The sequence below is a fragment of the Demequina litoralis genome (assembly GCF_030418455.1).
GTDB lineage: Bacteria > Actinomycetota > Actinomycetes > Actinomycetales > Demequinaceae > Demequina > Demequina litoralis.
In genome coordinates, this window is sequence record NZ_JAUHPW010000008.1 from 113484 (window position 1) to 156312 (window position 42829).

Here is a 42829-nt window from a genome sequence, read left to right on the forward strand (position 1 = left end):
GGGCGAGCCCGCCGCGATCGCGCGCGTGCTGTCCGAGGAGGGCATCACCGGGCTCGCGGGCCTGCAGTACAACGCGGGCTTCACGGCGCTGTACGACGACCCGGCGGTCCAGGCGCACTGCACCGACCAGGTCGACGCCGACGGCAACCTCCTCAACCGCAGCTGCGACGTCCCCGAGGACGTGCTCGCGGACGCGCTCGAGCGCGAGGTGCCGGTCGAGTACATCGCCGACGTGCCGCCCGCCGTCGCGTTCTCGCTCGCGGCCGAGTTCACCGTCGAGTAGGCCCGAGCGCCCCCCCACGCAGGTGGGGCGCTGATCCACACACGTGCCCGCATGTGGACGTCAACATGCCCACGCCTCGCACGTTTGCGCTGCTCGTGCGTGGAGAGGCGTTCGCGGGCGGGGCTCAGCCCGACTTGCGGCGGAACTCCGCGTGCGGGTGGGCCGTGCCGTTGCCGTGCAGGTGCGTCGCGGGGCCCTGCGCGGACCCGCGCACTCCCCCGCCCTGGCCGTCGTTGCCGACCGCGGCGGCCATGACCTCCTGCGCGTCGCCGTCCTTCACGGACGCGAGGAAGTCCTGGGCCGAGTCGTCCTTGAGCATCCGCGCGAGCCTCCCGTGATGGAAGATGTGGACCTCGCCGTTGGTGCGGGTCCGGTAGTCGAAACCCTCTGATCCAGTCATCACCCCAGGCTCGCACGGGCGGGCCGGATGCGCGCGCGGAACCGGCGCATCGTCCCACCCGACACGGCCAACCGGTCGAATACCAGGCCGTCTAACAAAGCCTTCACAGGTCCGGGACCTTGGTCCTACTGTGACATCCATGGTCAACGTCGCCCATACACTCGAGAACCTGCACACCGAGACGCGGTCGTTCCGTCCGCACGCCGCGTTCGCCGCGCATGCCAACGCGACCGCGTACGAGTACAAGAAGGCCGGGGTGGACCGGCTGCAGTACTGGCGCGAGGCCGCGCTGCGCCTCGCCTGGAGGACCCCGTTCACGGAGATCCTCGACTGGTCGGACGCGCCCGTCGCCCGCTGGTTCCACGACGGCACGCTCAACGCGTGCGACAACGCGGTCGACCGGCACGTGCGCGAGGGCCGCGGCGACCGCGTCGCGTTCCACTTCGTCGGCGAGCCCGGCGACACCGAGACCCTCACGTACGCGGACATCCACGAGCGCGTGCAGCGGGCCGCGAACGGGCTGGCCGCGCTCGGCGTCGGCAAGGGCGACCGCGTCGCGATCTACCTGCCGCAGATCCCTGAGGCCGTGGTCGCGATGCTCGCGTGCGCACGCGTCGGCGCGATCCACTCCGTCGTGTTCGGCGGATTCTCCGCGGACAGCCTGCGCCAGCGCATCGACGACGCCGAGGCCAAGCTGGTCATCACCGCCGACGGCGGCAACCGCCGCGGCGCCCACCTCGCGCTCAAGCCCCTGGTCGACGAGGCGATCGCCGGACACCCCGAGCAGGGCCCCGCGCCGTCGGTCGAGCACGTCCTCGTGGTCAAGCGCACCGGGCAGGAGACCGCCTGGGTCGAGGGACGCGACGTCTGGTGGCACGATGCGGTGGACCCGCAGCCGGCCTCGCACGAGCCCGTGTGGGTCGAGGCCGAGCACCCGCTGTTCATCCTCTACACGTCGGGCACCACGGGCACCCCCAAGGGCCTGTTCCATACGACGGGCGGCTACCTCACGGGCGCCGCGCACACCCACCGCATCGTCTTCGACCTCAAGGACGACGACGTCTACTGGTGCACCGCGGACGTCGGCTGGATCACCGGGCACTCGTACATCGTGTACGGGCCCATGATCAACGGCGCGACGCAGGTGCTCTACGAGGGCACCCCCAACACCCCGCACGAGGGCCGGTGGTGGGAGATCGTCGAGCAGTTCAAGGTCACCATCCTCTACACCGCGCCCACCGCGATCCGCACCTTCATGAAGTGGGGCGAGGCGATCCCGCAGCAGTACGACCTCAGCTCGCTGCGGCTGCTCGGATCGGTGGGCGAACCCATCAACCCGGAGGCGTGGATGTGGTACCGCCGGGTGATCGGCGGGGACCGCTGCCCCATCGTCGACACGTGGTGGCAGACCGAGACCGGCGCGATCATGATCTCCCCGCTCCCGGGCGTGACGGCGACCAAGCCGGGCTCCGCGATGACGCCCATGCCCGGGGTGTCGATCGACGTGGTGGACGATGCGGGACGCCCCGTCGCGAACGGCGAGGGCGGGTATCTGGTCGTCACCGAGCCGTGGCCGTCGATGCTGCGCGGGATCTGGGGCAACCGTCACCGCTACGTCTCCACGTACTGGAACCACTTCGACGGGATGTACTTCGCGGGCGACGGCGCCAAGAAGGACGTCGACGGCGACCTGTGGCTGCTCGGGCGCGTCGACGACGTCATGAACGTGTCGGGGCACCGGCTCACCACCACCGAGATCGAGCACTCGCTGGTCGCGCACCCGTGGGTGGCCGAGGCCGCCGTGGTGGGTGCGTCGGACGAGGTCACCGGCCAGGCGGTGGTGGCCTTCGTCATCGTGCGCGGGGATGCGCACGGGGTGCCGGAGGACGGCGAGGACGTGGCGGCGGCACTGCGCGAGCACGTGCGTCGGCAGATCGGCTCGCTCGCGAAGCCGCGCACCATCCTCGTGGTGTCCGAGGTGCCCAAGACGCGCTCCGGGAAGATCATGCGCCGCCTGCTGAGGGACGTCGCGGAGAACCGGCCCACCGGGGACGTCACCACCCTCGCGGACCCGAGCGTCATGGAGGCGATCCGGGACGGGCTCGAGGCCGGCCGCTCCGACTGAGGCGGGGTGCGGGTGCGGGCGCGGCGCCGCCGAGGGGTGCCGCTCCCGGCCCCGCGGGCGTACCGTGGCGCGTGGGGAGGTCCCTCATGCGCGGTGCCACTGCTCGGATGCGCGCGGCCGCGGTCGCTGCCGCGGCGATGCTCGCCCTCGCGGGATGCGGGGGCACCTCCGAGGACGCCGGGACCGACGCATCGGCCCCGCCCGCGGACGCAACCGTGGTCGAGGTGAGCGCGGTCGAGTACGGCTACACCGCGACGCCCGCGTCGGTGGATGCGGGCACCATCACGTTCGAGCTCACCAACGACGGCGGCATGTCGCACGACCTCGTGCTCGAGGAGGATCCGGGCGGCTCGACCGCGGTGATCGGCCCCGGCGAGACCGACGCGTTCACGGTCGATCTCGAGCCCGGCACCTACACGCTGTACTGCTCGGTCGGGAACCATCGGGCGCTCGGGATGGAGATGGTGCTCGTCGTCGAGTGAGGGGCGGTGGGCGTGCGGCCGGCGGGGTCGTGGCTCGCGGAGCCGTGGCCGGTCGGTTCGTGGCCGGCGCGGTCGTGGCCGGCGCGGTCGTGGCTCGAGGTGTCGTGGCTCGCGGGGCCGTGGCCGCGGCGACGCGTGACGCCTTCTCGATCCGCTGTTTCAGGAATCCCTTGAACAGCCGGAAGCGAACGGGAGCCGCCACGCGACACGCCAGCCGCCGCCAGCGCCGCCACCGCCGCCGCCGCCGCCGCCGCCGCGGAATCCTAGGACGCCTCCGCCTCCCAACGCGCGCGGCGCTCGGCCTGCTCGACCGGGTCCGGCACGGGCAACGACGCGAGCAGCCTGCGGGTGTACGGGTCCTGGGGGTTCCCGAGCACCTCGGCGCCGGTCCCCTCCTCCACCAGGCGCCCCCGGTGCAGCACCGCGATGCGGTCCGCGAGCATGTCCACCACCGCGAGGTCGTGGCTGATGAACAGCGCCGCGAAGCCGAGCTCGCGGTGGAGCTCGTCGAACAGGTCGAGCACACGCGCCTGGACGGACACGTCGAGCGCGGAGGTGGGCTCGTCGGCGATGAGCAGCTCGGGGTCGAGCGCGAGCGCCCGCGCGAGCGAGGCGCGCTGGCGCTGGCCGCCCGAGAGCTCGTGCGGGAAGCGGTCGCCGTAGGACCGCGGCAGCTGGACCGCCTCGAGCAGCTCGTCGACCCGGCCGCGCGCGTCCTCGGCGGACTCGGCGCGGCCGTGCACCACGAGCGGCTCGGCCACGCACTGGGCGATGGTGAGCAGCGGGTTGAAGCTGGTCGCCGGGTCCTGGAACACGAAGCCCACGCGGCTGCGGATGGGGCGGATGCGACGCTCGCGCGCCCCGTTCATCTCCACCCCGAGCACGGACAGCGAGCCGCCGCTCACGCGGGTGAGGCCCGCCATCGCGCGGCCGATCGTGGTCTTGCCCGAGCCGGACTCGCCCACCAGGCCCAGCACCTCGCCGGGCTTGATGGAGAAGGACACCTCGTCGACCGCGACGAAGTCGGGCTGGCGGAAGCGGCCCGGGTAGACGATGCGCAGGTCCGTCGCGGACACGACGGGCTCCTGCTCGTCCCACCCCTCGGGCCGGCGGGCGGCACGCACCTCGGCGCGGGCCAGGCCCTCGCCGATGCGCGGCACCGCGGCCAGGAGCTGCTGCGTGTAGGCCTCGCGCGGCGACTCGAAGAGCTCCCGCACCGGCGCCTGCTCGACGAGCTCGCCCTGGTACATCACGGCGACGCGGTCCGCGAGGTCCGCCACCACGCCCATGTTGTGGGTGATGAGCACCACCGCGGCGCCGAACTCGTCGCGGCAGCGGCGCAGCAGGTCGAGGATCTCGGCCTGGACGGTGACGTCGAGCGCGGTGGTCGGCTCGTCCGCGACGATGACGCCGGGGTCGAGCGCGAGCGCCTGCGCGATCACGATGCGCTGCTTCTGCCCGCCCGAGAACTGGTGCGGGTAGTGGTCGACGCGGGTCTCTGGGTCGGGGATCCCGACGCGGCGCATGATGTCGATCGCCTGCGCGCGGGCCTCCTTCTTCGACATCCGGCCGTGCGCACGCAGGCCCTCGGCGATCTGCCAGCCCACGGTGAAGACCGGGTTGAGCGCGGTCGACGGCTCCTGGAACACCATCGCGGCATCGCGGCCGCGCACCTGGCGCAGGCGGGAGCCTGACAGCTGCGCGACGTCCGCCTCGCCGCCGTCCTTGTTGCGCAGCACCACGGCGCCGCGCACGGTCGCGGTCTCGGGCAGCAGCCCGAGGATGGACTTGGCGGTCACGGTCTTGCCCGAGCCGGACTCGCCCACGATGGCGAGCACCTCGCCCGGGTGCACCGCGAGGCTCACGCCGTCGACGGCGCGCACCGGGCCCGCATCGGTGGCGAAGGTGACCGCGAGGTCGCGGATCTCGACGAGGTCGCTCACAGCGCCGCCTCCTTGGTCGTCTCGGGGGTGGCTGCCGTCGCCGGGTCCTCGTCGGGGCCCACGTCGACGCCGAGGTCCTCGACGGGCTCGGCTCCCGCGGCCCGCTTGCGCAGGCGCGGGTCGGCGAGGTCGTTGAGGCTCTCGCCCACGAGCGTGAGGCCGAGCACCACGAGCACAATGGCCGTGCCGGGGAACACCGAGGTCCACCAGATCCCGGAGGTGACGTCGGACACGGCCTTGTTGAGGTCGTAGCCCCACTCGGCGGCCGCGGTCGGCTCGATGCCGAAGCCCAGGAAGCCCAGGCCGGCGAGCGTGAGGATCGCCTCCGACGCGTTGAGCGTGAGGATGAGCGGCAGCGTGCGCGTGGAGTTGCGCAGCACGTGGCGGACCATGATGCGCGCGTGGCCCGCGCCGATCACCCGCGCCGACTCGACGAAGGCCTCCGACTTGATGCGGATCACCTCGGCGCGCGTGACGCGCAGGTACTGCGGGATGAAGATCACCGTGATCGACAGCGCGGCGGCGAGGATGCCGCCCCACATGCTCGACTGGCCTCCCGAGATCACGATCGCGAGGACGATCGCGAGCAGCAGCGACGGGAACGCGTAGATCGCGTCCGCGATGACGACGAGCGTGCGGTCCAGCCAGCCGCCGAAGTAGCCGGAGATCAGGCCCAGCGTCACACCGACGAGGATCGACGCGACGACGGCGACGATGATGACGAGCAACGCGGTGCGCGAGCCCCAGATGAGGCGCGACAGCACGTCGTAGCCGCCCTGCGTGGTGCCGAGCCAGTGCTCGGCGGACGGCGGCTGCTGCGCGCCGAACGCCCCGTCGTGCCCGCGTAGCTGCGAGAAGCCGTAGGGGGCGAGCGCGGGCGCGAGGATCGCGGTGAGCACGAAGATCGCCGTGAGCACGAGGCCGGTGACGAGCATGCCGCGCTGGAGGCCCACGCTCTGGCGCAGCTGCGCGAGGACAGGAAGGCGCGTCCAGCGGGACGCGCGGGGGGACGATGCGGTGGCGGCCACGTCAGTACCTCACCCTCGGGTCGATGAGCGCGGCGATGATGTCCACGATGAAGTTCGTGAGGGCGACGATGACCGCGAGCACCGCGACGATGCCCTGGACGGCGACGAAGTCGCGGGCCTGGAGGTACTGCGCGAGCTGGAAGCCCAGCCCCTTCCACTCGAACGTGCTCTCCGTGAGCACCGCGCCCGCGAGCAGCAGGGCGATCTGGAGGCCCACGACGGTGACGATGGGGATGAGCGCCGGCCGGTACGCGTGCTTGCGCAGGAGGCGGCGCTCGGCGACGCCGCGGGAGCGGGCCGCATCGACGTAGCCGGCGCCGAACGTCGAGATGACGTTGGTGCGCACCACGCGGAGGAAGACGCCGGCGGTCAGCATGCCGAGCGCGAGGGCCGGCAGCACCGCGTGTGCGAGCACGTCGCCGATGACGGCCGGATCGCCGGTCTTGAACGCGTCGATGAGGTAGATGCCGGTGGCGCCGTCCTGGCGCGACAGCGTGAGCTCCGTCCGTGTGGACGCGCGCCCGGCGACGGGCAGCACGTCGAGCCACACCGAGAAGACGAGCTTGAGCAGCAGGCCCGCGAAGAAGACGGGGGTCGCGTAGGCGAGGATCGCGCCGACGCGGAAGAGGGCGTCGGGCCAGCGGTCGCGGTGGAAGGCGGCGAGGCGGCCCAGCGGGATGCCGACGAGGAACGCGACGATGAGCGCGTAGAACGCGAGCTCGAGGGTGGCGGCGCCGAAGGTGACGATGACCTCGGTCACGGGGCGGCGGTCGGACAGCGTCGTGCCGAAGTCGCCGGTGAGGATGCCGCCGAGGTAGTCGAGGTACTGCACGAGGATCGGGCGGTCGTAACCGGCCTCGTGGATCCGCTCGGCGAGCTGGTCCGCCGGGAGGCGGCCGCCCTGCGCGGCGGTGATGGGGTCGCCCGTCGCCCTCATGAGCACGAACACCGTGGTCACGAGGATGAACACGGTGGGGATGATGAGGAGGGCGCGCACCGCGATGTAGCGGCCGAGGGAGCCCCCGGGCTTCTTGGCCCAGGCGCGCGGTGCGCCCGCCCGGGTCGTCGGGGCTTCCGACGTGGTGGTCATGCGTGGTCCTGACTGGCCGCTCGCGGCCGTGGTGAAGCAAGACGCAGACGGGCGTGGGGGGCCCGCAGGCCCCCCACGCCGTCTGGATCAGCCCTTCGAGAGGGCGGCGTAGCGGAACTTGAACGAGGCGTCGAGGGTGTCCTCGGCGCCCGACACGTCCGTGCCGGTCACCGCGACCTGGGCGCCCTGCAGCAGCGGCAGGGTCGACAGGTCGGCGGCCACGGTGTCCTGGATGTCCTCGATGAGGCCGGCGCGGGCGTCCGCGTCGGTCTCGGTGGCCTGCGCGAGGATCAGCTCGTCGACGGCCGGGTTCGAGTAGTGGTTGCCCAGGAAGTTCTCCGTGAGGAAGAACGGCGTGAGGTAGTTGTCGGCGTCCGAGTAGTCCGGGAACCAGCCGAGCTGGTAGGCCGGGTACACGTCCGAGGTGCGGTCCTTCGCGTACTGGACCCACTCGGTCGACTGGAGGTCGACGGTGAACAGGCCGCTGGCCTCGAGCTGGTCCTTGACGAGCGCGTACTCGTCGGCCGAGCCCGAGCCGTAGTGGTCGGGGTTGTACTGCAGGCTCAGCTCGACCGGGGTCGAGACGCCGGCCTCCTCGAGCGTCGCGGCCGCCTTGTCGACGTCCGGGGCACCCGCGCCGTCGCCGTAGAGCTCCTTGAGGGACTCGGTCGCGCCGGTCAGGCCCGCCGGGACGTAGGAGTACAGCGGGGTGAAGGTGCCGCGGTAGACCTGCTCCGAGATCTCGGCACGGTCGACGATGTCCGCGACGGCCTGGCGCACGGCCAGGGACTTCGCGGCGTCGGCCTCGGCGGTGGTGGCGCCGTAGGGCATCGTGTCGAAGTTGAACACGATGTAGCGGATCTCGCCGCCGGGGCCGTCGATGACGTTGACGTTCTCGTCCTCGCGGAGGTCCGCGATGTCGGTGGCCGACAGCGAGCGGAACGCGACGTCGATGTTGCCCTGCTGGACGTCGAGCTTGAGGTTCGACTCCTCGGCGTAGTACTTCACGTCGACGTACTGCGTCTTGGCCGCGCCGAGCAGACCCATGTAGTCCGCGTTCGCCTCGTAGCTGACGAGGTTGTTCTGGTCGTAGTCGGTGATGACGTACTGACCGGCGAAGGCGTTGCCCGCGACGATGTCGGCGTCGGGCGTGAGCGCGTCGGCGGCGAAGACGTCCTCGTCGACGATCGGGCCCGCGGGGCTCGACAGGATCTGCGGGAAGACCTGGTCGTTCTCCGACTTGAGGTGGAAGACCACGGTGACGTCGTCCACGGCCTCGACGCTGTCGAGGTTGTAGAGCAGCGAGCCGGGGCCGTTGCCGTCGTCGGCGCCGGACTCGAAGATCGCCATCATGCGATCGAACGTGAACTTCACGTCCGAGGAGGTCAGGTCGTTGCCGTTGGCGAAGGTGAGGCCCGGCTTGAGGACCACGGTGTACTCGGTCGGCGCGGTGAACTCCGCGGACTCCGCGATGTCGGGCTCGACGTCCGGGCTGCCGTACGGCGTGTTGACGAGGAACGGGAAGACCTGGTTCATCACCGCGAACGAGCCGTTGTCGTACGAGCCGGCCGGGTCGATCGTGGTGATCTTGTCCGTGGTGCCGACGATGATCGACTCGCTCATCGACGAGCCGCCGTCGGCGCTCGCGCTGGAGTCCGACTCGGAGTCGCCGCCCGAGCACGCGGCGAGCGTGAGCGCGGAGGCCGCGATGCCGGCCGCGAGGGCCGTGCGACGGAGGTTGGACGGGTACGGCATAGGTACTTCCTTCCTAGGGTCCATCGGCGCCGCGAGAGGACGCGGCGACCGTGGGATGAATTCCTAGCACGCAGTGCCACACGCGGAGCCGGATGCCGGGCTTTGTTTACACCCCTGCAACATTTGGCCATCGGCATCCCGCATGGCGTGACCGAATCGTTACGGTCGGCCGGCACCCCTTCCCACATCGTGAGACGGCCGCGCGCGCATCGTGGCAGGAAGCCTCGCGACCCCGGACAAGTCGCCCAGTGCAGGCCCTCGGGGCGTCCGAGAGGCGAGACGCGCCGGCCACCGCCCCGCTCCCGGGAGCGCCCCCGGGAGCGCCCGCCGACCCACCCGTCTGTGACCGCTCCCAAACGACGTACGCCCAGCGAAACGATGGAGCCGCTCCCAATTAGAGAAAAAGTCGTGAAGACGGCCAAAATCCGCGCGAATCTCGTTGCCGGAGCCCCGTCGTGCCCCTACACTGAAGTCCGGCGACGGGCCGGATCACCGCCCCTCTCGCCGAAGACGTCCCCGGGAGCGGACGGCCGCGGTGCCCCCCAGCGCAGCCGTCCCCCCGGGGCACCTTCGTCTTCAGGCCCGCGAGGGCCCCGAACCGCCGCCGCCGCCCTGGTCTCCGGCGCCATCCGCCGCCCCGTCGGACCCGGGTCCGTCCAGGTCGACGCCCGCCGTCGCATCGTCCACCGCGGCGCGCGCCCAGGCGAGGTCCTCGTCCGCCGCCTCGCCCAGCGGCGCCGGGCGCTCGGGCGGGTCGCGGCGCTCGAGCGACAGGTCGTGCCAGCGTTCCAGGCCGGCCACCACGCCGAGGACAGCGACGGCGACGCACGCCCCCGCGAGCACGTCGGTGAGGAAGTGGTAGCCCAGGTAGAGGCGGCTCGCCCCGACGAGCACGATCACCGCGAGCGAGGCGATGGTCCACCCCGCGAGCGCCCACGACGCCTCGGCGTCCTCGTGCCACAGCAGGTAGCCGACCACCAGCACGAGCGTGGTGGCGCCGATGGTGTGACCCGACGGGAACGAGCCCGACGTCTCGGCACCGGGGATGCTCATGAGGTCCGCCGCGGGGCGCGTCCGGCCCACCGCGAGCTTGAGCGTGACGGACAGCACGGTCGACAGCACCATCGCGCCGACCAGCAGCGCAGGCTCCCACCACGACCGCGTGACCCGCCACCACAGCAGCGCGATCACGGCGACCACGATCGGCAGGAACACGGGCCCGAACAGGTTCGTCACGCCCGTGAGGAACGTGGTGAGGCCCTCGGTGCGGCCGCCCGCGAGCCACTCCAGCAGCGGCTCGTCCAGGCGCCACAGGTCCTCGCGCTCGGTCACCCAGTCGAGCACCACGGAGAAGCCGACGGCCCCGAGCGCGACCAGGATCACCGCCGGCCACAGGGCCAGGGCGACGTCGCTCGCGCGCATCCGGTGGGTCATGCGGACCACCCTAGGCACGGAGCCGCGCCGGGACGATGCGGCGCGCGCCGCCCGCGCGGAAGCGTCCGCGACCCTCGGACGATGCGCCCGGCCCGGCGCGTCCGCCGGCTCAGCCCGCGGAACGCTCGCGCGCCACCATCGCCTCCTCGAGCGTCGGCGTGACCGGCTCGAGGGCCGCCGCGAGGCCGCCGAGCGCGGCCCGCACGTGGTCCTCGTCGGCATCGACCGCGCGCACGTGGGTGCCGGCGAGCATCACCAGGACCCCCGCATCGTCGAGCGCGGCGAAGGCATCCTGCCACCGGTCGGTGCGGACCGCGAGCGCGGTGGTGCCGCCCACGATGTCCGCGAGCTGACCGGACGCCACCGCGACGCCCTGCGACATCAGCACGAGCCGGTCGCACTGCTCGGCCTCCTGCATGTAGTGCGTCGTGACCAGCACGCCTACCCCCGCGTCCGCGCTCTCGTGGACCGTGTCCCACAGGCGCGCGCGGGACAGCGGGTCCACGCCCGACGTGGGCTCGTCGAGCACGAGCAGCTCGGGGCCGTGGCCGAGCGCCGCGGCGAAGGCGAGCTGGCGCTGGCGGCCGAGGCCGATGCCCCCGACGAGGCGGGCGCGGGATCCGGCCAGGGCCTCGGGCACCGCGGTGGCGCGGGACGCGAACGCCTCGTCCACGAAGGCGAGGTTCTCCGCGACCGTGAGGTCGTCCCATAGGCCCAGGCCCTGCGGCACGTAGCCGAGCCGCGCGCGGCCCTCGCGCGACGGCGCGCTCCCGAACAGCGCGAGGTCGCCGTCGGTGGGCGGCAGCAGGCCGAGGATCATGCGGATCAGCGTGGTCTTGCCGGCGCCGTTGGCGCCGAGCAGGCCCACGATCTCCCCCGGGCCGACGGTGAGCGACACGTCGTCGACCGCCGTGAAGTCGCCGAAGCGGCGGGTGACACCGCTCGCGCTGATGAGAGGCTCGGCCACGTCAGGCCCCCTTCGCGATGGCCGCGGCGACCACGGCGTCCTCGATGTCGGAGACGCGCGCAGCGCCGGTCGGCGGGTCCTCGGGCGACCACACCCGGTAGCGGCGGCCGCGGCGCCATGTGCGTGCGGGGTCGCCCGGCGCATCGGCCTCGACGACGTGTCCCGGGACGCCGTCGAGCACCTCGGCGGGGGTGCCGTCGAGCAGCACGGAGCCGCCGTTGAGGACGAGCACGCGGTGAGCCCGCTCGGCCTCGTCGAGGTACGTGGTCGCCATGACGACGGCCGCGCCCTGCGACGCGGCGAGCGAGACCATGCGCCACAGGTCGACGCGGCTCACGGGGTCGACGCCCGTGGAGGGCTCGTCGAGGATGAGCAGGTCCGGGCGGTGCAGCATCGCGAGGGAGAAGGCGAGCTTCTGTCGCATGCCGCCCGAGAGGTTGCGCGCGAGCCGGGTGGTCGCACCCTCGAGGCCCGCACCCCGGAGCAGCGCGGCGCGACGCTCCTCGAGCTCGGCGCCCGCGAGGCCGTGGGCGGCCGCGACGAAGGCGATGTTCTCGTCGACGGAGAGGTCGCGCCACACCCCTGCGGCCGTGGGCATGAAGCCGATGCGCTCGAGCGGCGGCGCGCTGACCTCGCCCGCGGCGGGGCGGATCGCGCCGGCGAGCGTGCGCAGCAGCGTGGTCTTGCCGGCGCCGTCGCCGCCCACGACCGCGACGATCTCGCCCGGCTCGACGGTCACCGACACGTCGGCGAGCGACGTGTGCCCGCCGCGCTCGACCGTGAGGCCCGTGGCGCCCCAGCCGCTCATCACGCCGCCTTCGCCTTCGCCCGGTGGTGGGCGGCCGGCGCGAGGTCGCGGCGGAAGCGCAGCACCGCGGCGGAGAAGACCAGCAGCGCCATGCCGGTGAGCACGAGGTAGGGCAGCCACAGCGCCTCGAGGCCCGCGCCGCGCAGGAAGATGCCCTGCGCGATCTCCACGAAGTAGGTGAGCGGGAGGCAACGGCCGATCGCGGCGATCGCGGTGGGCATCGCGTCGAGCGGGAAGATGAAGCCCGACAGCAGGATCTGCGGCAGCAGCATCATGATCGCGAGCTGGATCGCCTGCGCCTGCGTCTGGGACGCGGTCGAGATGAGCACGCCGAGCCCGAGCACGACGAAGAGGAAGATGCCCGCGCCCAGCGCGAAGAGCCACGGGCTGCCGTTGAACGGGACGTCGAATATCCACACGCCCAACAGCGTGACCACGAGCATGTCGAAGGACGCCAGCAGGAAGTACGGCGCGATCTTGCCGACGATGACGTCGGCGGGCTTGAGAGGCATGACCGCGAGCTGCTCGAGCGTGCCGGTCTGGCGCTCCTTCACCAGCCCGATCGACGTGATGATCGTGCCGATGAACGTGAGGATGAGGCCGATGAGCGCGGGCACCATCACCCACGAGGTGTCGAGGTCCGGGTTGTAGAGGATGTCGACCTGCACCTGGTCGCCCATGCGGCCGAAGGCCGCGGAGGCGCTCTGCGCGGTGAAGAGGCTCGCGCCGTCGATGTAGGCGGTCGGCGGCTGCGTCGTGGTGTCGATCACGACCTCGGTGTCGTTGTCCTGCATCCAGGTGAGCGCATCGTCCGTCGTCGCGTCCGTGTCCACCTCGCCGATGTCGAGGAGGTCGGGCGCGTTGGCCGCGACCTGCTCGGCGCCGGGCCCGATCACGCGCGTGGGGATCGAGTCGACCGTGAAGTTGGCCGCGTAGCCGAAGATCGTGAGCAGCACGATCGGCAGGACGATCAGCATCGCCATCGTGCGCCGGTCGCGGCGGAGCTCGCGGAACTCCTTGAGGATCATCGCCTTCATCGGGGTCACCCTTCTCGATGGATGCTTATTCTCCACCTAGGGAAAAAGTAGCGCATCCTCCGCACCGCCGCGCCACCCCAGGTCCCTCACCTGTCAGCATGGCGCGGGCGGCCGCCCGTGTCGACGCCAGCGCGCAGGGTGGCACGATGCGTGCATGCAGATCTCCGTGGCCGACCCGGCCGTCCCCGACGTGGTCGCCCTCCTGACCGAGCACCTCGCCGACATGCACGCGACCTCGCCCGCCGAGTCCGTGCACGCGCTCGACGTCGAGCGGCTGCGCGCGACGCACGTCACGTTCCTCACCGCACGCGCGGACGAGGGAGGGCTCATGGGCGTGGGCGCGCTCGCCGAGCTGGGCGACGGCCACGCGGAGGTGAAGTCGATGCGCACCGCGCACGCGCATCGAGGTGCGGGGGTCGCCGCCGCCGTGCTGGGGGCGCTCATCGAGGCGGCACGCTCGCGCGGCTGCACCCGGGTGAGCCTCGAGACGGGCACCGAGGCGTACTTCGCGGCCGCGCATCGTCTCTACGAGCGCGCCGGCTTCACGCCGTGCGGGCCCTTCGGCAGCTACACCGAGGACCCCCACTCGCGCTTCTATACGCTCGCCATCGACTCCCCATGACACGTGTGACGCATGGGACGGGGCGGGCAAGCCCGCCCGTCACACGCAGTCACACGCGTCACACACTTCATTGGGAATCGAGGCGGTCAGCCCTTGAGGTCGCGGGCCCGGTAGCCCGAGACGCCGAGCGCGAGGAGCACCGCGGTCGCCCCGAACAGCACCACCGGCTGGTACCAGTAGAGGCCGTTGTCGAGCGGGAACTCCCACGTGACGTAGTAGAACGGCGAGACGTGCGCGAGCGGCTCGAGCGCATCGTTCACCGCGGCGAAGGCCGTGAGCGCCCAGCCGATGATCGTGACGCCCGTGCCGGCACCGATCGCGATGCGCGGCACGCCCGTGAACGCGCCGGCGGCGAAGGACGCCGCGCCGAGCACCGTGCCAAGCCCGCTCAGCAGGATCCCGGTGGCGAAGATGTGCGCGTAGTCCATGCCGAGGGAGCCGATCCAGTTGCCGAGCGCGATGCCGGCCACGGTCAGCGCGGACACCGCGACGGACACGACGACCATCGCGAACGCCCGACGCCACGCGACGGTCGTGCGCGCCACGGGCGACGTGAGCAGCACCGAGATGGTGCGGCGCTGCTCCTCGCGCGCGAGCGCCGCGCCGGCCGCGATGGCGGGCACGGCGATGGCGACGGGCGCCAGGATCGACAGTCCTTCGCCGTGGTACCAGCCCTCGGGACGCGAGTAGTCGGCGAAGCCCACCATCGCCATGATCGAGTCCGGGAACGCGGACGCGAACTCGCCCACGAAGTCCGAGACCGCGTTGAACAGCGGCCCCATCACGGTCATCATGAAGAACATCCCGCCGCCGGCGATGGTGACCAGCGCGCGCGAGTCGCTCAGCGCCATCCCCACCATGCCGCGCGTGCTCGACGAGCCCTGGAGCAGGCCGAGCACCTTGGCGACGCGCTCGTCCTCCTGCAGGCGCGCGACGAGCGGCAGGCGTCCCTCGCCCGAGCGCAGGTCGCGGCGGACCAGCGCGGCCCAGCCGAACAGCACCAGCGCCGCGGTGATCGCGAGCAGCACCCCCATCTGGCCCCAGTCGACGCCGTTGGTGAGCGGCGCGGACGCGTTGATGTAGTGCCAGGGGAAGATCTTGGCCCAGTCCTCCCAGCCCTGGAACATCGGCAGCAGGCCGGACGCGAGGAACGACACCACGAGGTACGCGGTCGCGATGCCGGAGGCGAGCTGCTGCTGCCCCGTGGCGGCGCCGATCGCGAGCGCGATCGCGCCGTAGAGCATCGACACGACGAGGACGTGGAGCGTCGCGGCGCCCACGTTCACGCCCGCCGTCGGCTCGTCGAACATCAGCGTGATGCCGAGGTAGCCGGCCCAGGCGAGCGCGTTGACGGCAAGCGCGATGGTGAAGATCGCGAGCGACTTCGACGCGAACAGGCGCGAGCGCGAGCGCGGCGCGGTGGTGAGCACGTTCATCGTGCCGTCGCGCTCCTCGCCCGCGATGGCCGCGGCCCCCATCGAGATCGCGATGCCCGCGACCACGAACGGGCCCAGGAAGTTGAACATCATCGACATCATGAGGCCGGTGACGCCCGCGTCCCCGCTGATCCCGATGAGGGACGAGTAGAACTCGGGCATCTCGTCGAAGAAGGCCACCGCATCGTCCCCGATGCCGGCGTACGCCCACATGCCGAAGACCGCGACGAGCCACAGCGACGCGACGCCGATGAGCGCCCCCAGCCAGCGGTCCCTGACCGTCTTGAGGTAGAGGGTCTGCAGCATCACGCACGCTCCGCGGAGGACGATGCGGCGGCGGGCTCGGGCGCCTCGCCGGCCTCGGCCTCGGTCACCTCGTCGCGGTAGAACTCGAGGAAGATCTCGTCGAGGTCGACGGAGGAGGACTCGAGCGAGACGACGTCGTGCGCGGTCGCGGCGCGCAGCAGCGGGCCCATCGATCCCTCGTACTGGGCGGTCACGGTCGCACCGTCGGCCTCGACGCTGTGGACGCCCTCGACGCCCTCGAAGGCCGAGGCGGGGATCGGCTGCGCGAACTCGAGGGTGACGCGGCGCAGCGCCTTGTCGAGGAGCTCGCTCATGCGCTCGACCGCGATGAGGTGGCCGCGGCGGATGAAGCCCACGCGGTCCGCGACGCGCTCGACCTCGGACAGCGTGTGGCTCGACAGGAACACCGTGTTGCCCTCGGAGACGTGCTCGCGCATGAGGGTGTGGAACTCGAGCTGGACCAGCGGGTCGAGACCCGTGATGGGCTCGTCGAGCACGACCACCTCGGGGCGGTTCATGAAGGCCTGGATGAGGCCCACCTTCTGCCGGTTGCCCGAGGACAGCTCGCCGACCTTCTTGACGAGGTCCGCGTCGAAGCGGTCCGCGAGCGCGTCCACCCACGCCCAGTCGACCCCGCCGCGCAGGTTCGCGAGGAACTCGAGCGTCTCGCGGCCGGTGAGGTTCGGGTAGAGGGCGAGGTCCGAGGGCAGGAAGCCGAGGTGGCGGCGGATCTCGACCGCGTCCTTGCGCGAGTCGAGCCCCGCGATGCGGCACTCGCCCTCCGAGGGGCGGATGAGGTCGAGGAGGCAGCGGATCGTGGTCGACTTGCCTGCGCCGTTGGGGCCCAGGAAGCCGAAGATCTCCCCCGGGCCGATCTGCAGCGACACGTCCTGCACCGCGGTGAAGTCGCCGAAGCGCTTGGTGAGACCCACGGTCTCGATGGCGGGGGTGGTGGTCATGCTGATCCCTTCTCAAGCTCTGCCGTCATGCGCTCCATGAGCGGAGGCCATTCACGCGCGAAGAAGTCGGCGAGGTCGCCAAGCTCCGTGACCCGTTCGGGTCGGTCCCGGGGAAGCACGCCGTCGCCGGCGCGGGCGAGGTCGCCGAGCGCGCGGATGCGCTCCAGCTCGGAGGCCATGACCGCGTACCAGGCGCCGGGACGCAGGCGGTAGCGCTGCGTACGGTCGCCCCGCACGCGCACCTGCTCGACCATCCCGAGCTGCACATGCGCGCGCAGCTGCGTCGACACGGTGCCCGCGCTGAGGCCCAGGTCCTCGGCGATCTCGGCCTGGGTCCGCTCGGCAGGCTCGCAGATCATCAGCCAGCCGAGGATCTCCGCCCACGCGCGTGCGGAGCCGAACAGCGTGAAGAAGGTCGCGACCTTGTCCACGTACTGGTGCTGCGCATCGTCCATCGGCACGTTTTCAGTATTGCCTGAAGTCAATGAAACATGCAAGGCGCCGATGCGGCGGCCGGGCGATCGTGGGGGTGGCGGGGGTCAGCGGTGCGTGGAAGCATGGCCCCATGCCTGAGAGCCTCGACATCAACGACGCGACCCCCGCGGCGCCGCCCGCCGAGGGTGCGGCCCCGACCGTGGAGTCGGAGGAGACCTACCCGGTGCCGACCGTCGAGTTCGAGGAGGACGAGACGCCCTCGCCGCTGCCCGACGACCGCTACCTCGACCGCGAGCTGTCGTGGCTCGCGTTCAACGAGCGCGTCCTCGAGATGGCCGAGGACCCGCAGACGCCGCTGCTGGAGCGCGCGCGCTTCCTCGCGATCTTCGCGTCGAACCTGGACGAGTTCTTCATGGTCCGCGTCGCGGGCCTCAAGCGCCGCATCGCCGCGGGCTTCGCGGTGCCGTCCGCGACCGGCATGAGCGCGACCCGCCAGATCGAGGCGATCACCGAGCGCGCGCACGAGCTCATGGACCGCCACGCCGAGACGTTCGAGGACCAGGTGCGTCCCGCGCTCGCCAACGAGGGCATCCAGCTGGTGCGCTACTCCGACCTCGAGGACCCCGAGCAGGAGCGGCTGCGCAAGCTGTTCCGCTCGGACATCTTCCCCGTGCTGACGCCGCTCGCGGTCGACCCCGCGCACCCGTTCCCGTACATCTCGGGCCTGTCGCTCAACCTCGCCGTCGAGGTCCGCGACCCCGACACCGGCAAGGACTACTTCGCGAGGGTCAAGGTGCCGGAGACGCTGCCGCGCTTCCTCTCCGTCGACGCGGCCGGCCACGTGGGCCAGGTGACCGACGCATCGTCCCTCTCGGACGAGCCGCGCAGCTTCGTGCCTCTCGAGGACGTCATCGGCGCCCACCTCGACTACCTCTTCCCCGGCATGGAGGTGGTCGCGCACTTCACGTTCCGCGTCACCCGCAACGAGGACGTCGAGGTCGAGGAGGACGACGCCGAGAACCTCCTCAAGGCGATGGAGAAGGAGCTGCTGCGCCGCCGCTTCGGCCCGGCCGTGCGCCTCGAGGTCGCGGACGACCTGCCGCTCAAGATCCGCGAGCTCCTGGTCCGCGAGCTCGGCATCACCGACAACGACGTGTTCCACCTGCCCGCGCCGCTGGACCTCACCGGCCTCAACGTCATCGCGGACCTCGACCGGCCCGCGATCCAGTTCGCGCCGTTCCGGCCCACCACGCACCACAAGCTCGCCCCCGTCGAGACCGCGGACGAGCAGAACGTCTTCGACGCCATCACGCGCGGCGACGTGCTGCTCCACCACCCGTACGACTCGTTCTCCACCTCGGTCCAGGCCTTCCTCGCGCAGGCCGCCGCGGACCCCAAGGTGCTCGCGATCAAGCAGACGCTGTACCGCACCTCGGGCGACTCGCCCATCGTCGACGCCCTCATCGAGGCCGCCCACGCGGGCAAGCAGGTCCTCGCCCTCGTCGAGATCAAGGCGCGCTTCGACGAGAAGCGCAACATCTCGTGGGCCCGCAAGCTCGAGCAGGCGGGCGTCCACGTGGTCTACGGCCTCGTGGGCCTCAAGACGCACTGCAAGCTGTCGCTCGTGGTGCGCCAGGAGGAGGACGGCCTCCAGCGCTACAGCCACATCGGCACGGGCAACTACCACCCCAAGACCGCGCGCCTGTACGAGGACTACGGCCTCCTCACCAAGGACTCGGACGTGGGCGCGGACCTCACCAAGCTGTTCAACCAGCTGTCGGGCTACGCACCCAAGGCCAAGTTCCGCCGCCTGCTCGTCGCGCCGAACAGCGTGCGCTCGGGGCTCATCGAGCGGATCCAGAACGAGGCACGCCACGCCGCCGCGGGCAAGGAGGCGTGGGTCAAGATCAAGGTCAACTCGATCGTCGACGAGAAGGTGATCGACGCGCTCTACGAGGCCTCGCGCGCGGGCGTGAAGGTCGACGTCAACGTGCGCGGCATCTGCGCGCTGCGGCCCGGCGTGCCCGGCTTCTCGGAGAACATCCGGGTGCGGTCCATCCTGGGCCGCTTCCTCGAGCACTCGCGCATCTACGGCTTCGCCAACGACGGCACGCCCGAGGTGTACATCGGCTCGGCGGACCTCATGCACCGCAACCTCGACCGCCGCATCGAGGCGCTCATCACGGTGACGGACCCGCAGCAGGCCGCGAACCTCATCGAGAACATCGACATGGCGATGAGCGACCGCGTGGCCGGCTGGGAGCTGCACGAGGACGGCAGCTGGAGCCACGGCGTGACCGATGGCGAGGGCGCGCGCCTCAAGGACCTCCAGGAGACATACATCCGCCGGCAGCCCAAGCGGAGGGCCAAGGGCAAGTGAGCCACCACCCCGCGGGCACCGTCGTGGCCGCCGGTGCCCTGGTGTGGCGCGTCCGCGAGGGCGAGCTCCAGGTGCTGGCGGTCCATCGCCCGCGCTACAACGACTGGTCGTGGCCCAAGGGCAAGCTCGATCCCGGCGAGTCCCTCGCCGAGTGCGCGGTGCGCGAGGTCGCCGAGGAGACGGGCAAGCAGGTGGTGCTCGGCCAGCCGCTGCCGACCATCCGCTACCCCATCGGGGAGAAGCAGAAGGTGGTGAAGTACTGGGCGGCCGAGGTGATGTCGCCCACGTCGCAGGCCGTGCGCGGCCGGCCCACCTTCAAGAGCGCGTCGAAGCACGAGATCGACCGGCTCCGCTGGCTGTCCGTCGCCGAGGCGCACAAGCTCATCACCTTCCCCGACGACCTGCGGCCGCTGGACGCGCTCGTCGACGCGTACGCCGCCGATCGGCTCGACACACGGCCGTTCGTCATCGTGCGCCACGCGCGCGCGAAGCGCCGCGCCGCGTGGCACCGCTCGGACCTGCTGCGCCCGCTCACCAAGAGCGGGCAGCGGCGCGCGGCCGAGCTGGTGCCGCTGCTCGCGGCCTTCGGGGTGCGCAAGGTCGAGTCCTCCCCCGCGCGACGCTGCGCCGACACGGTCGCGCCGTACGCGGCGACGCTCGGGATCGACGTGCGCACGCACGATGCGCTCACCGAGCCGGGCCACGCGGAGCGCCCCCTCGACACGGCGAAGACGTTCAGCCGGCTGCTGCGGAAGAAGTCGCCCCGCGCGGTATGCGTGCACCGGCCCACGCTGCCGACCATCGTCGAGATGCTGCGCGCCACGGTGCGCCCCTACACCCGGGGCGCGCTGCCGCGGAAGAACCCGTACCTGCCCGCGGGCGGCGTGCTGGTCGCCCACGTCGCGGACTGGGAGTCCGGGCCCGTGGTGATCGCGGTCGAGACGCACCTGCTCCGCGTCCACGTGTGACGCGGAGGGTGTACGCGGCTCGCGCGGGCGCGGGCGGGTCTGCGCGGCGGCGAGGCGCGCGGGCGCGGCGGCGAGGCGCGCGGGCGCGGCGGCGAGGCGCGCGGGCGCGGCGGCCGGGAACACCCAACCCACGCGCCGCGACGTACCCCGAGTGTGCGTACTTCAGGAATCCCTTGAACAGGTCGCCCCGCGCCCGTCACCTCGTGTGTGCGCACCGCATCCCGGGAGGGCTGTTCTAGCGATCCTTGAAACACGCGCACGCGACGTGCATCGCCTGGCGCGCGACTCCCGGCGATCGCGTCGAGGGGTGAAGACGTCGGACCGGGAGCGCCAGTCGGCGCGAAGGCCGCTCGAGGCGGCTGATGTTGGAGCCCGGGGCTACCGCGGTCCGACGTCATGACCACCATACGCCCGATGAAGGAGGCCGCAACGTACCTCTCGACCCTTCTCGCGGAGCGCGAACAGCCCCATCCGGTGGGCACTCCTCCACACCGGACGACGCGATTCCGGCGCGATCCAGCCATGTGCCCGTTCACATGCGTCATCCCCGGTGGAGGGGTGCCTCACGTGCGTGGAAGGCTGCCCGGAGGCGGCTAGTCCAGCCGGCCCTCGCGCCACATCGCGGCGCAGCGCTCGAGGTCCTCGCCGGTGCGCAGGAGCTGCGACGCGCGCATCGTGGTGCGGTGCGCGCGGCGGTCGGCGTGGCCCTCGTCGGTCTGCGCCTCGAACGCGGCGCCCGTGGCGACCACGCGGCAGAACGCCCCGGCGCGCTCGAGCGCGACCGCGAGGTCGCCGGAGAACACGCCTGACAGCACCGCATCGGCGAGCGTGCGCACCTCGTCGGGGCCGGGCGGGTCCTCGACGCCGGCGATCGCGTGCCGCACGTGGGCCGCGTGGACGCCATGGTGGTAGGAGCGTGCGACCGAGGCGGCGTCGTGCTTGACCCATTCCCGGATCATGTAGATGCGCCACAGCGCGCCGGGCAGCGTGTGCTCGCCTGCCTTCGACCACATCATCGCGACGGTGTCGATGCCCTCCTCGTCGACCAGGCGGATGAGCCGCTCGACCAGCTCCGGGTCCTGCGACTCGCGCGCCTGCGACACGATAGCGAGCGCCGTCTCGTGCGCGATGAGGCCGCGGTCGGCGGGGTCGATGTCCCCCTCGATCTGGTCGGCCATCTCCATGTCGAGCATGGCGGGACGGCGGAAGCGCGGCTCGACCACTACGCCTGCTCGCCGTCCTCGACGAACACGAGCGACACGGAGTTGATGCAGTACCGGTCGCCGGTGGGCGTCTGCGGGGCGTCGGGGAACACGTGGCCCAGGTGCGACTCGCACGAGGCGCAGCGCACCTCGGTGCGGACCATGCCATGCGTCAGGTCCTCGTGGAGGGTCACGGCCTCGGGGTCGGCGTCGTAGAAGCTCGGCCAACCGCAGTGCGAGTCGAACTTGGTGCCGGACACGAAGATCTGCGCGTAGCAGGCGCGGCACCGGAACACACCGTCGCGCTTCTCGTCGATGTGCTCGCCGGTCCACGGGCGCTCGGTGGCGGCGTTGCGCAGCACCTCGAACTCGAACTCGGTGAGCTGGGCGCGCCACTCGGCGTCGGTCTTGACGATCTTGTTGGGGCTCATGGGGGTCGGCTCCTTCCCAGGCAAGCGTACGCGCGCGGCGCGCTCCCGAATCGCGCACCGTGCTCGTCGCCGCCGGCCATGCCCGAAGGAAGACGCGAGGCGCCCGACCTCCGAGGGGGGGAGGAGGTCGGACGCCACGCGATCTCACCTGGGCGTCCCTTGCGGCGACTCCGCCGTGATGGGTACATGGATAGAGACGTCGGGACGAGCGGTTTTGTTCCCGCACGCCCGAACTTTCTTGACGGGTGTCTGGACGATGCGCGGCACGCCCGGGAGCCTCCACGGCGGCCGACGCACCGGCCGCTGCGCCCGCTACCGCGCTCGTGGCGCCCCGCGAGCCGGCGCGCATCGCTCGGCAATTACGCGCGTCGGCGCGCACGGAATTCGATTATCGAAACGCCCTCGGAATGTAATCGGTGGCCAATTCGATAATGCCTCCAGCGCATAATTCGATTCGGCTTGAAATCGCCGAAAGCGCGCGTATATTGGCGATTGTCACGTCCCTGAGCCGCCGCCGCGGCCACGCTTCCAGGAGGCCACCATGCCCGTCTCGATCGGACTCCCCATCGTCTCGTCCTGCTCCGTCGCCTCGTGCGGCTACAACCACGACGGCTGCCACGCCGGAGCCATCTCGGTCGGCGCCCACGCCGCCTGCAACACGTTCGTCGACACCGAGCACAAGGGCGGCGCCGATGCGACCGCCGCCGTGGGCGCCTGCTCGCTCGAGGACTGCAAGCACAACGAGGACCTCATGTGCACCGCGGACTCGATCGCCGTGGGCGGGAGCACCGACGTCGCCGACTGCCTCACGTACGCCGCGCGCGTCTGACCCGTCACCCCGGCCCCGGCCGCCCTGGAACCCAGGTGCCGCCGGGGCCGTGGCGCGTCCGCGCATCGTCCCGTCACACCGGCGTCACACGCGGGTGAGAGACTCGCCAGCGTGACCCTCCCCCGCCCGCCCCTCGGCATCGCCCCGCTCCAGCGGGCGGACGCCTGGGCCGGCCTCAAGGCGATCGCGCCGCTCATGCCCGGCTCGGCGCTGTTCGGGCTCGCGTTCGGCGCGCTCGTCAACATCGCCGGCATCAACCCGTGGGTGGGCAACTTCGCCTCGTTCTCGGTGGTGGCCGGCGCGAGCCAGATCGCGATCGTCGAGGCGATCCGCACCGGCGCGCCCGCCGCGATCGCGGTCATCACCGCGCTCGTCATCAACGCGCGCTTCGCGCTCTACTCCGCGGCCCTCGCGCCGGTGTTCGCGGCCTTCCCACGACGGTGGAAGCTCGGCCTCGCGCACCTCATGACGGACCAGGCCGCCGTCGTCGCGCTCCAGCATCGCGACGATTGGCCGGACCCGGTCCGCCGTCGCTGGTTCATCGTCGGCGGGGCGCTGCCGTTCGTCGCGATCTGGTGCGTCGGCGGCGCGGCGGGCATCGCGCTCGGGCCGGTCATCCCGGAGGCGTGGCAGATCGGCTTCATCGTGCCGCTGATGTTCCTCGCGGTCATGGTGCCCGGGCTGCACGGGGCGCCGGCGCTCACGGCGGTGGGCGTCGCGACCGTGGTGGTCCTCGCGGCGCACGGCCTCCCCTACGGCCTCAACGTCCTCGCGGGCGCGCTCGCCGGCATCACCGTCGGCTCGTTCGTGCCGGATCGCGGACGCCATCCCGACACCGACGACGGCCTCGCGCACGATGCGGGGGCGGGCGAATGAGGACCTTCCTGATCTTCCTCGCGGCCGCGATCGGCACCTACGCGATCCGCGTGTCCGGGATCGTGATGTTCGGCGGCGAGCGGCGCCTGCCCGAGCGCGTCGAGCGGTCCCTGCGGCTCGTCGGTCCCGCCGCGCTGGCGGCGATCGTGGCGAACTCGCTGCTGCTCGACGAGGGCGAATGGCGGCCCTTCGGCGCGTGGCACCTCGCGGCGATCGTCGCGGTGGGCGTCGCGCTGTGGAAGCGCTCGTCCGGCTGGACCATGGCCGCCGGCGCCGCCGCGTTCGCCGCGCTGCTGCTCGCCGGTCTGTGACGGTGCCGTCAGGCCGCCGCGCCGGAGCTCCGTGGTCGCGCCATCGCGGCACCCTCCGCGGCCGCGTGCGCCACAGGGTCGATCAGGTCCGCGATGCCGCGGCCGATGAGCCGCGCCACCACGTCCTGCGCGACGGCCTCGGCGACCGCCGCATCGTCCACCACGTCCAGCGCCGCGCGGTGGGCCGCGGCGCGCATCCTCTCGAGCAGCTCGACGTCGATCATGCGACAGAAGATAGCGCCGCCCTCCGACAACGGCCGTCGCCGGCCTCCCCCGCCTGCGCGCCCGCGCATCGTCCCCCGCAACGGCGGCCGCGCGCTGGTAGCGTCGCGCGCATGACCTGCATCGACGCGGGCCTGGCGCCGTGATCCGCGACTCCGGTCCGCCGCCCGCGCACCCCGCGATCTCGCGGGCGCTGGCACGCGCGCTGGTGGACCGGCAGCTGCCGGGTCTCGCGCACCTCGAGATCGGCGAGCGCTTCGACGGCTGGGACATGGTCGTGTACCGGCTCGGCGACGAGCTGGGGCTGAGGCTGCCGCGCGTCGAGGAGGCGGTGGGGCCGCTCGCGCGGGAGTCGCGCCTGCTCGGGTCGCTCGGCGCGGACTGGACGTTCCCCCACCCGCGCGTGGTCGCGAGCGGCGTCGCCCAGGACGGGTACCCGTGGCCGTGGGCCGTCGTCTCGTGGCTGCCCGGCGAGACCGCCGACGCCTCTCCGCTCGCCGCGAGCGCGGGCGCCGCGCTGGGGCGGGCGTTCGCGCAGGTGCACAGCCCCGCGCATGAGGACGCGTGGTTCAACCCGGAGCAGTCGATCACGCTCGTCGAGCGCGAGGACAACCTCGACTGGGCGCTCGGGCTGCTGGTCGACGCGGAGGGGCCCGCCGGCGAGCGGCTCGACCGGGGCGCGCTGCGCGAGCTGTGGGTCGAGGCGCTCGAGGCACCCGCCCCCACCGAGGTGGTGTGGTCGCACGCCGACCCGCACGGCTCCAACCTGCTCGGCGTCGCCGGGGACTTCGCGGGCATCATCGACTGGGGCAAGATGGCCGGCTGCGAGCGGGCCGTCGACCTGTCCTTCCTCTACACGGCCATGCCGGCCGCCGGGGTGGACGATGCGGTGGCCGCCTACCGCGCGGCGTCCGGCTGCGAGGATCCCGGCCTGGAGGCCCGAATGCGCGGCATCGCGGTGGCGAAGTGCGCGTCCTGGGCGGTGCTCGACCGGCCGCTCAACGTCGCGATGGCGTGGCGGGGCTTCGGCGAGCTGGCGGTGCTGCAGTGACCGCGCATCGTCCCGCGTGCCATCCGGTGCGCCGCGACCGGGCACGGGCACGTACGCTCGGGCGTTGACCCCGCGTCACCCAGGAGGAACCATGCCCGTGCCCGCCGCGCTGGACACGCTCGACGTGTTCGGCACCCACGGCGCGCTGCCGATCGCGCTCGCCGGCGCGGTGCTCGTGGTGATCGCGTGGGGGCTCGGGTCGCTGTTCGGGCACGGGCGGCGGACCGCGCTGTGGGTCGCGATGCTCACGTGCCTCGCGGTGATCGGCTGGCTCACGATCGGGCTGACGGTGGTGACGCACACGGGCGGCACCGGCGGCGTCAACCTCACGCCCGGTCAGGAGATCCAGCGCGCGCTCGAGACGGGCGCGCGCGAGCCGTGGCTGAACCTCGTCGGCAACATCGTGCTCTTCATCCCGTTCGGGACCGTGGCGGCGCTGCTCACCCGCTCGGGGCTGGTGCTGCGGGTGCTGACGGGCACCGCGCTGGGGTTCGCGCTGTCCGCGTGCATCGAGGCGACCCAGTACCTGCTGGGGCGGGTCGCCGACGTCGACGACATCATCCTCAACACCTCCGGCGCCTTCCTGGGGGCGCTCGCGGCGGCGCTGGTGCTGGCGCTCGGGGCCGGGGACCCCTCGTCCAGGCGGGGGCGCGGGGCGCGTTCGGAGGCGTAGGGCTGGGCGTCGGGTCGACGTCGGGCCGGCGTCGGGCCGGCGTCGGGCCGGCCGGAAGGCCGCCGCTAGCATGGGGGGCGGGCCTCTAGCTCAGTCGGTAGAGCAGCGGACTTTTAATCCGTAGGTCGTGGGTTCGAGCCCCACGGGGCCCACTCCGGGAGAGGCGCGCGGCTCAGCCCGCGAGGAACCGCGCGAGGATGGGCGTGACCACGTCCGGCAACTCGTAGTGGGCGAGGTGCCCGACCCCCTCGATCTCGCGGTACTCGAGATCCGGCAGGAACTCCCGCAGCCTGCGCATCTGCGCCTCCGGCAGCTTCTGGTCCTCGGTGCCGTACGTCAGCAGCACGGGGATCCCCTGCTCCTTGACCGCCTGGTAGCAGGCCGTCGCGGGCCGCAGCGCATCGCCCCTGAGGTTCGCGAGCACCGCGCGGCGCTTCCCCTCGAACTCGAACTGCCGCATCACCTCGGGCTGGAGCGCCTCCCGGGCACCGGGGTCGACCATCGCATCGGCGAGATCGGCGAGACGCCGGTCGGGGACGATGCGCTGCGCCAGCTCCCCGAGGCCGCGGGCGGTGACGATGCGGAAGAGCACGCTGCCCGAGCCGGGCAGGTCGTCGAAGAACGGCGCGAGGAGCGCCAGACGGCTCACCCTGCCGGGGTGCGACGCGGCGAAGCACGCGGCGATGCTCCCACCCTGGGAGGATCCCGCCATCCGGACCGGACCCGTGATGCCGAGCGCGTCGAGCAGCTCCGTCAGCTGCGTGTCGTAGAGGCTCCTGTCGTACGTGGGCAGGTCGGGCCGGTCGGAGAACCCGTGGCCGAGCACGTCGTAGCGCAGCACCCTGAGCCCCGCGTCGACGAGCCCGGCGACGGTCCTGTCCCACGTGACGTACGGGGCGGCGTTGCCGTGGACGAGGACCACGGTCGGCGCGTCCCGATCGCCCACGAGCTCGTAGTGCGTGACCCCCGTCGGGAGGTCGAGGAAGCTGCCCGGCAGCCCCTGTCGCGTCTCCGCCGTGAGCCTCGGCTTCCCCTGGTCCGACATGTCGCCACCGTCCTTCGTCTGGCGCGCACGGGTCCGGGGTCTCGGTCGCTTCTCCGGGGCCTCGCGGGCCCTCGGTCTCCCTTCAATCGTAGGAGCCTGGGCGGCCGGGCGCCGGGCGCCGGATGGCTACCCGTCGCTCTCGCGCGGCGTCATGTACCACTCGACGAACCGCTGCGCGCGGCCGTCCGGCGCGAACCAGACCTCCCACAGGTTCGTGTACTTCTCGTCGCCCGGGTAGTCGACGGTGCCCTTGACGATGCCGAGCTCGTCGTTCTCGATCAGCACGGCGAGGTCGTGGACGGGGACGCCCGGCTCGGGCTCCTTCCATGACTCGAGGATCGCGTCGATCCCCCGCACCGGCTCCTCGTCGTTCGGCCGGAACCAGTACTCCGCGTCGTCGGTGAAGATCGCGCGGACGTCCTCGTCCGCCTTCGTCTCCCACGCCTTGATGTAGCCGTCCAGCCAGTCGCTCGCTCGGGTCATGGTTCGTATCTACCGTCGCGGCGGTCGCGGCGCTACCGAGCGTCCGTGCCGCGCGCATCGTCCCTGACAATCGCCGCTAGTCTCGGGGCACACCTACGACGCTCGGGGGACCATGCCGGCCAGGAGAACCGCTCGCCTCTCGGCTGCCGTGGGGGTGCCGCTGCTCGCCGCCGTCGCCGCGGCGGCCGTCTATCTCGGCACCGCGTCCGCGGGGGACGATGCCGCCGCCGCGCGGGAGCCGAGCGGCGTCGAGGCCTCCGCCACCGCATCGTCCACCCCCGTCGCGTCCGCCGAGCCGAGCCCGACCGCCGAGCCCGCCCCCGCCTGGACGCCGGCGCCGTACGCCGTGGACTACCCGCTCTACGGCTCCACCGAGATGGTCCGCTTCATCGAGTCGGCGATCGTGGCCGAGCGCGCCTACTTCGACATCGGCTGGTGGACGATGGGCACGACCGGCCGCAAGGCGGTGAACGATGCGGTGCGCGAGATCGTGATCCAGAACCCGTACGCGCTGATCGACAGCGCGCAGGTCTACGTGGGCCCGAGCGGCCAGGCGACGCAGCTGACGCCCGGGTACCAGTACGACCTCAGCACACGTGTCGAGCGACGCGAGGAGACGCTTCGCGCGGTGACGACGGCCCTCGAGTCGCTCGAGCTCGACGGGCTGTCGAAGGTCGCGAAGGTCGAGGCGATCCACGACTACGTGGCGCGCGCCGCCACCTACGACTGGGACGCGGCCGCGCGCATCGACGCCGGCGAGGATGCGCCCGAGTCGCAGGAGGCCTACGGGATCCTCGTCACCGGGACCGCGGTGTGCGGGGGGTACGCGGATGCGTTCAACGCGATCGCGCGGGCCGCGGGGCTGGACACCGTCGTCGTCACCGGGAAGGTCGACCGCGACGGCGACACCATCCGGCACGCGTGGAACATGGTCCGGATCAAGGGCGCCTGGCGCGTGGTCGACGTCACCTGGGACGACCTCGACGTGGAGCCGGTGCCGCACGACTACCTGCTGCTCGCCCAGGACGACCCGCTGCTCGACAGCCGCACGGCGGACAAGACCTGGATGGTCGACTCGCGGATCGCGGACTACGCCGGCTGACGCCGACCACGAGGTCACCGGGTCGCCCGATCACCGCACGCGATAGGTCACCAGCACCGCACCCGCAGGGAAGCGCCGCTCCGCGACGAGCTCGAGGTCCACCCGCAGCCCCTCGGGGAACACGGGCGTCCCGCCGCCGATCACCACGGGCGCGAAGGCGAGCTGCACCTCGTCCACGAGCCCGGCGCGCAGGGCCGCGGCGGCGAGGGTGGGTCCGGCGACGGAGAGGTCGAGCTCGGACGACTCCTTGAGCGCCCGCACCTCGTCCGCGTCGAAGCGGCGCGCCACCCGCGCGCGCGGGATCCCGGGGTCGTCGAGGCCGCTCGAGTAGACGATCTTGTCGACCGCGCACCAGGCGTCCGCATAGGCGCGCATGTGCGGCTCGAGGTCGGGCTCCTTGCGGAAGTCCTCCCACACGCGCATGACCTCATGGATCCGCCGCCCGTACAGGAAGGTGCCGGTGCGCCGTGTGAGCTCGGTGAAGTAGTCGTGCAGCTCGACGTCGGGCTCGGACCAGCCGAACTCGCCGTTGGCGTCGTTGACGTACCCGTCGAGCGAGCAGTTCATGGCGTAGATGAGCCGACCCATGGTTCACCGTACGTCGGCCGACGGTCGCGCGCGGGGTGTCGGCGCATCGTCCTAGGGTGGGCTCATGACCCTCCCCACCCTCACGCTCAATGACGGCCACTCGATCCCCGCGCTCGGCTTCGGCACGTACCCCCTGGTGGGCGACGAGGGCGGGCGCGCGGTGCTGTCCGCGCTCGAGCACGGCTACCGGATCCTCGACTCCGCGGTGAACTACGAGAACGAGGGCATCGTCGGGCGCGCGCTGCGCGACTTCCTCCGCGAGTCGGGCGTGCCGCGCCACGAGATCACGGTGCAGTCCAAGCTGCCCGGCCGCCACCACTCCTACGAGCGTGCGATCGCGTCCGGCGAGGAGTCGCGCGCGCGTCTCGGCGTCGACCGCCTCGACGTGCTGCTCATCCACTGGCCCAACCCGATCACGGGCCTCTACAAGGAGGCGTGGCGGGCGCTCGTCGAGCTGCGCGAGCGCGGCGTCGTGCGCACCATCGGCGTCTCGAACTTCAACGAGCGCCTGCTCGACGACATCATCTCCGACACCCACGTGGTCCCCGCGATCAACCAGGTCGAGCTGCACCCCTACTTCCCGCAGGTGGATCTCCTCGAGCGGCACAAGGAGCTGGGCATCGTCACGCAGGCGTGGAGCCCGCTCGGCAAGCGGCAGGCACCGTACGGCGAGCCGGTGGTCGTCGCGGCGGCGGATCGTCTGGGCGTCACGCCCGCGCAGGTGATCCTGCGGTGGCACCTCGAGCGGGGCACCCTGCCGCTGCCGAAGTCCGCGACCCCGTCGCGTCAGGTCGAGAACCTCGCGGCGGCCGGCTTCTCGCTCACCGCCGACGAGGTCGACGCGATCACCGCCCTCGGCCGCCCCGACGGCCGCCTCTTCGACGGCGACCCCGAGACCCACGAGGAGATGTAGTGGGGACGATGCGCGTCACAGCACGTGAATGAAGCCCAGCACCACCGAGACGGTGGTGGCGAGCCCGAGCCCCAACGTGGGCAGCATGGTCTCGTTGCGCTGCGAGTGCACCACGGTGGCCGCACCCATGTCGATCGCGAGGCCCGCCGCGGCGAGCGGCGCGAGGACGGGCGCGATGCCCGTGGCGAGCGGCAGGATGAGACCCAGCGCGCCCAGCACCTCCGCGACACCGATCCCCTTGATGCTGCCGGGCCGGAAGTCGTCGGTCCATCCCTGACCCGACGCGCGCAGCTCCTCCTTGGTGCGCAGCAGCTTCATCCCGCCCGCGACGAGGAAGAACACTGCGAGGACCCCGTTGAGGATCCAGAGCGCGGTGAGCATGACGTCCCCCTTCCGTCACCTCCAGGCAACCACGGCGGTGCCGTGCGCGCCACCCCGGCCCGCGCATCGTGCCTGGCTACGGGACGATGCGCTCAGGCGGCGTCCTGCTCGGCCTCCATGCGCGCGTTGAAGTCGCGCTTGCTCGACTGCCAGCCGTCCTCGTCCATGCCGCTGCGCCAGTAGCCGGAGATCGAGACGCGGTCGCGCGGGATCCCGAGGTCGTTGAAGAGGTGCCGACGGAGCGGCTTGACCATGTCGGCGTTGCCGTGGACGAAGGCCTCGACGGACGCGGGGCTCCCGGGAGCGGGCGCGTCGAGGACGGCGCGGGTGAGCGCCTCACCGTAGCCGTCGTCGGGCCCGCGATGGATCCAGTGGACCTCCGTGTTCACGGTGGTCGGGAGGGGCTGCTCCTCGGCCGCCGAGGCGACCTCGAGGTAGACCTCGACGCGCGCATCGTCCCTGGTCGCGCGCAGGTGCTCGAGGGCGGCGGCGATCGCGGGAAGCGCGGACTCGTCGCCGACGAGGAGGTGGAGGTCGGCGTCGGGCGCGGGCGCCCAGCCGCCGCCGGGGCCGACGAAGCTCAGGGCGTCGCCGGGCTGCGCCGCCGCGGCCCACGGGCCCGCGAGGCCCTGGTCGCCGTGGATCACGAAGTCGAGCGCGAGCTCGCGCGCGGCGCGGTCGAGGGACCGGATCGTGTACGTGCGGGTGACGTCGCCGAGCTTCAGCTTCACGTAGTGGTCCGTGAAGGTGAGGTCGGGGAGCGCGTCGAGGTCGGGGCCGGTGAGGACCACGCGGACCATGCTCGGCGCGATGCGGTGCGTGCGGACCACGGTGAGCGTGCGCACGGGGCGACTCGGGCGGTCCGGGCGGCCGGCGTTGGAAGGGCTGTTCGGGCGGGGACTTGCCATGCACTCATCGTATGCGGGATCGCAGGCGATCCTTGCGAGCGCGGCTTCTCCACAAGCAGCACCCCGTTTGTCCGGATTGTCAGACCCCGGTGGTGTGATGGATCCATGGACATCCCGCACCTGTTCGACGCCGATCCCGGGGGCACGCCCGGGGTCGACGCGTTCGGGCATGCGTGCCTGGAGGCGCGGGTGGCGGTGGGGACGATGCGGGACTTGGCGGCGGTGGAGGGCACGCCGAACGTGGTGGCGCGGCTGGGTGATGCGGCGCAGCTGGCCCGCGAGGTCGACATGGTGCTGGCGCGCACCGCGCGGGACGTCGAGCACCTGTCGGACGTGCCCGGCGGCGGCGTGGCGCGGCGGCACGGTCATCGCAGCGCGGCGGACCTGGTCGCCGCGACCATGGGCACCACGCGGGCCGAGGCGCACCGGCTCCTCGAGGTCGGGCGGGCGCTGGAGGAGATGGAGCACTCCCGCGGCGGTCCCGAGCCCGATCCCGAGAACGAAAACGAGAACGAGAACGAGAACGAGAACGAGGATGATCCTGCCGGCCCGTCCGACGAGGGCGAGGGGCACCCCGACGACAACCCTGACGATGATCCGGAGGACGACCCGCCTGCCGCGAAGACGCAGCCGCGCTACCCGGCGGTCGCGGCCGCGCTGGACCGTGGGGTGATCTCCGCGGACTGCGGCTCGCAGATCATCGTCATGCTCGACTCGCTGTCCACGGACGTGTCCGACGAGCGCAAGCAGGAGGCCGCCGCGGAGCTGGTCGAGCGCGCGATAGGGCTGGACGCGACCCGCTTCGCCCGCATCGTGGGCCGTTTCAAGGCCGCCCTCGACGTCGAGCAGCACCAACGCAACCTCGCCCGGATGCGCCGCCAACGTCGGCTGCGGATATGGGAGAACCGTGCCGGGATGCTCGTCATCAACGGCGAGCTCGACCCCGAGAGCGCCGCCCCGGTACGCGCGGTGCTGGACGCGCTGGTCGGGGACGCCATGCGTGCCAGCCGCGACAACCCGGGGATCGACGAGCGAGCCACCGACCAGATGCGCGCCGACGCCCTCGCAGCCCTGTGCCGCCACGGCATGTCGTGCGAAGCCACCGATCTGCCCCTGGCCAACGTCACCGTCGTCGTCCGGATCCAGGAGAAGGACCTCCGCAGCGGGCTCGGCCTGGGCGAGGTCGACGGCTGCACGCCGCCCATCGACATCGCCACCTCACGCCGCATGGCCGCGAACGCCTTCGTCATCCCCGCCGTCCTCGGCGGCCAGGGCGAGCTGCTCGACCTCGGCCGCAAGCGCCGCCTCTTCACCAAGGCTCAACGCATCGCCATCGGCGAACGCGACGGCGGCTGCGCCTTCTGCGGCGCCCCTCCCGCCTGGGCCGAGATCCACCACATCCGCTGGTGGATCCACGGCGGACGCACCAGCATCGACAACGGCGTGCTCCTGTGCAGCCACTGCCACCACGTCATCCACGACCAAGGCTGGGACATCCGCGCCACCGCCACCGAGATCTGGTTCATCCCACCCGCGACAGTCGACCCCGCCCGCGAACCCAGGGTGGGAGGCCGCGCACGCTTCGGCCCGCCCCGCGCCTGGCGCTGCACCACCACCGACCCCGCACCCCAGGAGCCGCCGCCAGGCGACCCGCCGGACGGCAGACGCGACGCCGCCTAGCTTCGGGAGATGGCGGCCCCCGACGCGGTGAGGCGTGTCCGCCCGGCCTCCACACCCCCGGCTCCCGCGTCCATCCCACAGCCGTCCCACACCCCTTCGGCGCCAATCTCACGCCAATCGCGCGCCCCTCGCGCACCCCTGCCTCGCTCCCTCCCGCTCCCCGCTGCGCAGCCGTCGCCACTGGCGTCCGGACCAGGCCCGACACTGGTCGAGAGTCCCGACGCGTGGCACCCTGCGTCGATAGGATGGAGGTACCGACGAAGCCGTCCCCCCTCCCCACGAAGGAACCCCATGCGCGACACGTACGCGAGGGCCGAGAAGATCGTCTCGACCCTGTCCACCGACGACAAGATCCGCCTGGTCTCGGGCCGGGACGCCTGGACGACCGAACCCGTCGACGAGCACGGGGTCCCGTCGATCATGCTGACGGACGGCCCCCACGGCGTGCGGAAGCAGGTCGTCGCGACGGACCACATCGGCATCAACAACGCCGCCCCCGCCACCTGCTTCCCTACCGCGGTCACGCTCGGGTCCACGTGGGACCCGGAGCTCATCGAGGAGGTCGGTGCCGCGCTCGGCCGCGAGAGCCGCGCCAACGATGTGGCCGTCCTGCTCGGTCCCGGCCTCAACATCAAGCGCCACCCGGCGGGCGGCCGCAACTTCGAGTACTTCTCCGAGGACCCGTTCCTCTCCGGCAAGATGGCAGCCGCGATGGTCCGCGGCATCCAGTCGCAGGGTGTCGGCGCGTGCCTCAAGCACTACGCCGCGAACAACCAGGAGTTCTTCCGGATGTCGATCGACACCGTCGTCGACGACAGGACGCTGCGCGAGCTCTACCTCACCGGTTTCGAGATCGCGGTCAAGGAGTCCCAGCCCTGGACCGTGATGTGCTCGTACAACAAGGTCAACGGCGAGCACGCGGACATCAGCCGCACGCTCCTCACCGATATCCTCCGCGACGAGTGGGGCTTCGACGGCCTCGTGATGTCGGACTGGCACGCCGTCTCCGACAGGGCGCTCGGGATCTGCGCGGGGCTCGATCTCGAGATGCCCGGCAGCGACGGCTCCTGGGACTCGCAGGTGGACGCGGCGCACAACTCGGGCCTGCTCACCACCGCCGAGCTCGACCTCGCTGTCACCCGCGTCATCGACCTCGCGCTCCGCACCCAGAACGACAAGGGCTCATCGCAGGTCGACCCCGCCGCCCACCACGAGCTCGCCCGCCGCGCCGCCGCGGCCGGCACCGTGCTGCTCACCAACGACGGCATCCTGCCGCTCGAGCGCACCGGCAGCATCGCGGTGATCGGATCCTTCGCCAAGAAGCCCCGCTACCAGGGCGCCGGCTCGTCGCTCGTCACCCCGACACAGGTCGACACGTTCATCGAGGCGCTCCGCGCCTCCGTCGGCGACGCCGCCGAGGTGCACTACGCGCAGGGCTACGACGCCGCCACCGGCGAGACGGAGGAGGCGCTGCTCGCCGAGGTCCGCGATGCCGCGCGCAAGGCCGACGTCGTCATCGTCCTCGCCGGCCTGCCCGACTCCTACGAGTCCGAGGGCTTCGACCGCGAGCACCTCCGCCTCCCCGACGGCCACATCGCCACCATCGCCGCCGCGACCGAGGCGAACCACCGCACCGTCGTCGCGCTCCTCAACGGCGCACCCATCGAGATGCCCTGGTCGGACGGCCCCGCGGCCATCGTCGAGGCCTACCTCGGCGGCCAGGCCGGCGGCTCCGCGCTCGCCGACGTGATCCTCGGCGACGTCGCGCCCGGCGGCCGCCTCGCCGAGTCCTTCCCCGTCTCGGCCTCCGACCTGCCCGCGGCCCGCGACTTCGCGCGCCACGCCAAGCAGGTCCAGTACCGCGAGGGTCTCTACGTCGGCTACCGCTTCCACGACGCCGCGGGCGTGCCCGCCCGCTTCCCGTTCGGGCACGGCCTCACCTACACGGCCTTCGACCACTCCGGGCTCACCGTGCGCAAGACCAAGGACGGCTACTCGGTGACGGTGACGGTCACCAACGTCGGCCCGCGCGCCGGCTCCGAGGTGGTGCAGGTGTACGTGCGCGACCCCGAGTCGACCGTGTACCGCCCCGAGAAGGAGCTCAAGGGCTTCGCGAAGGTCCACCTCGAGCCCGGCACGTCTCAGAAGGTCACCGTCCGGCTCGACCGTCGCGCCCTCGCGGTGTGGGACGTCCGCTCGCAGGAGTGGCGCGTCGAGACGGGCGGCTACGAGATCCTCGTCGGCGCATCGTCCACCGACATCCGCGCCCGCCGCACCGTCACGGTCACCGAGGGCCAGGCCGTCTTCCCCGCCCACGGACCCTCCGCCTTCGTCGCGACCGACGACGAGTTCCGGACGATGCTCGGCTCCGAGATCCCGCCCGTGCCGACAGCGGTGCCGTTCCACCGTGACTCGACCACCGCGGATCTCCACGAGACCGCGACCGGACGGATGTTCGCGGGCATGATGACGCAGCAGGCGGGCCGCTCCTACGACTGGGACAACGCCGACGCGAGCACCCGCCGCATGTTCGAGACCAACGTGCGCAGCGCTCCGCTGCGCCAGGTCGCGATGGGCAGCGAAGGCAAGATGTCGTTCGCCAGCCTCGACCGGCTCATCCGCATCCTCAACCTCACGTCCGCCAAGGCCTGGCGCGAGCACGGCTGAGCCGCCCCCGCCCTCCCGCCGACCGCACAGCGGGCGGGAGGGCGGGCACGACGGCCGGACGATGCGCCACGCCCGGACCGCGCCGCGCCGACGCCTCGCCCGGGCCGCGCCGACGCCGCGCCCGCGCCTCACCCGCGCCACGCCCGCGCATCCCGGGGCGCAAGGGGGCAGGATGGGTGACGAAGCACCCCTGGCAACGGCCGGGGCCGCGCTACCAGGGGAGGCGTCATGACGACCACGAGCACCAAGCCTCGCGAACCGATGACCCGGGGGGACCTGGCGCGCTGGGTGTTCTGGCCCTCGGCGGTCCTCATCCTGGGCTTCGCCGCCTTCGCGATCATGGCGCCGGGCGTCGCCGAGAGCCTCTTCGACACCATCCAGAGCGACATCATCAACGCGTTCGGCTGGTACTACGTCCTCATCGCCGCCTTCTTCGTGGTGGTGACGCTCTACCTGGGCTTCAGCCGGTACGGCGACATCACGCTCGGCAAGGACGGCGAGGAGCCGGCCTTCAGCAAGTTCTCCTGGTACGCGCTCCTCTTCGCCGCCGGCATGGGCATCGGCCTCGTGTTCTACGGCGTCTCCGAGCCGCTCGCCCACTACGCCGACCCGCGACCCGGCGTGACCGGATCCGAGACCCAGCTCGCGCAGTCCGCGATGTCGCAGACCTTCCTGCACTGGGGCCTCCACGCGTGGTCGATCTACATCGTCGTCGGCCTCGCGATCGCCTACGCGGTCCACCGGCGCGGCCGGCCGGTCTCGATCCGCTGGTCCCTCGAGCCGCTCCTCGGCAAGCATGTCGAGGGCCGCTGGGGCAACGTCATCGACATCACCGCGGTCCTGGGCACGCTGTTCGGCATCGCGACCTCGCTCGGCCTGGGCGTCCTGCAGATCTCCGCGGGCCTGTCCTCCGCCGGCATCGCCGAGCCGACCACCACCACGCAGGTGGTCCTCATCGTGATCATCACGATCATCACCCTCTTCTCCCTGCTCACGGGTCTCGCCCGCGGCATGAAGTGGCTGTCGAACATCAACCTCACGCTCGCCGCGGTGCTGCTGCTCTACGTGCTCTTCACCGGGCCGACGCTGTTCCTGCTGCGCGAGTTCGTGCAGTCGATCGGCAACTACATCCAGAACTTCGTGGGCCTGAGCTTCAACGTCTCCGCCTACGCGGGTGCCGAGGGCGCTGCCTGGCAGGCGAGCTGGACCACCTTCTACTGGGGCTGGTGGATCTCCTGGGCGCCCTTCGTCGGCATCTTCATCGCCCGCGTCTCGAAGGGCCGCACCGTGCGCGAGTTCGTGTGGGGCGTCCTCCTCGTCCCCGCGATGATCACGTTCTTGTGGTTCGCCGTCATGGGCGGCACCGCCCTGTACCAGGAGCTGTTCGGGGGCGGCGGGCTCATCGGCGCGGACGGCTCGATCGACTACGAGGGCGCCCTGTTCGACATGCTCGGCAATCTGCCAGGCGGAGCCGTCGCCAGTCTCGGAGCCATCCTGCTCGTCGGCATCTTCTTCGTGACGTCCTCCGACTCCGGCAGCTTCGTCCTGTCGATGCTCACCTCGGGCGGGAAGGAGACGCCGGCCCGCTGGGTGCGCGTCTTCTGGGCGTGCACCACCGCCGCCGTCGCGATCGCGCTGCTGCTCTCCGGCGGGCTCACGGCCCTCCAGACTGCGGCCATCATCACCGCCCTGCCGTTCAGCTTCGTCATGATCGGCATGGTCGTGTCGCTGTTCCGCGCCTTCGAACGCGAGCATCGCGCGTACCTGCGCGCCACCCGGCAGCAGTTCGTCGAGCACATCGCCGATACCTACGGGCTCGAGCCGTCGACCACCGAGATCGCTCAGCCCCGGCTGCGGATGGGGTGGCGGCGACGGCGGCGGGACGATGCGACGGCCCAGCAGCAGTCCGCCGCCGGCCAGGCCGCGGCACCGGCGACGGGGACCGCGCCACCATCGGGAGAGGCGTCCGCGACGGCGGGCGCCACCACCGACACCGCCGGGGACTCCGCACCGCACTACGAGTCGCTCGACACCGACAGCATCGCGATCGCGCATCGCGACGTCGAGGAGGCGGCCGCCGAGTCCGCCGCGCCCGAGCCGCCGCCCGGGAGCGACGAGGACAAGGGGGCCTGAACCCGCATCGGGCCCTAGCCTGAGCGCATGCGGTTCTCGTACGCGCTCGGGCTCCCCCGACAGCTCGTCCTGTCCGTGACCGCGGTGTCGGCGGTCGAGATCCCCGTCGCGCACCTGCTGCTGGCCCGCTGGAACGGCACCGTCGCGCTCGCGATCACGGCGCTGTCCATCGCGTTCATCGCCTGGGTCCTCGTCGACTGGGCGGCCGCGGTCCGCCGGCCGGTCACGCTCGACGCCACCACCCTCACCCTGCGCCGCGGCCTCCGCGCGCCGGTCGACGTCCCCGTCGACCGCATCGTCTCCGTCCGGTCGGTCGCCTCGAACGACGGCCTGCCGAAGGCCGCGCTGCACACCGTCTACGCGGGCGAGGCCGCCCTGGTCGTCGAGCTCGACGACGGCACCGCGCACGCGGTCGCCGTCGACGACCCGTCAAGCCTGCTGCGGGCCCTCGAGGCGGTCATCGGTCCCGCCCGCGCGGGGTTAGAGTCGCAGGCATGAACACCCGCACGCCCGCCCTCGTCCATGGCACGCGACCGCTGCTCCGCACGGTCATGTCGGTCCGTGGCGGGTGGGCGCTGATGTCCGACGGCGACTCGATGATCGCCTGGCGGGTAGGCGCGCACGCCGCCGCGCTGCTCGTGGTGGGCGCGCAGGTCGCGGACCACGGCGACGGACGATGCACGACCCCCGGCGGCATGGTCGCCTACCGGGAGGCCGACGAGGAGGGCGACATGGCGGCCCGGACCTCCGCGCGCGGCGCGACCCGCGCATCGTTCGCCCTCGCCGCCTGACCGCTCCCCGCCGGCCTCAACCGGCCTCGGGCGGCAGCGTGAGCACGCAGATCTCGACCGCGCCCTCGGGCCCCTCCGGGCCCTCGCGGGGCATGTCGAGGTAGAGCTCGTACCAGGACGCGTAGTCGTCGCCGGTGGTCGTGTGCGCGGAGGCGGGCGCGACCCCGGCTGGCCCCCATGAGTCCATGAGCGCGCGGGTGACCTCGCCGATCCCCGAGTAGGGCCCCTCGTGGCGGGCCACCGAGTACTCCCCCTCGGGCAGGATGTCGGGCTCGATCGGCGAGCCCTCGAGGTCGGCGGCGTCGACGAGGTGCCCGACCTCGATCGAGAAGGTGCCGTCCGGGCGCGCGGAGACGTAGCGGATCACGGCGCCGCGCGGCGCGATCCCGCGCGAGGCGAGCAGCGCCGCCACCCGGTCGAACTCCTCGCGGACCACGCGCGGCAGCTGCGCGAGCGAGACATCCATCGGCATCGCGACGTAGGCGCGTGCGGGCAGGTGCTGGAGGCCGCTCATCATCGGTACTCCGGGTTGGGGTGGTCGAAGCGCGCGCCCGCGTCCCACTCGCGGCGCGAGTTGCCGCCGGCCGGGAAGCCGCCGCCGTCCTTGAGCCACCGTGCGACGTGCATGAGGTTCCACGTCATGAAGGTGGTGTTGCGCTGCGTGAAGTCGTTCTCGGGGCCGCCGCTGCCCTCGTCGAGGTACGACGGGCCGGGCCCGGCCTCCCCGATCCATGCGGCGTCCGCGTTCGGCGGGATCGTGTACCCGAGGTGCTGCAGCGAGTAGAGCACGTTCATCGCGACGTGCTTGGCGCCGTCCTCGTTGCCCGTCACCACGACGCCGGCGGCCCGACCGTAGTAGAGGTACTGCCCACGGTCGTTGAGGTCGCCCGACAGCCCGTAGAGTCGCTCGATCACGCGCGTCGCGACCGAGGACTTGTCTCCCAGCCAGATCGGGGTGCCGAGCAGCAGGATGTCCGCGTCGAGGATCCGGGGGGCGAGGGACGGCCAGTCGTCGCGGTCCTGGGAGCCGCCTGGCACGTCCTCGCGCATGTCCGGGTACACGCCCGGCGCGAGGACGTGATCGACCGCGCGGACGACGTCGACCTCGACGCCCTGGGCCCGCATGATCGCGATCGCGACGTCGAGCAGCCCCTGCGTATGCGAGAGGGTGGGCGACGGCTTGAGGGTGCAGTTCACGACCACGGCCGTGAGGTCCGAGAAGCCCGGGGTGCTCATGCCCTCGACGCTACGTCAGGCGCGCGGTCCTGTCAGGGCGGGAGCGTCGGTGAGGGCGGGCGGAAGCACGGCTCAGCGGACCGTGCCCTCGACGTCGATCGCCTCGGCCCGCAGGCCCGCCTCGTACCGCTGCTTCTCGCGCGTCACCAGCACGATCAGGATGCCCCACAGGCCCGCATCGTCCACCAGCCCGAGCGGGCCGAGGACCAGCTCCGGGATGAGGTCGAGCGGCCACAGCGTGTAGAGCACCGCGCCCGCGCCCGCGATCCATGTCATCGGCGCGAGCCGGTGCTCGCCGTTCCGGACCGCCTTGAGGAAGCTCATCCACATGCGCCCAGTATGCGCCCTCGCGCCGCGCACGCGTCAGACGACCTCGCGCAGCATCCCCGTGTGGACGTCGAAGACGAAGCCGCGCACCTGGGTGGCGTCGACGAGGAACGGGTTGCGACGCAGGCGCTCCATCGACTGGCGCAGGTCCGCGTCGAGGTCCTTGAACGACTCGGGGCTCCACGTGGGCTTGAGGCCGGTCTCGTCGAGGAGCTGGTTGCGGAGCTCGTCGTCGGTGAAGGTGAGGGCACCGCAGTCGGTGTGGTGGACGAGGATGATCTCGCGCGTGCCGAGCTTGCGCTGCGAGATCACCAGGGAGCGCACCATGTCGTCGGTGATGACGCCGCCGGCGTTCCTCATGATGTGCGCGTCGCCGACCTCGAGACCGAGCAGCGCGAACACGTCGAGACGGGAGTCCATGCACGCGACCACCGCGAGCTGACGGCGGGGCGGCAGCGGCCGGTCCGGCGTGTACGTGGTGGCGTACTCGGCGTTGTTGGCGACGAGCTCGTCGGCGATTCCCATGGGTGCTCCTTCGGGGACGGGTTGCGGGCCCAGCCTAATCTGCCTCTTGTCGTGGGCCGATGCTGTTGCAACGATGAAGCCATGCCGCGCGCCCTCGTCACCGGAGCCGCCCAGGGCCTGGGCTCGGAGATCGCCCGCCGCCTCGGCGCGCTCGGCTACGAGGTGGTGGTGCATGGCCGGGACGCCGCACGCACCGAGGTCGCGCTAGCCGCCGCGCCGGGTGCCGTCGCGGGCGTCACCGGCAGGCTCGACTCCCTCGCGTCCACGCGGCTCCTGGCGGACGATGCGCGCGGCCGGGGGCCGTACGACGTGATCGTCCACAACGCGGCCCTGGGGCCCGACCAGGACCGGCCGATCCTCACCGAGGACGGGCTCGAGCGCATCGTCCAGGTGAACGTGGTGGCCCCGTACCTGCTGTGCGCGCTGCTGTCGATGCCCCGCAGGATGGTGATCATCGGCTCCGACTCCGCTGCGCAGGGCGAGCCGCGCGTCGACCTGTCACCGCCCGATCCGTGGAACGGCCGTCAGGCGTACGCGAACTCGAAGCTGCTCGCCACGATGCTCGCCTTCGAGCTCGCGGCACGGCACACCGACCGGCCGGTCAACGTGGTCCACCCCGGGTGGCTGCGCACCCGCATGGGCGGCCCCCAGGCGGCGCTGCCGATCTCCGACGGCGCCGACACCCCCGTGTGGATGCTCACGTCCGACGAGGCGGTCCCGCGCCGCGGCGGGCAGTACGTGCACAAGCGTCACGCCGAACCCGCCCCGCCTGCCGCGCACGACCTCGCCCTGCGCGCCGCGCTCGTCGAGCGCCTCGCCCAGGTCTCGGGCGAACACCTGCACTGACGCGCCTAGGATGCCTGCATGACACCGCCCCGCGCCTCGATGTCGGACGTCGCCCGGCTCGCCGGGGTGTCGGGTCAGACCGTGTCGCGCGTCGCCAACGGTTCGCTCAACGTGAGCCCCGCGACGCGCCGGCGGGTGCTCACAGCCATGGAGTCGGTGGGCTACACCCCGAACACCGCCGCCAGGGCGCTGCGCAGCGGCAGCTTCGACACCATCGGCGTGATCGCGCACCGGCTCGCCCGCACCGGCGAGTCGAGCATCGTCGAGGCCGTCGTGCAGGCCGCGCGCCGGGCGGGCCACACGGTGACGCTGCTCGACATCGACTCCACCGAGCACGAGGACGTCGCCGAGGCGGCATCCCGCCTCTCCCACCAGGCCATCGACGGCCTCATCATCATCCGGGCCGAGATCGAGGACGCGGGCCGCCTGGCGCTGCCCGCGGGCCTGCCCGTCGTCGTCGCGGACGCCACCTTCGGCGGCAGGCTGCCGATGGTGGGCGCCGACCACGCACAGGGCGCGCGCGCCGCCGTCGAGCACCTGCTCGGCCTCGACCACCGCACCGTCCACCATGTCGCGGGGCCCGAGGACTCGATCCCCGCCCGGGCGCGTCTGCGCGCGTGGCGGGAGGTGCTCGAGGAGCACGGGATCGTGCCACCGGACCCTCTGCGGGGGGACTGGAGCGCGGCCTCCGGCCGCGCAGCCGGGCGTGCGCTCCTCCGGAGGGACGATGCGACGGCCGTCTTCTGCGCGAACGACGAGATGGCGGCGGGCCTCATGCAGGCGTGGACAGAAGCCGGCAGGGAGGTGCCGGCGGACCTGTCCGTCGTCGGCTTCGACGACATCCCGCTCGCCGGCTACCTTCGACCGCCGCTCACGACGGTGCGTCAGCCGTTCGCCGAGGTCGGGCGGCGGCTCGTCGAGGAGGTGCTCACCCGGATCGAGGGGGGAGCGCCGCTTCCCACACCCGGCGGCGCCGCCGAGCCGTCCATGCTGGTGGCGTGCGACCTCGTGGTGCGCGCCTCGACGGGGGCTCCGCGCGCCTGATCCAGGGGTCCCACGCGACCGGGCGGAGCGCCGGTTCGTTCCAGCGTGCTGCTCCCTCGGAGGGTGCGAAGGTGCTGCTATATGACGAAAGCCCCCCAACGGTGTTG

44 protein-coding genes and 1 tRNA gene (1 of these 45 running past the window's edge) are annotated in these 42829 nt (G+C 72.1%); 21 read left to right on the forward strand and 24 right to left on the reverse strand.

The genetic code is table 11. The features are described 5' to 3' along the window. On the forward strand, window positions 1-283 hold the end of the coding sequence (locus tag QQX09_RS11035; protein WP_301134635.1) for a hypothetical protein. 677 nt of this gene lie to the left of the window's left edge; only the last 283 of its 960 coding nucleotides appear in the window; its start codon lies off the left edge, out of view; its stop codon occupies window positions 281-283. A 124-nt stretch (window positions 284-407) separates the two neighbouring features. Here the strand turns inward: QQX09_RS11035 and QQX09_RS11040 are convergent, their stop codons facing one another. Further along, entirely contained in the window at window positions 408-683 is a 276-nt protein-coding gene (locus QQX09_RS11040) for a hypothetical protein (RefSeq protein ID WP_301134638.1), read from the reverse strand. A gap of 139 nt (window positions 684-822) precedes the next feature. Here QQX09_RS11040 and acs point away from each other — a divergent pair, with 139 nt between their 5' ends. Both acs and QQX09_RS11050 read left to right on the forward strand, forming a co-directional pair. Continuing rightward, window positions 823-2808, forward strand: a complete 1986-nt coding sequence (acs, locus tag QQX09_RS11045) for an acetate--CoA ligase (RefSeq protein ID WP_301134640.1) — start codon at window positions 823-825, stop codon at window positions 2806-2808. An 86-nt stretch (window positions 2809-2894) separates the two neighbouring features. Continuing rightward, window positions 2895-3290: a plastocyanin/azurin family copper-binding protein gene (locus tag QQX09_RS11050; protein ID WP_301134642.1), complete on the forward strand. Its 396-nt coding sequence runs from the start codon at window positions 2895-2897 to the stop codon at window positions 3288-3290. A gap of 263 nt (window positions 3291-3553) precedes the next feature. On the opposite strand, the gene QQX09_RS11055 is transcribed toward QQX09_RS11050, so the two are convergent. From QQX09_RS11055 to QQX09_RS11090, 8 genes are all read right to left on the reverse strand, one after another. Next, a complete protein-coding gene (locus QQX09_RS11055) occupies window positions 3554-5233 on the reverse strand; it encodes a dipeptide ABC transporter ATP-binding protein (RefSeq protein WP_301134643.1) in 1680 nt (559 codons plus the stop codon). Beyond that, window positions 5230-6261: an ABC transporter permease gene (locus QQX09_RS11060; RefSeq protein ID WP_301134645.1), complete on the reverse strand. Its 1032-nt coding sequence runs from the start codon at window positions 6259-6261 to the stop codon at window positions 5230-5232. The genes QQX09_RS11055 and QQX09_RS11060 overlap by 4 nt, the downstream gene beginning before the upstream one ends. Window position 6262: 1 nt before the next feature. Beyond that, on the reverse strand, window positions 6263-7351 hold the full coding sequence (locus tag QQX09_RS11065; protein WP_301134648.1) for an ABC transporter permease: 1089 nt from the start codon (window positions 7349-7351) through the stop codon (window positions 6263-6265). Between the two features lie 87 nt (window positions 7352-7438). Then, the gene (locus QQX09_RS11070; protein ID WP_301134650.1) at window positions 7439-9106 is read right to left on the reverse strand and encodes an ABC transporter substrate-binding protein; all 1668 of its coding nucleotides are present in this window, start codon (window positions 9104-9106) and stop codon (window positions 7439-7441) included. A gap of 576 nt (window positions 9107-9682) precedes the next feature. Further along, the gene (locus QQX09_RS11075) at window positions 9683-10540 is read right to left on the reverse strand and encodes a phosphatase PAP2 family protein (protein WP_301134652.1); all 858 of its coding nucleotides are present in this window, start codon (window positions 10538-10540) and stop codon (window positions 9683-9685) included. Between the two features lie 109 nt (window positions 10541-10649). Beyond that, window positions 10650-11507 (reverse strand): ABC transporter ATP-binding protein, encoded by an 858-nt coding sequence (locus tag QQX09_RS11080; RefSeq protein ID WP_301134654.1) that lies wholly within the window; start codon window positions 11505-11507, stop codon window positions 10650-10652. A 1-nt stretch (window position 11508) separates the two neighbouring features. Beyond that, window positions 11509-12315, reverse strand: a complete 807-nt coding sequence (locus tag QQX09_RS11085; protein WP_301134656.1) for an ABC transporter ATP-binding protein — start codon at window positions 12313-12315, stop codon at window positions 11509-11511. After that, window positions 12315-13352: an ABC transporter permease gene (locus tag QQX09_RS11090; protein ID WP_301134658.1), complete on the reverse strand. Its 1038-nt coding sequence runs from the start codon at window positions 13350-13352 to the stop codon at window positions 12315-12317. Before QQX09_RS11090 ends, QQX09_RS11085 begins: the two co-directional genes overlap by 1 nt. 154 nt (window positions 13353-13506) lie before the next feature. On the opposite strand from QQX09_RS11090, the gene QQX09_RS11095 reads away from it, so the two are divergent. Then, a complete protein-coding gene (locus QQX09_RS11095) occupies window positions 13507-13974 on the forward strand; it encodes a GNAT family N-acetyltransferase (protein ID WP_301134660.1) in 468 nt (155 codons plus the stop codon). An 86-nt stretch (window positions 13975-14060) separates the two neighbouring features. Here the strand turns inward: QQX09_RS11095 and QQX09_RS11100 are convergent, their stop codons facing one another. Genes QQX09_RS11100 through QQX09_RS11110 form a run of 3 tightly spaced genes read right to left on the reverse strand, consistent with a single transcriptional unit; the run spans window position 14061 to window position 17130 of the window. Continuing rightward, complete coding sequence (locus tag QQX09_RS11100) at window positions 14061-15716, reverse strand: DUF2705 family protein (protein ID WP_301134717.1); 1656 nt, start codon at window positions 15714-15716, stop codon at window positions 14061-14063. Next, a complete protein-coding gene (locus QQX09_RS11105; protein ID WP_301134662.1) occupies window positions 15716-16675 on the reverse strand; it encodes an ABC transporter ATP-binding protein in 960 nt (319 codons plus the stop codon). Before QQX09_RS11105 ends, QQX09_RS11100 begins: the two co-directional genes overlap by 1 nt. Beyond that, on the reverse strand, window positions 16672-17130 hold the full coding sequence (locus tag QQX09_RS11110) for a GbsR/MarR family transcriptional regulator (protein ID WP_301134719.1): 459 nt from the start codon (window positions 17128-17130) through the stop codon (window positions 16672-16674). The genes QQX09_RS11105 and QQX09_RS11110 overlap by 4 nt, the downstream gene beginning before the upstream one ends. A 110-nt stretch (window positions 17131-17240) precedes the next feature. On the opposite strand from QQX09_RS11110, the gene QQX09_RS11115 reads away from it, so the two are divergent. Next, window positions 17241-19490, forward strand: coding sequence for an RNA degradosome polyphosphate kinase (locus QQX09_RS11115; RefSeq protein ID WP_301134664.1), 2250 nt, complete (start codon window positions 17241-17243; stop codon window positions 19488-19490). Beyond that, the gene (locus QQX09_RS11120) at window positions 19487-20458 is read left to right on the forward strand and encodes an NUDIX hydrolase (protein ID WP_301134666.1); all 972 of its coding nucleotides are present in this window, start codon (window positions 19487-19489) and stop codon (window positions 20456-20458) included. The genes QQX09_RS11115 and QQX09_RS11120 overlap by 4 nt, the downstream gene beginning before the upstream one ends. Before the next feature lie 593 nt (window positions 20459-21051). Here the strand turns inward: QQX09_RS11120 and QQX09_RS11125 are convergent. Next, a complete protein-coding gene (locus tag QQX09_RS11125) occupies window positions 21052-21681 on the reverse strand; it encodes a hypothetical protein (protein WP_301134668.1) in 630 nt (209 codons plus the stop codon). Next, window positions 21681-22091, reverse strand: coding sequence for a peptide-methionine (R)-S-oxide reductase MsrB (gene msrB / locus QQX09_RS11130; protein ID WP_301134670.1), 411 nt, complete (start codon window positions 22089-22091; stop codon window positions 21681-21683). Before msrB ends, QQX09_RS11125 begins: the two co-directional genes overlap by 1 nt. A 541-nt stretch (window positions 22092-22632) precedes the next feature. Here msrB and QQX09_RS11135 point away from each other — a divergent pair. From QQX09_RS11135 to QQX09_RS11145, 3 genes are all read left to right on the forward strand, one after another. Beyond that, window positions 22633-22920 (forward strand): DUF1540 domain-containing protein, encoded by a 288-nt coding sequence (locus QQX09_RS11135; protein WP_301134672.1) that lies wholly within the window; start codon window positions 22633-22635, stop codon window positions 22918-22920. A gap of 111 nt (window positions 22921-23031) precedes the next feature. Then, entirely contained in the window at window positions 23032-23796 is a 765-nt protein-coding gene (locus QQX09_RS11140; RefSeq protein ID WP_301134674.1) for an AzlC family ABC transporter permease, read from the forward strand. After that, entirely contained in the window at window positions 23793-24107 is a 315-nt protein-coding gene (locus tag QQX09_RS11145; protein WP_301134675.1) for an AzlD domain-containing protein, read from the forward strand. The genes QQX09_RS11140 and QQX09_RS11145 overlap by 4 nt, the downstream gene beginning before the upstream one ends. A gap of 8 nt (window positions 24108-24115) precedes the next feature. Here the strand turns inward: QQX09_RS11145 and QQX09_RS11150 are convergent, their stop codons facing one another. Further along, complete coding sequence (locus QQX09_RS11150; protein ID WP_301134676.1) at window positions 24116-24331, reverse strand: hypothetical protein; 216 nt, start codon at window positions 24329-24331, stop codon at window positions 24116-24118. A gap of 140 nt (window positions 24332-24471) precedes the next feature. Here QQX09_RS11150 and QQX09_RS11155 point away from each other — a divergent pair, with 140 nt between their 5' ends. From QQX09_RS11155 to QQX09_RS11165, 3 genes are all read left to right on the forward strand, one after another. Beyond that, window positions 24472-25380, forward strand: a complete 909-nt coding sequence (locus QQX09_RS11155) for a phosphotransferase (RefSeq protein ID WP_301134678.1) — start codon at window positions 24472-24474, stop codon at window positions 25378-25380. Between the two features lie 91 nt (window positions 25381-25471). Continuing rightward, window positions 25472-26053, forward strand: a complete 582-nt coding sequence (locus tag QQX09_RS11160) for a VanZ family protein (RefSeq protein WP_301134680.1) — start codon at window positions 25472-25474, stop codon at window positions 26051-26053. Between the two features lie 79 nt (window positions 26054-26132). Continuing rightward, window positions 26133-26205: transfer RNA gene (locus QQX09_RS11165), tRNA-Lys, on the forward strand. A gap of 20 nt (window positions 26206-26225) precedes the next feature. Here the strand turns inward: QQX09_RS11165 and QQX09_RS11170 are convergent. Both QQX09_RS11170 and QQX09_RS11175 read right to left on the reverse strand, forming a co-directional pair. Then, on the reverse strand, window positions 26226-27098 hold the full coding sequence (locus tag QQX09_RS11170; protein WP_301134682.1) for an alpha/beta fold hydrolase: 873 nt from the start codon (window positions 27096-27098) through the stop codon (window positions 26226-26228). Between the two features lie 126 nt (window positions 27099-27224). Then, on the reverse strand, window positions 27225-27581 hold the full coding sequence (locus QQX09_RS11175) for a nuclear transport factor 2 family protein (protein WP_301134684.1): 357 nt from the start codon (window positions 27579-27581) through the stop codon (window positions 27225-27227). 112 nt (window positions 27582-27693) lie between these two features. On the opposite strand from QQX09_RS11175, the gene QQX09_RS11180 reads away from it, so the two are divergent. Continuing rightward, window positions 27694-28683 carry a transglutaminase domain-containing protein gene (locus tag QQX09_RS11180; RefSeq protein WP_301134686.1) on the forward strand — a complete coding sequence of 330 codons (990 nt, stop codon included), beginning with the start codon at window positions 27694-27696 and terminating at the stop codon, window positions 28681-28683. A 30-nt stretch (window positions 28684-28713) separates the two neighbouring features. Here QQX09_RS11180 and QQX09_RS11185 read toward each other — a convergent pair whose 3' ends face one another. Continuing rightward, window positions 28714-29271: a dihydrofolate reductase family protein gene (locus tag QQX09_RS11185; protein ID WP_301134688.1), complete on the reverse strand. Its 558-nt coding sequence runs from the start codon at window positions 29269-29271 to the stop codon at window positions 28714-28716. A gap of 64 nt (window positions 29272-29335) precedes the next feature. Here QQX09_RS11185 and QQX09_RS11190 point away from each other — a divergent pair, with 64 nt between their 5' ends. Next, window positions 29336-30184, forward strand: a complete 849-nt coding sequence (locus tag QQX09_RS11190) for an aldo/keto reductase (protein WP_301134689.1) — start codon at window positions 29336-29338, stop codon at window positions 30182-30184. A gap of 15 nt (window positions 30185-30199) precedes the next feature. Here the strand turns inward: QQX09_RS11190 and QQX09_RS11195 are convergent, their stop codons facing one another. Together QQX09_RS11195 and QQX09_RS11200 are read right to left on the reverse strand one after the other, a co-directional pair. Beyond that, on the reverse strand, window positions 30200-30565 hold the full coding sequence (locus QQX09_RS11195; protein ID WP_301134691.1) for a DoxX family protein: 366 nt from the start codon (window positions 30563-30565) through the stop codon (window positions 30200-30202). Between the two features lie 92 nt (window positions 30566-30657). Continuing rightward, window positions 30658-31410, reverse strand: a complete 753-nt coding sequence (locus QQX09_RS11200; RefSeq protein ID WP_301134693.1) for a siderophore-interacting protein — start codon at window positions 31408-31410, stop codon at window positions 30658-30660. 168 nt (window positions 31411-31578) lie between these two features. On the opposite strand from QQX09_RS11200, the gene QQX09_RS11205 reads away from it, so the two are divergent. The 5 genes from QQX09_RS11205 (at window position 31579) to QQX09_RS11225 (ending at window position 38744) form a co-directional block, all read left to right on the forward strand. Next, complete coding sequence (locus tag QQX09_RS11205; protein ID WP_301134695.1) at window positions 31579-33153, forward strand: HNH endonuclease; 1575 nt, start codon at window positions 31579-31581, stop codon at window positions 33151-33153. A 291-nt stretch (window positions 33154-33444) separates the two neighbouring features. After that, the gene (locus QQX09_RS11210) at window positions 33445-35820 is read left to right on the forward strand and encodes a glycoside hydrolase family 3 C-terminal domain-containing protein (RefSeq protein WP_301134697.1); all 2376 of its coding nucleotides are present in this window, start codon (window positions 33445-33447) and stop codon (window positions 35818-35820) included. Window positions 35821-36048: 228 nt separating this feature from the next. Next, complete coding sequence (locus tag QQX09_RS11215) at window positions 36049-37953, forward strand: BCCT family transporter (RefSeq protein WP_301134699.1); 1905 nt, start codon at window positions 36049-36051, stop codon at window positions 37951-37953. 27 nt (window positions 37954-37980) lie between these two features. Further along, entirely contained in the window at window positions 37981-38451 is a 471-nt protein-coding gene (locus QQX09_RS11220; RefSeq protein ID WP_301134701.1) for a hypothetical protein, read from the forward strand. Then, window positions 38448-38744, forward strand: a complete 297-nt coding sequence (locus QQX09_RS11225) for a hypothetical protein (RefSeq protein WP_301134703.1) — start codon at window positions 38448-38450, stop codon at window positions 38742-38744. Before QQX09_RS11220 ends, QQX09_RS11225 begins: the two co-directional genes overlap by 4 nt. Window positions 38745-38760: 16 nt before the next feature. Here the strand turns inward: QQX09_RS11225 and QQX09_RS11230 are convergent, their stop codons facing one another. From QQX09_RS11230 to QQX09_RS11245, 4 genes are all read right to left on the reverse strand, one after another. Further along, complete coding sequence (locus QQX09_RS11230; protein WP_301134705.1) at window positions 38761-39258, reverse strand: GyrI-like domain-containing protein; 498 nt, start codon at window positions 39256-39258, stop codon at window positions 38761-38763. Beyond that, window positions 39258-39980, reverse strand: coding sequence for a flavodoxin family protein (locus QQX09_RS11235; RefSeq protein ID WP_301134707.1), 723 nt, complete (start codon window positions 39978-39980; stop codon window positions 39258-39260). Before QQX09_RS11235 ends, QQX09_RS11230 begins: the two co-directional genes overlap by 1 nt. Window positions 39981-40052: 72 nt before the next feature. Next, on the reverse strand, window positions 40053-40310 hold the full coding sequence (locus tag QQX09_RS11240; protein WP_301134709.1) for a DUF1232 domain-containing protein: 258 nt from the start codon (window positions 40308-40310) through the stop codon (window positions 40053-40055). 33 nt (window positions 40311-40343) lie between these two features. Beyond that, complete coding sequence (locus QQX09_RS11245; RefSeq protein WP_301134711.1) at window positions 40344-40832, reverse strand: beta-class carbonic anhydrase; 489 nt, start codon at window positions 40830-40832, stop codon at window positions 40344-40346. 81 nt (window positions 40833-40913) lie between these two features. On the opposite strand from QQX09_RS11245, the gene QQX09_RS11250 reads away from it, so the two are divergent. Continuing rightward, on the forward strand, window positions 40914-41678 hold the full coding sequence (locus tag QQX09_RS11250) for an SDR family NAD(P)-dependent oxidoreductase (RefSeq protein ID WP_301134713.1): 765 nt from the start codon (window positions 40914-40916) through the stop codon (window positions 41676-41678). Window positions 41679-41696: 18 nt separating this feature from the next. Continuing rightward, on the forward strand, window positions 41697-42722 hold the full coding sequence (locus QQX09_RS11255) for a LacI family DNA-binding transcriptional regulator (protein WP_301134715.1): 1026 nt from the start codon (window positions 41697-41699) through the stop codon (window positions 42720-42722). Window positions 42723-42829 lie beyond the last annotated feature (107 nt).

Bases quoted from the DNA above. Each gene is read 5' to 3' on its own strand.
- QQX09_RS11040 (WP_301134638.1), bottom strand. From the start codon at position 683: ATGACTGGATCAGAGGGTTTCGACTACCGGACCCGCACCAACGGCGAG.
- acs (WP_301134640.1), top strand. From the start codon at position 823: ATGGTCAACGTCGCCCATACACTCGAGAACCTGCACACCGAGACGCGG.
- QQX09_RS11050 (WP_301134642.1), top strand. From the start codon at position 2,895: ATGCGCGGTGCCACTGCTCGGATGCGCGCGGCCGCGGTCGCTGCCGCG.
- QQX09_RS11065 (WP_301134648.1), bottom strand. From the start codon at position 7,351: ATGACCACCACGTCGGAAGCCCCGACGACCCGGGCGGGCGCACCGCGC.
- QQX09_RS11070 (WP_301134650.1), bottom strand. From the start codon at position 9,106: ATGCCGTACCCGTCCAACCTCCGTCGCACGGCCCTCGCGGCCGGCATC.
- QQX09_RS11075 (WP_301134652.1), bottom strand. From the start codon at position 10,540: ATGACCCACCGGATGCGCGCGAGCGACGTCGCCCTGGCCCTGTGGCCG.
- QQX09_RS11085 (WP_301134656.1), bottom strand. From the start codon at position 12,315: ATGAGCGGCTGGGGCGCCACGGGCCTCACGGTCGAGCGCGGCGGGCAC.
- QQX09_RS11090 (WP_301134658.1), bottom strand. From the start codon at position 13,352: ATGAAGGCGATGATCCTCAAGGAGTTCCGCGAGCTCCGCCGCGACCGG.
- QQX09_RS11095 (WP_301134660.1), top strand. From the start codon at position 13,507: ATGCAGATCTCCGTGGCCGACCCGGCCGTCCCCGACGTGGTCGCCCTC.
- QQX09_RS11100 (WP_301134717.1), bottom strand. From the start codon at position 15,716: ATGCTGCAGACCCTCTACCTCAAGACGGTCAGGGACCGCTGGCTGGGG.
- QQX09_RS11105 (WP_301134662.1), bottom strand. From the start codon at position 16,675: ATGACCACCACCCCCGCCATCGAGACCGTGGGTCTCACCAAGCGCTTC.
- QQX09_RS11110 (WP_301134719.1), bottom strand. From the start codon at position 17,130: ATGGACGATGCGCAGCACCAGTACGTGGACAAGGTCGCGACCTTCTTC.
- QQX09_RS11115 (WP_301134664.1), top strand. From the start codon at position 17,241: ATGCCTGAGAGCCTCGACATCAACGACGCGACCCCCGCGGCGCCGCCC.
- msrB (WP_301134670.1), bottom strand. From the start codon at position 22,091: ATGAGCCCCAACAAGATCGTCAAGACCGACGCCGAGTGGCGCGCCCAG.
- QQX09_RS11135 (WP_301134672.1), top strand. From the start codon at position 22,633: ATGCCCGTCTCGATCGGACTCCCCATCGTCTCGTCCTGCTCCGTCGCC.
- QQX09_RS11145 (WP_301134675.1), top strand. From the start codon at position 23,793: ATGAGGACCTTCCTGATCTTCCTCGCGGCCGCGATCGGCACCTACGCG.
- QQX09_RS11150 (WP_301134676.1), bottom strand. From the start codon at position 24,331: ATGATCGACGTCGAGCTGCTCGAGAGGATGCGCGCCGCGGCCCACCGC.
- QQX09_RS11160 (WP_301134680.1), top strand. From the start codon at position 25,472: ATGCCCGTGCCCGCCGCGCTGGACACGCTCGACGTGTTCGGCACCCAC.
- QQX09_RS11170 (WP_301134682.1), bottom strand. From the start codon at position 27,098: ATGTCGGACCAGGGGAAGCCGAGGCTCACGGCGGAGACGCGACAGGGG.
- QQX09_RS11175 (WP_301134684.1), bottom strand. From the start codon at position 27,581: ATGACCCGAGCGAGCGACTGGCTGGACGGCTACATCAAGGCGTGGGAG.
- QQX09_RS11180 (WP_301134686.1), top strand. From the start codon at position 27,694: ATGCCGGCCAGGAGAACCGCTCGCCTCTCGGCTGCCGTGGGGGTGCCG.
- QQX09_RS11185 (WP_301134688.1), bottom strand. From the start codon at position 29,271: ATGGGTCGGCTCATCTACGCCATGAACTGCTCGCTCGACGGGTACGTC.
- QQX09_RS11190 (WP_301134689.1), top strand. From the start codon at position 29,336: ATGACCCTCCCCACCCTCACGCTCAATGACGGCCACTCGATCCCCGCG.
- QQX09_RS11195 (WP_301134691.1), bottom strand. From the start codon at position 30,565: ATGCTCACCGCGCTCTGGATCCTCAACGGGGTCCTCGCAGTGTTCTTC.
- QQX09_RS11205 (WP_301134695.1), top strand. From the start codon at position 31,579: ATGGACATCCCGCACCTGTTCGACGCCGATCCCGGGGGCACGCCCGGG.
- QQX09_RS11210 (WP_301134697.1), top strand. From the start codon at position 33,445: ATGCGCGACACGTACGCGAGGGCCGAGAAGATCGTCTCGACCCTGTCC.
- QQX09_RS11215 (WP_301134699.1), top strand. From the start codon at position 36,049: ATGACGACCACGAGCACCAAGCCTCGCGAACCGATGACCCGGGGGGAC.
- QQX09_RS11220 (WP_301134701.1), top strand. From the start codon at position 37,981: ATGCGGTTCTCGTACGCGCTCGGGCTCCCCCGACAGCTCGTCCTGTCC.
- QQX09_RS11225 (WP_301134703.1), top strand. From the start codon at position 38,448: ATGAACACCCGCACGCCCGCCCTCGTCCATGGCACGCGACCGCTGCTC.
- QQX09_RS11230 (WP_301134705.1), bottom strand. From the start codon at position 39,258: ATGAGCGGCCTCCAGCACCTGCCCGCACGCGCCTACGTCGCGATGCCG.
- QQX09_RS11235 (WP_301134707.1), bottom strand. From the start codon at position 39,980: ATGAGCACCCCGGGCTTCTCGGACCTCACGGCCGTGGTCGTGAACTGC.
- QQX09_RS11240 (WP_301134709.1), bottom strand. From the start codon at position 40,310: ATGTGGATGAGCTTCCTCAAGGCGGTCCGGAACGGCGAGCACCGGCTC.
- QQX09_RS11245 (WP_301134711.1), bottom strand. From the start codon at position 40,832: ATGGGAATCGCCGACGAGCTCGTCGCCAACAACGCCGAGTACGCCACC.
- QQX09_RS11250 (WP_301134713.1), top strand. From the start codon at position 40,914: ATGCCGCGCGCCCTCGTCACCGGAGCCGCCCAGGGCCTGGGCTCGGAG.
- QQX09_RS11255 (WP_301134715.1), top strand. From the start codon at position 41,697: ATGACACCGCCCCGCGCCTCGATGTCGGACGTCGCCCGGCTCGCCGGG.